This is a genomic window from Streptomyces sp. MMS24-W38 (genome assembly GCF_059889265.1).
The window spans coordinates 3713788-3768812 of record NZ_JCBCPP010000001.1 but is presented as its reverse complement, the minus strand read 5'-3'; the positions used below and the strand labels follow the sequence as shown (position 1 = coordinate 3768812).

Genomic DNA, 55025 nt, shown 5'->3' with positions numbered 1-55025 from the left:
GGTGTCGCAGGTTCGAATCCTGCCGGGGGCACAGAGAAACGCCTGGTCAGAGGTCCTTCCGTCCCACGGGCGGGAGGGCCTTCGCGCTGGCAGCACATGCAACGACCCTGACAGCGGCTCTTCAGCCTGTGTCCGGTCGTCGGCCTGCTGGAGATGGACTGCGAGGCACTGCTGAGCCCGGAACACGACCAGCGGCTGATCGGCTGCACCGCCCGCTCGTGCAGCGAGTCCCAGGAACGGCTGGAGCTGCTGCGCGTGGTCGGCCTCCAGAACCTGTCCCGCGGCTGAACCGCTACGCAGGGGCCTGCCGATGCCTGCAGCAGCGATACCGCCCCGGACCGGTGTCCGGTCGCCGACGTCGCCCTCCACTTGCCGCTCACGGCGGCCGGGACACATCGGCATGGACCCCGGTACACCGCTGTCCGCCTTCACCAGTCCGGATCGTCGTCCTCGTGGCCGAAGTCGGGGATTTACGGGCCAGCAGGGTCTGGACAACATTATATCTGCATCCGCGGGGTGAGAATTTTACGGAACCGTGCGGGCAGTTTCCTTGCAGTAACGATCGGAGCGGAATTATTCAACGCACACGGACCGCTGCAACGTGCTACTGTCGACCTCAGTTGCAGTTGTGGTTCCCGAATTCCAAGTTCTTCTCAGTCGGCTTCTGCGCCACTGGAAGCGCCTTTTGGCACCGGTCTTTTTCCGGGCGGGGTGATCATCGCGGCGACACGGCGTCCGTACAGTGCGGATGCCGACTCACTGCCCCGAAGGAGACAAGACATGGCTACTGGCACCGTGAAGTGGTTCAACGCAGAAAAGGGCTTCGGCTTCATCGAGCAGGACGGTGGCGGCGCCGACGTGTTCGCCCACTACTCGAACATTGCCGCCCAGGGCTTCCGCGAGCTGCTCGAAGGCCAGAAGGTGAGCTTCGACATCGCGCAGGGCCAGAAGGGCCCGACGGCCGAGAACATCGTTCCCGCCTGACGTCGGCGCGCACTTACAGCTGGGGCCCGCATCCTTCGGGGTGCGGGCCCCAGCTGTATGCACTTCCCGTAGTGGTTTCGCCTGCGGGACGACTGCTAGGAATCCGCGGACTTACGCACACGGATTCCTTTTCGGGGACGCCAGAGCATCTCCTCTCGATCACATTTTTGCGTACGATTTATTTTCGTTTCCCACTCGGCCCGTTCTTGCAATTCTCCATGCTGCGCACTGCTCGGGAATTCCTTGATATGTGCCGCATCAAGGAAGGTCCCGCATGAACCGCACACGCACGAACGACCGCTTCGCCCGCGCTCGGAACGGCAGCACCGCCCCCGGGAAGAACGGCAAACGGTTCGGCTCATCGTCCCCGAGCCGCTCCGGCGGACCGGTTCGTTCCAACGGTCACAGCCGCCGCCCCGCCGCGTTGCAGGGTGAGTTCGCCCTCCCCAAGACGATCACCCCGGCGCTGCCCGCCGCGGCGGGCTTCGCCGATCTCGCCATGCCCACGGAGCTGCTGGCCGCGCTCGGCTCCCAGGGCGTGACCGCCCCGTTCCCGATCCAGGCCGCGACGCTGCCGAACTCCCTCGCCGGCCGGGACGTTCTGGGCCGGGGGCGCACCGGTTCCGGCAAGACCCTCGCCTTCGGGCTGGCCCTGCTGGCCCGCACGGCCGGGCAGCGCGCCGAGGCCCGGCAGCCGCTGGGGCTGATCCTCGTACCGACGCGTGAGCTGGCGCAGCAGGTCACCGACGCGCTCACGCCGTACGCCCGCTCCGTGAAACTGCGCCTGGCCACGGTGGTGGGAGGGATGCCGATCAGCAGGCAGGCCGGCGCGCTGCGCCGCGGCGTCGAGATCGTCGTCGCCACTCCCGGACGCCTCAAGGACCTCATCGAACGCGGCGACTGCCGGCTGGACCAGGTCTTGGTCACCGTCCTCGACGAGGCGGACCAGATGGCCGACATGGGCTTCATGCCGCAGGTCACCGCCCTGCTCGACCAGGTTCGCCCCGGGGGTCAGCGCATGCTGTTCTCCGCCACTCTCGACCGCAACGTCGACCTGCTCGTGCGCCGCTACCTGAGCGACCCCGTCGTGCACTCCGTCGATCCGTCGGCCGGCGCGGTCACGACGATGGAGCACCATGTGCTCCACGTCCACGGCGCCGACAAACACGCGGCCGTCACCGAGATCGCCGCACGCGACGGCCGCGTGATCATGTTCCTGGACACCAAGCACGCCGTCGACCGCCTCACCGAGCACCTCCTGAACAGCGGGGTGCGGGCCGCCTCCCTCCACGGGGGCAAGTCGCAGCCGCAGCGCACCCGTACGCTGACGCAGTTCAAGAACGGACACGTCAGCGTGCTGGTGGCGACCAACGTCGCTGCGCGCGGCATTCACGTCGACAGCCTCGACCTCGTCGTCAACGTCGACCCTCCGACCGACCACAAGGACTACCTCCACCGCGGCGGCCGCACGGCCCGCGCCGGCGAGTCCGGCAGCGTCGTCACCCTGGTCACCCCGAACCAGCGCCGCGCCATGACCCGTCTCATGGCAATGGCCGGCATCGTCCCGCACACCACCCAGGTCCGCGCGGGCGCGGAGGCCCTGCACCGCATCACCGGTGCCCAGGCCCCCTCCGGCATCCCGGTCGTCATCACCGCACCGGTGGTCGAACGCCCCAAGCGTGGCGCCACCTCACGCGGTCGGCGTCGCTCCGCTTCGGCGACCCGGCGCGCGCCCGCACGACGGTCCGTCTCCGACGCGGCCTAGGACCGTCTTGATCAGGAAGCTGACACATCTCTGCAGGAGGCACCTCTTGACGCTGGTCCAGATGCATTCCCGCTCAACTAGCACCAACGCCGTGCCCAGAACGGTTGCCGATGCCATGGACTCGGCCGGGCCTCAGGTCTGGGACGCCATGACCGTCGAAGTGGCGCTGTCCGTCATGGCCGCCGCCCGCACGGGTCACCTCGTCGTCTGTGACGAGGACGGCCAGTACACCGACCTGGTCACCCAGGCCCGGCTCACCGCCGTGCGGGACAGTCCCGGATACACCGACCGGGTCCGCCTGCGCGACATCTCCGACGACGGCGGGCCCTTCGCCTCGCCGCTGACCACGGTGGCCGAAGCCGAGCACGCGATGCGCCACCGGCGGCTCGGGGCCCTGCCCGTGGTCGACGAGCACGGCAACACCCTGGGCGTCGTCACCCTCTCCCGCTGAACCGCCACACCATGGTCGGCCCCTTCCTCTTCTCCCTGTGAGGCATCATGCGTTGTGTCATCGCCCGCTTTCCGTTCGAGCTCACCAAGGGCGGCGTGCTGGAAGCGATGAGGGGCGTCACACCCGAGCCGGTCACCGGCGACTCCGTGGTCATCGGGCGCCGCCACTATCCCGCCAAGCAGGTCGGCCAGGTCATCACCCGCCAGGACCGCCGCGATTTCAGCGGCGACGAAGTCCTCAGGGCCATGACCCGGCTCGGCTTCACCTGCCGCACCGTCCCCAAGGCCGCACCCGCGCGCATCGGAAGCCCGCTGCAGCGGGCTTCCGCGATGCTTGGCGCCCCCATGTCCATCTGACCGACGGGAGAGGTGCGAGCCGGTACCAGGACAGCAGCGAGAGCCCGAGCCGGCTTGTTTCCCCGACCTCGTCAGCCGGTCGAGCAGGTTGGCGCGATCTCTTACAGCGTCGCCGCCAGCCTGCGCCCCGCTCCAGGTGGCACACCCGCCCGGTTCCGCGGCCACAGCCGCGTCGGCCCGGCGCGAGGGCAAGGGCGACCATGGTTCCGGGCGCTCCCACGGGGTCACCTGGTGAGCCGCGGCCTGCGCGCCCGGCACATCGCGTGCGGACCCGGACGGTGAGACTCGATGGCCGGCCTGATCGTCGACACGGCAGCGCCGGTGCCCCGTCTCCTCGGACCGCCCTCCCAGGCCGGATTGCGGTGCCCAGCCTGATCGGCTGCCGGCCGCGGGCCTGGTGGGCCACCGTCCGCTGTGCGGGTGCGGGTCAGGCGTCCGCCGTGTGGCCGGACCCGACCTCCCCGCGGCGCAGTTCGTCGTTGATGCGCCGGGCCTCTTCCAGCTGGTCTTCCAGGATGATGATGCGGCAGGCCGCCTCGATGGCGGTGCCCTGGTCGACCATCTCCCGGGCGCGGGCGGCGATGCGCAACTGATAGCGGGAGTAGCGACGGTGGCCGCCCTCGGAGCGTAGGGGCGTGATCAGCCGGGCCTCACCGAGGGCCCGCAGGAAGGCGGGCGTGGTACCGAGCATCTCCGCTGCTCGTCCCATGGTGTAAGCGGGGTAGTCGTCGTCGTCGATTGGGTCGAGCGGTGTGTCTGTGGTCATCTGCACCTCTGATGGGGAATGCGTCGAGGGGCCTTGGTGCCGTACGGCACCAAGGCCCCGAGGGATTTGTAACACCATCGACCGGCCTACTGCGATGCCGGCCTTCTGTTTCCGCACCGGCCCCCGACGGGGGGCGGAGAGTGCGGGGATCGCGGATGCGTGACCGTGGGACCACCTTCCGTTCCGGGGCCTGCGGTACCCGGGCGGACCCTTCCCGCCCGGGCGATCCTGATGGCGTCCTCCTCCTTCTCTCTTTTTTCTGACGAACTTCTCACTCCTGCATACTGCCGACAGCCCTCCTGCGGCCACCGGGCCCGGCGGTCAGCGAGGGGACCCCAAACCCACTCCGGCCCCACCACTCCACCGCCGTGCCAGAACCTCTGTTTTCGCGCGGGCAGTTCGTGTCTGCCCCGCCTCACTGACTTCCTGACTACAGCAAACACTGTAATCTCGTCGCGTACGCATGTCTACAGCAGACACAACAGATTTCAGCCCATGCGAGTGAAAGATTTTACACTGGCGGCCCCTGTGCCGCAGCCGCGCGGCTTCGGCCGGGGCATGACTCGACGGAGCGGCGACCTCCCCCGACGGACGGCCACCGCAACGACGTCACCAGCTTGGTCCCGGCCCTCGAGGCCGCGCCGGTCGTACGGCCGGCATGGCCGGCCGGCGTGCTGACCTGGCGGGGCCGACCGCGGTCACGACCGACGAGTGTCACCGTCCCGTCCATACCCCCGGGGCGAATCCGCTGATCACCCCACGCGATAGGCGCACGGTTCCGGGCTTCGCACCCGATGTCGGTCCGCCGAGTGCGCCTTTGCCGTCGCCCTGAAGTCAAGCCGGGCGGGCCCCTGCACAAGCTCGACGGTCGTCCTCGAGGAGGGCCCGCCAGAACGGATTCAGCACACATGAGGCCGGGAAATTACGTGAACACATGAGAACTGCGGAGGGGCGTTTCCCCAGGCCAGGCACCCTGCGACTACTGTTTCCTCAGGTCACAGCCGTCACCAGGGAAAACTCCTGAAGCGGGTGCCGCAGGTTCGAATCCTGCCGGGGGCACAGTAGAAAGGGCCAGCTCAGGAGGGGTTTCCTCCCAGGCTGGCCCTTCGTCGTGTTCAACGTCGTGCCACACGCGTGCCACTAGGGTCCACGCGGAGCCCGCGTCCCTTAGAAGTCATCTCATTTGGCGAGTCGGCGGTAGCAGATGAGGGTGCAGGCGATGCTGGTAAAAGGCGAGGAAGTGCTCGGCCTTGCGCTCGTACCGACGGTGAAGGCGGCGGCAGCCGGCGAGCCAGGCCATCGTGCGTTCGATGGTCCAGCGGTGACGCCCGAGCCGCTGCGAGGTCTCGATGCCCTTGCGGGCGATGCGGTGCCGGATGCCCCGCTGGGACAGCCATCGCCGCAGGTGGTCGTAGTCGTAGCCCTTGTCGGCGTGAAGCTTTCCCGGCCTGCGCCGGCGGGGGCCGCGGCGGGAGCGGACGGGAGGGATGCCCTTCACGAGCGGGACCAGGGCCTGGCTGTCGTGGACGTTGGCCCCCGAGATCCCGACGGACAGGGGCAGACCGGTCCGCTCGGTGATCAGGTGGATCTTCGAGCCTTACGTGCCCCGGTCCACAGGATTCGGACCCGTCAGCTCCCCCTTTTCAGGGCCCGCATGTTCACCGAGTCGATCGCGCACCTCGACCAGTCCAGCTCGCCGCGGGAACCGAGCTCGTCCAGGACCAGCCGGTGCAGCCTGGCCCACACCCGGGCCCTGGTCCACTCGGTGAACCTGCGGTGCGCCGTCGCGCCGGACGGCCCGAACGACTCCGCCGGCAGCTGCTGCCACGTGCAGCCCGACGTCGTCACGAACACGATCGCGGCCAGCACCTCGCGGTCGCCGTGCCGGCGTCGGCCGCCGCCCTGGGGCCGCGTCGGTGCCTCCGGCACCACGCGCTGGAACAGCTCCCACAACTCATCCGGCACCAGCCGCTCAACGATCCCCACGCTGGCAGGCTAGCGACCTCAAGGAGAGGGCCCGCAGTCAGCGGCCCATTCGGCGCTGCTCGTCGAACCGACGCAGCACCCGTACCAGACGCCACGTTCCGGCCGTCGCTCCGAGCAGTGCACCCCCCACCAACACGCCCTTCTTCGCTGAACCAGAGATGTCAAAGGCTAGTGCGAGAGTCAGAGCGACGGCGAAGACCGCCGCAGCCAGCGCGACGGCAGTCACCAGGGCGAAAACGATCTCCACCGTCATTGCGTCCTTTTCCCACCGCGACTCACGCCCCATGTCCATGCCGCAAGTCTCACATCACGGTCAAGCCATGGTGCATGGGCCGGACAGTCTGACTCTCACGTGCGGAGGCGCACGTACCAATTGAGATGACTTCTGAAGCGGGTGTTGCCGTCCGGATCTGTGCCGACGGTCACAGCGAACGGGATACCCGTAGGCGCATACTGGGTCATGACAAAACCTGCTGCATCGAAGCGTCATCTGCCTACCAGCCCCTTCAAGGCCCCGGTCACGTCGGCTCCCGAGCACTTCGCCGTGGGCGACCAGGTCACACACGACGTGTACGGCCTCGGCCGGGTGATCGGCGTCGAGGACGGAATCGCGGCGCTCGTGGATTTCGGCTCGGCGCAAATGCGGATCTTGAGCCCGTACGCCAAGATGACCAAGCTGTAGGACCGCTGTGCCCGGTCACGGCACACCCAGGCCCCTTCAGGGACCTGTAACGAAAGAGAGACCTCTCATCGATCTGACATCGCTGTTCTCCGCCCCGGAAGGGCAACCCCGCTGCTCCACCGCAGCATCGCCGCCTCCGGCGACAAACCCCTTCCAGGCCCCGGACTTCGGGGAGGACGAGACCTTCCCGCTCGAGAATGCCCAGGAGCCCGCCTCGGGCATGCGTGCGGCGCGACCCGAGGCGGCTTAGCTCCACGAGTGACGGTGGCTTCGCAGCCAGCCGCGGGCCGTCTCCGGTGCTGCGGTGAGGAGTGCGGCCGTCTCGGTTTCCGTCTCATTCAGCCCCGTTCACCGTCGTTCAGCCGAGACCGTGTGCCGGGCCCTTCCCGTAGGCCGGCCGCCCATGAACACGGGTGAACGCCCCTGCACACAGCCAGGCCACCCACCGACGCAGTTGGAAGAGGTAGCCCCACTCGGGGTGCCTGCGTGGGCGCCTGCGGTTGCAGTAGGTCTCGATGAACGTGAAGATGTCGGCCCGGGCGCTGGCCCGGTCGTTCCGGATGCGCGTGCCGATCTCCTCATTTCAGCACGGCGAAGAAACTCTCGGCGGCGGCGTTGTCGAAGCAGATCCCGGTCCGCCCCATGCTCTGCTGGAGCTCCAACTCGCCTATTCTTTCCCGGAATTGAGTGGAGATGCACTCCGGTCCGCGATCGGTGTGGATGATGCAGCCGTTCTCCAGGCAGCCCAGGCCGGCGGCCATGTCGAGGGCATCGACGACCAGGTCGGCGCGGCGGTGGTCGGCCATCGAGTAGCCGATCACCTCACCGGCCGCCAGATCGAGCCAGGGCCTGTCCCTTGCCCGGCTCACGCTGACGGGTGTTCGCCGTGGTGGACGACCGTGATGAGGTGCTCGGGGCCAGGGGTCTCGAGTTCGTCGACCACGGCGACAGCAAGGTCCTCGGCGCTGATCCAGGATCGCCCGTCGGCGCTGATGAGCAAGGTGTCGGTGCCGCGCCGATAGCGGCCGGTTCGTATGCCGGGTTCGAGCAGGGCCGGTGGACTCAGGTAGACGCAGTCGGCACCGGCATGGGACTGGCAGGTTCGCAGCTGAGCGATTCCGGCGGCGGCAACGGCCTTGATTTCGGCAGGCACGAACGCCGGGTTGTCGGCGACCCGCAGATTGCGGTCGTCGGGGCTGCGCAGTGCGCCTGCACCTCCGATGACGAGGACACGGATCTCGAGCTGTGCGGCGATGTCCAGCACCGTACGGGTAGCGCCGACCAGAAAATCCTCGTCGACCGGCACGGTCCGCACGGTCAGTACGACGGCGTCCGCGGCGCCGTGGGAGGCGGAGCCTGCGAGTGCCTCGTGCACGGCGCGGGAGTCGTTCGCGTCAACTGCGACCGGCGTCACGTTCGGGTTCCCCGCGTTCTCACCCGCGGGTTTCCGGGACAAGGCGATCACCTGGTGCCCGCGTGCACTGGCCTCGTTGATCACCCGGCTGCCGACCATCCCGGTGGCGCCCAGTACGGCGATCTTCATGCCTGTCTTCATCGAATCCGTCCTTCTCGTATGTGGTCGTCGCGCAGTCCGGTCTTCTCGGATCGGGCTTCCGGCGGCCTGTCGCGCGCCGTGCGACCCGGCATGTTCGGGGAATTGAGCTGCGCCGCGAGCAACGCGGCCAGGGCGAGGACGAAGCCAAAGGTCTGCAACAGGCTCAGAAACTCGCCCAGCGCGACACCGATGACGGCCGCGACCAGCGGTGACAGCAGCACCAGCGGTGCGGACGCGCCGACCGGCAGCTTTCCGATACCGCGGAACCACAGCGTGGACGCGACCAGTCCGCCCACGCTGCCGAGCCACAGGTATCCGCCGACGGCTCCGGCATCGATGCGCGGCGGCGCACCCTCGATCGCGAGTGTGAGAGGAAGCAGGAGCAGGCCGCCCGCCGTCAGTTGCCAACCGGTCAGGGTCAGTGGACCGACCCCCGCGGGAAGGCCCCAACGCTTGGTGAGGACGATCCCGACGGCCATCGTGGCCGTACCACCGAGGCCGGCGAGGACGCCGACGGCGTCCAGCCCGGCCTGCGGCCCCAGGACGACGAATCCGACGCCGACCACGCCGAGCACACTCCAGGTCAGTCGCCAGGCCGTCGGCCGGACGTGGAGCACCGCGACGGCCAACCCGGCAACCATCAGCGGCTGGGTGGCACTGAGAGTGGCGGCGACACCGCCGGGGAGTCGTTGGGCCGCGACGAACAAGAGGGGGTACAAGGCGCCGATGTTGAGCGCGCCGAGGACGGTGGCCTTGCACCACCAGTCCCCGCGCGGGAGCGCTCGGGTGATCGTCAGCGCGAGCAGCCCGCCGGGCAGGGCGCGGAGCATCCCGGCGAACAGCGGATGGCCGGGCGGGAGCAGTTCCGTGGTGACGACGTATGTGGTGCCCCAGGATGCGGGGGCGAGTGCGGTCAGTGCGACGGTGGCCGCCTGCTGCGCGGACGGGATCCGTGGCGGGCCAGGTACTCGGCCAGGTGCCCGCTCGGTCGAGGTATGCATGTGATGAAGTCTCAGGACCGACCCCGTCATGGGTCCAACACATGCTTGTCATCGCAACCATGAACCAGAACCATGGTCGCGTGGACCTACAGCAGATGCGCTACGTCGTCGCCGTCGCCGAAACCCGCAACTTCACCCGCGCCGCGGAGCGCTGCTTCGTAGTGCAGTCGTCACTCAGCCACCGGATCGCCGGCCTGGAACGGGAGCTCGGGGTCAAGTTGTTCGCCCGGTCCAGTCGGCGCGTCGAACTGACGCCTGCGGGAACGGCGTTCGTCGCCGGCGCACGCGAGTGTCTGGCCGCGGCCGACCGCGCGGCCGCCGACGCCGCCGCCGCGACCGGCGTGGTACGCGGCCGGCTCGCCGTCGGCGTGATCGTGACGACGGCTGCCGTTGACGTACCCGAGCTGCTGCAGCGATACCGAGCCCAGCATCCGGACGTCCGGGTCGCCCTCCGTTCCGGACGCAGCGATGAACTGGCGGCGGCGGTCCGGAACGGCGAGCTGGACATCGCCTTCCTCGGCGTGCCGGAGAGCGAACCGCCTTTCGGTGTCGGTGCCGTTGTTCTCGATCACGACGAGCATGTGCTGGTGGTGCCGGCCGGGCACCGACTGGCGGGCGTTCCCCAGGTCACACTGGGGGAGATCGCCGAAGAGACGTTCGTGGACTTCGTGAGCGGGACTCCCGCCCGAGCCCAGTCCGATCAGGCGTTCGCCGCCGCGGGCCTGGTACGCGACGTCTCGTACGAAGTCGGCGTCGTGGAACTCATCACCCGGCTGATCGCGCGCGGGCTCGGCATCGCGCTGCTGCCGTCGGCGTTCATCGGACCGTCGGCTGCCGACGACCCCGAACTGGCGCTGGTCCCGGTGGTCGACGGACCGCATCGGATCGAGTATCTGGTGTGGAACCGCTTCAATCCCAGCCCGGCCACCCGAGCGATGCTCGGCGTCCTCGGGGTGGGAACGTCGTCGGAAGTGTCCTGACCCGCCGGCCGCCGAAGGCCGGGCAGCCCTCGCCGGAACGGATTCAGCACACATGAGGCCGGGAAAGCCCGCGAACACACGAGAACCATGGAGGAATCTTTCCCCTGGTCAGACACCTTGCGACCCACGTCTCCGCAGGTCACAACCCCACCCGGGGAAAACTCCTCAAGCGGGTGTCGCAGGTTCGAATCCTGCCGGGGGCACGCAATGGGAGGCCCCTCAGGGTCCTCCCGAGGGGCCTCTGACATCAGTGGGTGACAACGGCGTCCGCGCCGGGCGGACGCGGGCCGCGGCATTCGCCCGGGCATCGTGGTGTCGATGCTCACCGTGATCGTGCGGTTCCCGAACGTCTCCATGATCATGCGAGCGTCCGCGCCCAGGTTCGAGCGGATCTGCGCGACGGGGGTCGTCGGGAATAGCCTGAAGAAGAGCGGCGCCGGGAGGGTCGGGCCCTCCCGGTGTGTTCCCTTCGCCGGAGGGGGCGCGAAACAGGGAGGAAGAGCCATGCCCTGGAACCTGAACGGCACGTACCTGGAGAGCTGCAACTGCGACGTGGTGTGTCCCTGCACCACCTCGGGTTTCGCCGCACCGGCCGACCACGAGCGCTGCCAGGTGACCTTCGCGTTCCACGTGGACAGCGGGAACGTGGACGGCGTGGACGTCTCCGACCGCAGCGTCGCCGTCTTCATCGACGGGCCCCGGGTGATGGCCGAGGGCGGCTGGCAGGTGGCGTTGTACGTCGACGCCTCGGCCGACGACGGTCAGGCGGAGGCGCTGGGGAAGGTCTTCTCCGGCCAGGCAGGCGGGCCGATGGCGGCGCTCACTCCGCTCATCGGCGAGGTCCTCGGCGTGGAGCGCGTCCCCATCGACTACCGCGACGACGGCCGCCGCCACGCCGCGCGGGTGGGCGACGCCATCGACATCGAGATCGAGGACCAGGTCGCCCCGCAGTTCGGCGAGGACGGTCCGGTGATGGGCCTGACCGGCATGTTCCACCCGGCGAACAGCACGCTGACGATCGCCCGGTCCACCCGGGCGACGGGCGACGGCGTGTACGGCCGGTCCTGGGACTTCACCGGCGGCAACGGACACTCGGCGCCCTTCACGTGGTCCGCGTGACCGGTGGGCCGGTCACCGGCCGCAGGGCGGGCCCCGCCGGGCTGCTGCTGGTCGCGGCGGCCGCAGCCTGGGTCTGGGCGGTGACGCGCTGGGGCGGCATGCAGGCGATGCCCGGCACCATGGGCCTGGACCTGTCCGCCTTCCTGGCCGTGTGGACGCTGATGATGGCCGCGATGATGCTGCCCGCCACGGCGCCCGTCGCCGCGCTGTACGCACGCACCATGACCGTGCACCGGGCGCCGCGCATGGTCGTTTTCACGGTTGCCTACTTGCTCGTCTGGGCCGCGGCCGGGCTGCCCGCGTACGCGCTGGCCGTCGGCCTGGGCCGGGCGGCGAGCCTCCCCGCCGCCACGGGGACCGCGGTGGCCGCGGCCGTGTTCGCGGTCAGCGGCGTCTACCAGCTCACGCCCCTCAAGGACCGCTGCCTGGCGAGATGCCGCTCGCCGATCGGGTTGATGCTGCGCTACGCCTCGTACCCGGGGCTCTCGCGCGATCTGCGTGCCGGAGCCCACCACGGGGCCTTCTGCCTGGGCTGCTGCTGGTCGCTCATGGTGCTGCTGGCGGCGTTCGGTCTGATGAACCTGTGGGCCATGGTGGTCCTGGCCGCCGTGATCACCGCCGAGAAGCTCGCTCCGGCCGGCCGCCTGGTGGCCCGTACCGTGGGTATCGCCTCGATCGCCCTGGCCGTCGCCGTCTTCTGGGTCCCGACGCTGGCTCCGGGCCTCACCGGTGGCGGTACGGCCGGGATGTGAGGACGGGCCGTCCCTCGGCTCCTTCCCGCGGCAGACGTGGTTGGTCCTGCTGTGCAGGTGGAGGCGGACCACCACGTCACACGTCGCCGTCCCGCCAGTCGGACACGTACGCGGAACGGATGCGGCACACATGCGGCCGGGAAGCCGCGCGAACACGTGAGAACCACGGAGGTTCGATCTCCCGGGCCAGACACCGTACGACCAACGTTTCCGCAGCTCACAGCCCCCTCCGGGAAAACTCCTGAAGCAGGTGTCGCAGGTTCGAATCCTGCCGGAGGCACAGAGAAAAGGGCCGGCTCAGGAGGGACTTCCTCTCGGGCCGTCCCTTCGCCGTTCCGGACCGCCGGGCCGTTCGGAGGCAACACGGCGCCGGGCCCCCGCTGAGGGGGCCCGGCGCCGTGGATGCTTCATCGTCGCTTACTTCATGTCGTTGTCTTGAGGGTCGATCCGCGGGCGCATGGTCAGGGTGAAGGCGCAGGTGGTCGTGGTGGCGCCGGCCGGAGCGTCACCGGCCCGGCCCGCGGTGACATGGACGGCCAAGGGTCGTGCCCGGCCGTCACTGGCGACATGGACTTTCGTGCTCAGGCCGCCCCGGGAACGTCCGAGTGCGTGATCGGCAGGTTCAGCCTTGCCGGGTACCCCCTTTTCCCTGCCCCGACCGCATGCTGGTGAGCCCTGCAGACGGTGGAGTCCACCGACACAGCCCGTCCCACCTCGTCAGCAGGGTCCGCCCGGGCGAGGACGGCGGCGAAGATCCTCTGCCAAGTGCCGTCGGAAGCCCACCTGACCAGGCGTTTGTGGGCGGTCCGGAACGCGCCGAGTTCGCGAGGAAGGTCCCGCCGGGGCGAGCACGTACGGTACTTCCACGCGATGGCCTCCAGCGGTCGACGGCGGTCGGCCCACCGCCGTCCACGGGCCGGATCAGCCGGCATCAGCGGCTTGATCCGCTCCCACATCGCATCAGAGGCCACTGACCGGATACATCCGATCAACTGATCAGCCCATCAAAGAGACACGCTCTGGCGCCGGACCTCAGCGGATCATCGGCCGAGGATTTCAGGCGGTCGACCGTTGTCGCCGGCAACCCATGATCGGCCTGATGAGGATTCCCTCATCGAGACGGTCACCGGCGTGTCCGAGATCCTGCGCAACTCCCTCACCTGGGACCAGGAAAGCGAGGTGACCCAGCATCAATACTTGCCTCTGAAAACATACTTGGACGTCCACTTCACCCACCCGCACTCCCAGTGGGAGCGGGGCACCAACGAGAACACCAACCGGCTGTCACGCGAGCACTTCCCCAAGAGCACCGAAAGAGCACCGACATCGCCAGTGCCCCGCCTACCTGAAATGCGTGGCCGGAGAGCTCGATGCCCGACCCCGCCGTATCCTGGCCCACCGCACCCCTGCCGAAGTCTTCACCGAGCTGCTGACCAGCTCAGTTGCTTCCAGCGACTGATACCGCCCGTACTCCGGCAACTTGGGCCGGGAAGGCGCATTCCGCAGTTCACGCGAGGTCAGAAAATGCGGCTGGTGCATGTCGTGTCGATCGATGAAACTTTGATGATTGCCGCAGGCCTCGATGCGAACTCGCGCATCTCTGCTGGTCATCACCGTGTTCTCACGGCAGTCGAGATGTCAATTGCACGCATTGGGGGCACAAGTGGACATCGCGAACGTCGCTCGCTACGGTCGAATTGCAGGCGCCACAAGCGGCAGGAGCAATCCAGGTCCGCACACAGGAAAGTTGGCGTCGCAAGCCGGAATCCACCGGCCCTCATGGTGCTCGATGTATCGCGGTGCAGATACCGCCCCCCTGAACCACAACCGCACACGGGATGTGCCACGGCCAGGGCAAGGCACCATGTGCGCGTACCGTCTCGAAAAATGAGGAGAGCCATGCGTACGAAGCGAATCATCGCAGTCGCGGCGAGCCCCCTCGCCGCAGCAGCACTGGCGTTCTCGCCGGCGCTGATGACTCAGGCGGTAGCCGACACCACCCAAGCCACGACAGTGACAGACCCGCGGGCAGCGGGCAGTGCGGAGGGGCGACACGACGGGAAAAAGGACGGCAAGGACTGCCGCTACGAGCGCCCGAGCTTCGATGACAGCCAGAGCAGTTTCAAGAAGCTGAAGGACATCGGAAAATACGAGGCTGCCTACGGGGCCGCGTACAACAACGCCTTCGATACGTACTGTGACGAGGGCGATTAGCGGTCATTGCTCGCAAGGGCAGGGCCTCATCGGGCGACCGGTGCGGCCCTGCCCTTGCGGAGACCGCCGAGGCGGGCACCACGCTCGACCCGAGCGCGCGGCCGTCCGCCGCCACCACGAACGGGTCCGGCCGGCGCAGCGGCCGTCCTGGGTCCATGGTCGACCACCCGCCCGATGCGGTACAGCCCGGAAGTACGGCAACCGGGCCGACCGCAGACGACTCACGCAGGCCGCAAGTGACCACGTAGTCAGGTCAGGTGACCTCAGCGACCACTCCGCCCGTAGCTCGCATCGAGGGGCGCACCGCGGCACCCCCGCCCGGGCCGTCTCTGGGCCCGTCCGAGTGCGGCCTACGACGACAGATGACGACAGTCGACGACGGCTCTTCCACCGCTCAGAGACGGTGCTTCGGGTACCGGAGCAGGCGCCCACCAGTGAAGCAGTGTTGAAGAGCTTCAGGCCAATCCCGAGCAATGGCCCCTGCTGGTGACGCAGGAGAACCCATTACGGGACTACGAGGACGCTGGGGGCAGTGCGGCTCGTTCGGGTTCGGCCAGGAGGACGCAGAACTCTTTGCCCTCCGGATCCGTGACCACAGCACGGCATCCCGCGGACAGCCGCCGGATCGCCTCCGCCACCCGGGCGCCCGACGGCCGACGTGAGCCACCGAACCCATCACCTGAGTGAACAAGGAAACCGCTCGCGGGCCACTCGAAGAAGCCGCCGGCCCGCCTGGTGGGCGCGGGTGCTCAAGACGTCCCGCACATCCTCACCGGCGGTGGACGCTGACGGCGTAACCGCCGCCGTCGTAAGGGGCGGCGTCCCAGGTGGCGAAGCGGTCGACGAGGGTGAGGCCCGCCGCGGCGCAGCAGTCGTCGTACTCCGGCAGCGTGATGCCGGGCGGCACGGGCAGGTGGGCCTCGTCCAGGCCGAAGCCGGCGACCATCAGACCACCCGGGCGCAGGGACGCGGCCAGGCGCTCGACCACCGCGGCCTCGGTTCCGGCGGCGAGCAACGGGAAGACGTTGCCTGCAGCGACCACGAGGTCGAAGTCCGCCGCGATGCCGAGCAGGTCCGGCTCGAACCCGGCCAGATCGACCTGGAACCAGGGCAGTCCCGGCGCCTGCTTCCGCGCCACCGCCAGCATCGACGCGTCGACGTCCACCCCGACACAGTCGTACCCGAGCTCCGCAAGCCGGATCATGACCCGTCCGGTACCGCACCCTGCGTCCAGCACCCGCGCTCCGCCAGGCACGAGAGCCGTGCAGAACCGCGCCTCACCGTGCACGTCCTTCCCGCTGCGGGCCAGGGCCGCGAACCGTGCGGCGTAGTCCTCGCCGGACGTCTCCCCGGTCAATTCCCTCCAACGGCTCATGCGGCCAACTATAGGTCGACCGTGGCCACTCGAAGGGGCCCGAAGAACCCGGACACCGGGGCCGGCCCGGCTGACTGCCCGGACCGGCGGAACGGGGTGTCCCGGTCAGCGGTGGTACTCGGAGTTCTCCCCGCTGCCGACGCAGCTTCCCGGTGCGGTCGTCACCGGCGGCCGTTCCTCGAGGATCCGCCGGGCGCGAACCTCTCCCCAGCTGATCTCGTACCAGGACGCCGTCGCCGGACCGAGCTCCTCCGCCAGGGGACCGAGGACACAGGACCGCATGGGCTCCTCCAGTCCGTCCAGAGCCGGGACCGCGTCCGCCGAGAGGCCACGCGCGTAGTCCAGGTCGAACTTGTGGGTCTTCTCGTACCGCCGCACGTTGTTCTCGGCGATCAGCCCGTCGGGAGAGGCCAGGCCGAAGGCGAGGGCCCCGACAGCGGCCGACGCGGCGACGGCTCGGGGCAGCCGGCGCGCGCCCCAGACTCCGGCGGCCATGATCAGCAGGATGACCAGGCCGAGCCACAGCTCCACCGTCACGACGGAGATCCGCAGCCGCGTCAGCCCGTACGCCTCGACGTACATGTCCATGCGCCGTACCGCCGAAGCGACCACGATCAGGGTGAGTGCGCAGAGGGTGCCGAGGACTCCCCGCACCAGGTTCCGGTCACCGGGCCCGCCGCGTGGTGCCCAGCGCAGTGCGAGGACGATGACCAGGAGGGTGAGGAGCGTGGCGATGAGGAGTTGCCAGAAGCCCTGCCGCGCGTACTCGGAGTAGGTCTGGCCGGTCTTGTCCAGGACGGCCTCGTACCCGCCGAAGAGGACGGTGAGCTGGATGACGTTGAAGGCGGCGAACAGCACGCACAGCAGGAGCAGGGGAAGCGCCCATTCGCCCCGGCCGCGGGCGCTGCCCGGGCTGGGCTTGAATCCGTCCCACCGCAGAGGGGCGGCGGCGGTGTGTGCCGCCGCGAGGGCACCGAGGAGTCCGAGGGCGAACAGCAGCAGGTGCCAGGGGCCGTCACCGACGGACGTGTCCGGGATCAGCCTGCTCAGCAGATCGGCGAAGGCCGCGTCGGCCCCGGCGAACAGTGCGCCGAAGACGAGGAGGAGCACGGCCGTCACGGCAAGGGCTCGCACTACGGAGCCCACGTTGCCGGAGGCGCTGCCGACGCGGGCGCGCACTCCTCGCCATCCCCACGCGGCACCCTTGAACAACGAGTCGACCAGTCCGAAGGGGCTGAGCACGACGCCGGCCCAGGTCCGCGAGCCGTGGAGGGCGAGCGATGCGAGACCGATGGCGGTGGCCACGGCGAGGAAAGAAGGCCACTGAGCGGCGCGGAGCACCGGAACCAACAGGAGGGCGAGTCCTCCGATGCCCCAGGCGAGCGTCCAGGGGCGGGCCCGTACCCGGCCTGCCCGGCGCGCGGCGAAGTATGCGGTGAGCGTGGCCGGCAGGGCGACGAGGAACAGATTGACGCCCACGCCCTCGTCGAGGAGCACCGTGCTGAGCACGCCGGTGGCGAGCGCCGCCCAGAGGACGGCGGTGCCCACGGTGGAGGGTGGTTCGCGGCGCAGGTCGGTCAACCAGAGGTCGTGGGCGTAAGCGCCCGCGTCCAGGGGCCCGAGGGCTTCGCCGGACCGCGCGCCCGTCGTCGCGCGCGACCTGCCGCCCGGTGGCGTCCCCACCCGCTGTGCTCCCGCCGTGTCGGCGGTCTCTCCCCCAGGTGTTCCAGGTATTCGCCCCGACGGCCGGGACCGCTCATACGGTTCGTCGGGCACAGGTGGTTTCTCTGTCACGGGACCCCTCCAACCGGCCCCCGAACACACGCACTCGGGTACGTCGAGCGGGTACCGGTGTCGCTTGCGAAGCCGGCCGCCATGATCGGCAGGGCGGCGTGCCCGCAAGAGTAGCGGGACCGACCGGGACGTCCGCGCTCGCGCAGCCCCCGAAGGCACGGCGTATCCGGTGGCCCGCCGTTCACCTTCGGGACCGGCGGGCCGATGCTCGCCGTTGCCCGCGGCCGGTGGCCCGAGGCGGACTTCCGGATCGCGGGGGCGTACGGCCCGCCACTGCCGGACGCCTACCGAGCCGACAAAGTGCTCCACGAACTGGCCGATCCGGAGCGGGCGTTGACAGAGGCCCGCGGGGTTCTCGCGCCCGGAGGACGGATCGTCCTGGTCGGCCAGGACTGGGACACCATCGTCATCGGCTCCGACGATCCGGCCCTCACCCGCACCGTCGTGCACGCCCGCGCAGACCTGATCGCCGTCCCGCGCGCCGCCCGCCGGTACCGCGACCTTCTCCTGGACGCCGGCTTCGACGACGTGGCGGTCGAGGTGCACACCGGAGTGTTCACCGGACCGGCGATGTCGCCCTTGCTCACCGGCCTGGTCGAAGGAGCCTGCTCCACTGGCGCCATCGCACGCGGGCAGGCGGATGGCCGGCTCACCGAGCAGCGGGTACGGGCCGAGGCCGACCGGCTCTTTTCGGCACTGCCGATGTTCACGGCCGCGGCGACCACAGCACGGTGTTCGAGGCACATCAGAGCCTCCGTCAGACCCGGCGCGGTTCACCCTCGGCCGAGGGCGCACGTCGGTCGCTCGTACGCCGGGCGCTGTCCCGGGGCGGGGGGGGGCGTTGCCCGTGGGGTCGCGGCCGGTCCGCGGGCCCGCAAGCTCCTCAGCATGATCGTGACTCGCACGACCTGCTGGACCGTCGGCCCCGCGCGGGCCTCCGGAGAGGCGTGCGCAGACCGGTCCCGCCGGGGCGCTTCCGGCGTGTTCGCCCTCGGCGGCGCGCTCGGTCGGCTCAGGTGTTGGGACGCTTGCCGTGGTTGGCCTTCTTCTTCTTACGACCGCGTCGTTTGTTGGCTCGCTTGGCCATGGCACATCTCCCTGATCGGGGCTCTTCTGCCTCCGCCAGTCTAGGTTCGGCCCTGGGGGTCCGCACCAGTGGTGAGGCGGCCCTTGCGGGACGGGTCGCGTCCCGCGCGGTGACGCGCGCCACCCGCAACGCCGTTCACTCGCCGTCGGCGGTGGGCTCGGCCTCCTCCCGTTCGCCGTCCGGTCCCCGGGCCCGCACCCGCTGGACGTGCTCCAGGGACTCGCGCAGCTCGGTGAGCCAGTCGTCGGTGTGCCGCTGGACCAGGCGCACGCACCAGGCCAGCGCCTCGCTGCGGCTGCGGGCCACCCCGCCGGCGATCAGCGTGTCGAGGACCAGGCGCTCCGGCTGGCGCAGCCGGGTCATGACGGGCGCGGCGACATGGGTGAACAGGGCACGCCGCCCGGCGCACTCCACCCCCCAGGAGACCTTCCGGCCGAAGCGGTGTTCCGCGTCCCGGGCGATGGCGATCCGGGTGTCCCGGGTGCGTTCCCGGAACTCCTGGATCCGGCCCTCGACGGCCGCGTCCCGCTCGGCCGAAGAGGCGTCCTCGACCGGCCGGGGCCCGGGAATGCGCCCGATCACCGTGATCTCCTCGCGGTCGACCGTGACCTCGGCCAGTTCCTCGAAGAGGTCCTCGGGGAGCCGGCCGGTGAACCAGCCCCGCAGTTGCTCTCGCTGTTGTTCTGTAATCATGTAATGACGATTACTCGGCATCTTCATGAACACAAGGGATGGCGGAACGGTCCGCCGAGAGCGGAATCAGGATGCTTCAGGCCCATTGCCGACCTTGAACGCGTGATGTCGTCAGAGAGCTCGCGCCGATCCCGGAGGCGACGCCGACAGGGTCGCCCGTGCCCCTCGTCCGCCAGGGAGAGGACGTACTGACACCGGTTGTCGCGGTTGCGGGTGCGCCGCACCTCGCCGCAGGGCCCTCGTCGGCCGGCTGTCACCGGCTCGGGCAGCCCCGGGCCTGGCAGGCGGGAGGACCTGGGCGCTCGACTTCGACGCCGACCGCTCCTACGAAGCCCTGTGCTCCAAAACCCTGCGCAGGTCCCATCCACTGAGCGTTCCCGAAGACAATGGGAACAACCGTTCCCGCACCTGACCTACCGCCCGTCCTGCGACTGACACCGAGCAGTTGGTGATGAGGGCCCGGTCACTTGCCGGCGTCCTCGGCGAGGGTGTGGGCGACGAGGGCGTTGGCGTGGCCGAGGCCGTGTTCCGCCTTGAGCCAGTTGACGAGCTCCATGTGCTTGGTGAGCGGGGAGGTGCGGATGAGGTCCTTCCACTCGGCGATCGGACGGCCGTACTTCTTCTCGATGGAGGGGAAGTAGCTGGCGGGACCCTTCACTGCGCTGGTCATGGGATGCCCCGTTTCCTTTCTGATCTGAATGCTCTGGGTGGTGTCGATGATGTCCGTCGGAGCGGCGGGCAGCTAGGGGTTCGCCGGGGCGACGGCCAGGCGGGTCATCACCACGGCCAGCCACAACAGCCCGAGGCCGGCGCCCGCGGTGAAGGCCGGCACGAAGGCGGCGGAGGCCATGAAACCGGCGAGGACGGCCACGGGCACGAGGCGCGAGGCGACAGCCCAACCGCGGTGGCCCCTGGCAGCGAGCGGGCGGGCCAGAACGGCGAACGCCGCGCACAGGGCGAGGTAACCGACCGTCCCGGCCACCATGTGCACAGCGCCATGCCCGCTCAGCGTGGTCGCATCGGGCGCACCGGCGGGGAAACCGGCCCCCGCATCGGCCGGGAAGATCGCGGCGGCCCAGAACGAGGCACCGAACACCCCGACCAGGACCGGCCCCCAGGTGCCGCCCGTGGCACCACGCAGCGCCCGGCGCAGACCGGTCGCCCCCACGATCAGCAGCGTTCCGGTGAGCAGGAAGTTCACCGTCTGGATCCAGCCCGCCTCACCGAGGGCGAGCTGGCTGATGGCGTTGCGGGTGAAGTCGAAGCCGTCCCGTGCGAGGCCCTGGGCGACGCCGAGCACGAGGAACAGCGGGCCCGCCACCGCGCCGCCGACCAGAGCCCGCCGTGCCGGCGGTCGCGCCGCGGACGTAACGGGGGCGGTGTGCCGGGTCGTGCTGAGCGTGTGAGTCATGGCCGGGCCTTCCTCATGCCTGTGTTGTCGCCGTCGCTCGTATGACCGACGGCACGAGGAGAAGTCATCGCTTCACACGGTGTGCACTGGGTCACAGGCCCTCGGTTCCGGCACCTCCCACCGGTCAGCACTGCCCCGCCTCGTCCCGGGAGCCGGCCGGGAGGCGCCCTGACCGGCCTCGGGCTCCTCGTCCGGGGCCGTTCGCCTGAACGGTGCGTGAGCGGACGGGGAGTCGATCTCTCGAATCCCACCCGACGGATCGGCGTCAGGCGGTACGGACTCCGGGCCGGGCCCCTCCGCGCCGTCGGGCTCCGGCTCCGCTTCGGGGCGGCGTTCCCGGAGGTGGTGCGGGCGCGCGGGGCGAGCCGGGCCGCGGTCTCGGCGGTCGCCGACTCCGTCCGGGAAGCAGACCCGTGAGCTTGACAGCACACCTATCGATTATCGATAGCATCGACAATCGATAGGTGTGTTGCGGTAGAAGGGGGAAGCATGAATACGAAGTCCTGGTGGAGCCAGGCCGACAATCGGCTGCTGGGGGCGGCTCTGGGGCTGGCCGCTCTGCTGGTCGGCGTCTTCGGGGTGCTGGCCCCGGCCCTCGGAGTGGTCGGCCTCGTCGACCCGGTGGACACCCGCGAGGTCGAGACCGGGACCACGGCCCCGGTGTCGGACACCGTGACCGACGCGGCGGCGGGCCACGGCATGACTCTCACCGGTACTCACCAGGCCGACCTCGCCTTCACCGACCCCGACCTGGGCCAGCGCCTGTTGCTCGCCCTGCCGGAGTTCGTCGGCAGCCTGCTCCTGCTCCTCATCCTGGCCCTCTTCCTGCAGATGGCCGGGACCCTGCACGGCGGCGACGTCTTCGTACCGCAGAACGCCCGACGCCTGAGCGTCATAGGGCTCACGGTGCTGGTGCAGGGCGTCTTCTCCCCGGCGCTGCTGGCGCTCACCACACAGGCGCTGGTGAGCGGCACCCCCCTGGCCGACCGGATCCCCTTCTCGGCCACCTTCTCCGGCGAGTACGTCCTGCTCGCCTTCCTCATCCTGGCCCTGGGTGAGGTCTTCCGCCGCGGCACGAAGCTACGGGCCGACACCGAGGGGCTGGTCTGATGCCACCGGAGGAGGAACACCGGGTTCAAGTCCACCTGGACCGACTGCTGGCCGACCGCGGCATGACCCTGTCCGAACTGGCGGCCAGGGTCGGGGTGACAGTGGTCAACCTCTCCGTCCTGAAGAACGGCCGGGCGAAGGCGATCCGCTTCTCCACCCTCACCGCGATCTGCCGCGAACTGGACTGCCAGCCCGGTGACCTGCTCAGCGTCCGCGAGGACTGAACTCGGCGTTCGACCTTGCCGCTCTTTCAGGCGGACATGGCGGACATGTTCGACGAGCCGATACGGCGATGCGGCGAGGAGAGGGCCCGACGCCCCCGCTGGTGGAGCACCGCCGGGCACGGCCCCTTCCCCCGTGGCGGGTGAGGCACGGGGCGCGTGCCTGGGGTGCGATGGACGGAGCGGCGGGCGCCTGCCGCTGCCCGGCCGGCCCCGTCGGCGTACCGGGCCGACTCGGCGAGGTGGACGGCGTGAAGCACTGGCGGGCTCTGGTCGTTCTCGGTACGGCCCAGTTCCTGATGGTCCTGGACACCTCCGTCATGAACGTGTCCATCAGTCGGCTGGTCGACGACTTCGACACGGAGGTCACCGCCATCCAGGCCGTCATCACGTTGTACGCACTGGTCATGGCGGCGTTCATGATCATCGGTGGGCGGTTCGGGGACATCCTCGGGCGTCGCCGCATGTTCCTTCTGGGCCTGGCCGTCTACGGCGTGGGGTCGGCCCTGACCGCTGTGGCCCCCACGCTGTGGGTCCTCACGCTGGGCTGGTCCGTCATCGAGGGGCTCGGAGCCGCCATGGTGCTGCCGGCCATGGTCGCCCTGGTCGCGGAGTCGTACCGCGGGCGGGACCGGGCCGTCGCCTACGCGGTCATCGGCGGACTCGCCGGCGCCGGGATCGCGGTCGGCCCGCTGCTGGGCGGCTGGATGACGACGTACCTCACCTGGCGGCTGGTCTTCGCCGGTGAGGTCGTGGTCGTCGTGGCCGTCCTGCTGTGCCGTCGGGTGATCGCGACGCCCGTCCGGACCGGCCCGCCTCCCCGGCTGGACGGCGTCGGTGCCGCGCTCTCGGCGGCCGGACTGGGGCTGGGTGTGCTCGGCGTGCTGCAGAGCAGCACCTGGGGATGGGTGCAGCCGCGGAACCCGCCCTTCACCGTGTTCGGCTTCGCCCCGACGCTGTTCGTCGTCGGCGCCGGAGTGGCCGTCCTGGCCGTCTTCCGGCACTGGGAGCGGCGGCGCGACAGCCGGGGCGACGACCCCCTGGTGCACCTGTCCCTGCTGGGCAGGCCCGTGCTGCGGTCCGGCCTGCTGACCCTGCTGAGCCAGAACCTCATCCTCCTGGGGCTGTTCTTCACCATCCCGCTGTATCTGCAGGTCGTTCAGGGGTTCGACGCCTTCCAGACCGGGCTGCGCCTCCTCCCGGTGTCCGCCACCATGCTGGTGACCTCCCTGTCCGCGTCCCCACTGGGACGGGTGTGGGGGCCGCGCCGGGTGGTCCGGGTGGCCCTGAGCACCCTGACGGCGGCCATCGTGTGGCTGCTGGCCACCGTCGACCCGGCCATCGACGACGCGCAGTTCGCCGGAGCCATGGCCCTGCTGGGCGTGGGGATCGGCCTGCTCGCCTCGCAGTTGGGCAACGTCGTCCAGTCCGGCGTCGGTGAGGAGGAACGCAGCGAGGCGGGGGGGCTCCAGTTCACGGCACAGAACCTGGGCTCGGCGCTGGGCACCGCGCTCATCGGGTCGATCCTCATCGGTGCGCTGGCCCACGCCTTCACCACACAGGTGGCGGACGACCCGCGCCTGTCCGAAGAGGCCCGTGCGCAGGTCGGTGTCTCCCTCGAGGCCGGGGTCACCTTCGTCCCCACCGGTCAGGTGCGCTCGGCGGCCGAACGTGCCGGGTTGCCGCCGTCCGAGGTGGACGCCGTCACGGACTCCTACGCCTCCGCACAGCTGGCCGGTCTGAAGGCGGCGATCCTGGCCACCGGCGGCGTCGCTCTCGCCAGTTTCCTGGTCACACCGCATCTGCCGACCGCCCCGGGCAGCCGGCCGCGGCAGCCGGACACCGGTGCCCCGGCCGAAGCGACCGGCCCGACGCGCTGAGACCAGGGCTGAGACCAAGGGAGTCGGGCGTGTCCAGAACCAGGAGCAGGGCCAGGACCAGGGCCGGCCCGGCCACGGACCGGCGGGCGCGCCGGTCCGAGCGCCGGGTCCACGCGGATTACACGGGCGCCGTCTACGGATCCATGCTCGCCGCCTCCGTGGTGCTCGGTGCCGGCTCGCTGGGCTCGTTCCCCCGCGCCGAGCTGGTGCTGCTGCTGTTGCTCACCGGTGTGGTGTTCTGGATCGCGCACGTGCACGCCCAGTTGTTCGGGGCGCGGCTGGCACAGCGGGCTCCGGACCGCCGGATGGTGCTGCACGTGTGCCGTGACGAGTGGCCGATCGTCAAGGCCGCCTTCCCGCCGGCCGTCGCGGTGGCCGTCAGCCCGCTCCTGGGCCTGGACGTGCGGGGCGCCCTCTGGCTGGCCCTCTCCGTCGCCGTGGCCGGGCAGGTGGGCTGGTCCGTGGCCGCGGCACACCGCGCCGGTGCCTCCCGGCGGCTGATGGCCGCCACCGCGTCGGTCAATCTGCTGATCGGCCTGCTGATCGTCTCCTTCAAGATCGTCCTGAAGCACTGAGAACGCAGGGGCCGGGGTGCCGACCACCGGACGAAGGGCCACCTGCACCGGGTGCCGGGATCACCCGCCGCGGGTGATCCCGGCACCCGGTGCAGGCGTGACCCTGGACCGGTCAGGTCCTCGCACGCACCGTCCGTCACACACCGTTCGTCGCATCGCCCCGTCACACCGCCCCGTCGGCGCATCCGGAAGCGACCGACCGACCGATCACGCGAGGAGGAGCCATGTCCATGCCGCGTGGTCCGGCATCGCACACCGGGTCGACACGCCGTTCCGACCGAGTGCCCTTCGATCCGATGGGCGACCCCACCTACGCACTCGCGCGGCTCGGCCGCTCATGGACCTGGCTCCTGGGCTCGGCCGTCACGACGCTGGTGCCGGGCATCCTGGTACTGGTCTGGCCGGAGGCGACCCTGCACGTCCTGGCCGTCCTCCTCGGCCTGTACCTCCTGGTGACCGGGGCGTTCCGGTTCGTGGCCGTCTTCGCGCGGGAGGGGCACGAACGGCTCCCGGGGCTGCTCCTGGCCGTGCTGTACGTCCTGACCGGGGTGTTGTGCCTGCGGAACCCACTGCAGACGATCACCGCGCTCTCCCTGATCGTCGGGGTGCTCTGGCTCGTCTCCGGCCTCCTCACCCTCTACACGGCCCTCGCCACCCAGGACCTGCCGCACCGTGGCGTCGTCCTGGGCACGGCCGTACTCGCCATCGTCGCGGGGATCGTGGTCCTCGCCCTGCCGACCGAATCGGCCCGCGCCCTGACCCGGTTGCTCGGCCTGTGGCTCGTCCTGCTCGGCCTGGCCGAGGTGGTGGTCGCCTTCGCGTGGCGGGCCGCGCTCCGGAAGGCGCACTCCACGGGGCCGCACACACCCGCCCCGGCGGCCTGACACCGCGACCGCCGCGGAGGAGCACCCATGAACCCGGCCACGACCCCGGGCCCGCCCGACTCCGACGGAGCCGCGCACCCGGTGCGCACACTCACCCGCGCCGGGTGAGGCCGCCCGGTGCTCGCCGTGAGCACGCTGAAGGCGGCACGGAACCGCTGCCGGCGAGCGCCCGGGAACGGAGGAGGGACATGAGCCCACAGACCTACCTGGCGTACGACTACCCGCTGCTGAGCGCCTTCTGGACCATGCTCTGGTTCTTTCTGCTGATCATGTGGTTCATCCTGCTCTTCCGGATCGTCACCGACATCTTCCGCGACGACCGACTGAACGGCTGGGCGAAGACCGGCTGGCTGGTGTTCTGCGTCGTCCTGCCCTTCCTGGGCGTGTTCGTCTACGTGATCGCCCGCGGCAAGAACATGGGCCGCCGGGAGATCGCGCAGGCCCGCGCACAGCAGGAGGAGTTCAACGCCTACATCAGGGAGACCGCGGCCGGCGGCCGGCCCAGCAGCGTCGACGAGCTCGCCAAGCTGTCCGAGATCCGCGGCCGCGGAGCCCTCACGGACGAGGAGTTCCGCAGGGCGAAGGAACTGGTCCTGACCGGCCACGGCCCGGCGGAGCACTCGGGCTCCACCGCCCGCGACCCCGGTCGCTGAGCACCCGCGGCCGGCCACGTGTGAGGCAGCCCCGGCACGGCGCGGACGGAGTGAGAGGACTGGGAGAACAGGGAGGACCGGGAGGACAGTGCCGGCGCCGCGTGGCCGGGAGCGCGAGGAGAAGGGCCGACAGGTGGAACGGCACAGAGGCAGCACGAGGGGGCCGGGTGGCGCGGGGGCCCCGGCCGCACTCGAAGGCGGGTCCGGACGAGCCCGCCTCGCCCTGCTCGCCCTCCTGGGGAGCGTCCTGGTGCCGCTCGTCGCCGCCGGTCTGCGGAGCGTGCTGTGGGTACTGGTCGGCGTCGCGGGGCTCGCGCTCGCCGCCGTCGGCGTGTGGTGGGTCCTGGCCCACACGGGTGTGCTCCGTGTCCTCGGGGCGGTCCTGTCGGTGGCCGCGCCGGTCACCGTGTTCGCCCTGTACGCCGCGTTCGGCCTACTGGGACCGGCCCTGGTGTCCCTGGCCCTGTGGGGGCTGGCCGTCACGACGGCACGTACGGTCCCGGCACACGGTCACTGCGTCTCCGAACAGGCCGCACAGGCCGAACAGACTGTCGTCGAGCAACCCCACGCCCCCTGGATCCTCATGAATCCGCGCTCCGGCGGCGGCAAGGTGGACCGTTTCCAGCTGGCGGAGAAGGCCCGGGCGGCGGGCTGCCGGGTGGTCCTGCTCGACGCGGGCCAGGACGTCGTCGAGCAGGCCCGGCAGGCCGTCGCCGAGGGAGCCGACCTGCTGGCGGTGGCGGGAGGCGACGGCACCCAGGCCCTGGTGGCCGAGGTCGCGGCGCGCCACGACCTGCCGTTCGTGGTGATCCCCGCGGGCACCCGCAACCACTTCGCCCTCGACCTCGGCCTCGACCGCGACGATCCGGCCGCGGCCCTGCAGGCCCTGACGGACGGCGTCGAACTCCGTGTCGACCTCGGGTACGCCGCGGACCGGGTCTTCGTCAACAACGCCTCGTTCGGGACGTACGCGTCCGTCGTCACCGACCCCGCGTACCGGGACGCCAAGACCCGCACGACCCTGCGCACCCTTCCCGGGCTCCTCACCGGCGAGGAGGCGCTCAGGCTGCGGGCACGGGCCGGCCGGACGCGCGTCGACGGGCTCCAGGCCCTGCTCGTCAGCAACAACCCCTACGGACGTGCCGTGGACGCGGCCCGCCCGGGGCGCAGGGAGCGGCTGGACTCAGGGCTCCTCGGCCTGGTGTGCGTGCGGGTCGGCAGCACCGCCGAGGCGGCGCGCGTCGTGCGCGGTCCGCGCTCCGGGGGGCTCGTCCGGCTGACCGCCGGAGAAGTCGTCGTCGAGGCCGGCACGGACACCCTCCCGGTCGGCATCGACGGAGAACACGTCGTCCTGCCGTCCCCCGTGGTGTGCCGCAGCGCGCCCGGTGCGCTCCGGGTCCGCGTGCCGCGCCACCGCCCTCACGCGCTGCGGGGCAGCGGGGCGGCGGCCGACTGGCCGCGCGTGGCGCGCCTGGCGCTGGGTCGTCCGGTCCCGGGCCGGCGGACGGCTCGGCCGGGGTGACGGCGGTGATCGCCGTTTCGTCCGGCGGTTCTCCGGGGCCGCCCGCCGGCGCCCGTGCGCGGTCCCGCGCCCGCCGGAACAACGGCGGCTCCCCGCCGAGGACGGCGGGGAGCCCGGACCGCCGGGTGGCGGTCCGCGACGACTACCGGGACGCGACCGCTTCCTCGGTGCTTCCCGGGCGCCTCCGCTCCCGGACCACCGAGATCGCGATCACCAGCGCGGCCACGAGCACGGAGAGCACCACCTGGCTCCGTCCGCCGCCCTCCCTGTCGTCGGTGAGCATGTAGACGAGCACGAACGAGATCATCGCGATCGTCACCCACGTCAGGTACGGGAACAGCCACATCTTGACGACGAGCTTCTCCGGGTTCTCGCGCAGGATGATGCCCCGCATCCGCAGTTGCGAGAAGCAGATGACCAGCCACACGAAGAGCGCGACCGCGCCCGAGGAGTTCAGCAGGAACTGGAACACCGTGTCCGGCCACAGGTAGTTAAAGGCGACCGCCACGAAGCCGAAGGCCACGGAGGCCAGGATCGCGGCCTGCGGGACACCTCGCGCGTTCGTCCGTACGAAGGACTGCGGGGCGTCGCCGCGCTCGCCCAGGGAGAAGGCCATCCGGGAGGCGGTGTAGAGGCCGGAGTTGAGGCAGGACAGCACGGCGGTCAGCACGATGAAGTTCATGATCTCGCCGGCGTGCGGGATGCCGATGGAGTTCAGGGCCGCGACGTACGACCCCTTCTCCTGGATCGCGGGGTCGTTCCACGGCAGCAGGGAGACCACGATGAGGATCGAGCCGACGTAGAAGAGGCCGACCCGCCAGATCACGCTCCTGGTGGCCTTCGCGACCGCCCGCTGCGCGTTCGGGGACTCGGCGGCGGCGAGGGTGACGATCTCGCTGCCCATGAAGGAGAAGACGACCAGCAGGATGCCGGTGAGGATCGCTCCGGGCCCGTGCGGCAGGAAGCCGCCGTGTTCGGTGAGGTTGGCGAAGCCCGTCACGGCGTTGTCGGAGCCGGGCAGCACACCGAAGATCGCCAGGCCGCCGAGGACGATGAAGCCCGCGATGGCGACGACCTTGATGCCCGCGAACCAGAACTCGAACTCGCCGAAGGAACCGACCGAGAGCAGGTTCGTGGCGGTGAGGACCACCATCACGATCAGCGCCCAGGCCCACTGCGGTACGGCCGGCACCCACCCTTCCAGGATCACGGCGGCCGCGGTCGCCTCCACGGCGAGCACGACGACCCAGAAGAACCAGTACAGCCAACCGATCGAGAACCCGGCCCAGCGGCCCAGCGCCCGGTCCGCGTAGGCGGAGAAGGAGCCGGAGCTCGGGTTGGCCGCGGCCATCTCGCCGAGCATCCGCATCACCAGGACGACCAGGGCTCCGACCAGCGCGTACGACAGCAGGATGCCGGGCCCGGCGGCGGCGATACCGGAGGCGGAGCCCACGAAGAGACCGGCGCCGATCACACCGCCGATGGCGATCATCGACAGATGGCGGTTCTTGAGGCCGGCCTTCAGACCCGACTGCTCCGGGGGCTGACCGCCGACCGGTGGAGTGGTGGCCGTGGCCAGGGAGTCAGGAGCGCGTGCAGTCATGTCGACATCCGTCCGAAGTGGGGTTGGGGAGTCTTGTGGGAGTGGCCGCCGTGTTCACCGGGCCACCGATCGCCGATCACCGGCGATCCGGATCTCCGGATACCCCGTGATCGGCGGGAACGAGCAGGCCGGTTCGGCAACGGGTCGGCAGTGGGCCGACCATGACCCTGGAAATTCTCGAAAGCGTTCACCATGTGGGGGGTGGTGTTCGGTGTTCGGATGCGGTGCCGATGATGGGGTAGTCATCGCACGTCGGCGCGGTGCTCCGTCTCCTCGTGAGAGGCGGTGTGAGAGCCGGTCCGCATCCCTTGCGGGGTTGAATTCGCGCAAGCGTATGAGGGGCCGTGAGCCGGTGTGTTTGTGCGGCTCGACGAATCCGCCTCCGATCAGCTGTCCGACCGGCCAATGCGGAAGGAAGCGGGATCAGGTGGCGGGCGGCGGCAGCCGCAGCTGGAGCATGGCGAGCAGACGCTGGTCAGGACGGCTCAGTTCGAGCCCGGTCAGCTCCTCGGCCCGGCGAATGCGGTAGCGCAGCGTGTTGGGGTGCACATACAGCTGGGCGGCGGCGGCCCGTACGTCACCGAAGGAGTTCAGATAGGTCAGGACGGTCTCCGCCAGGCGGCCCTGGTTCCGGCTGTCGTGCTCGAGGAGGGTGGTCAGCCGTGGATCCCGTATCTCGGGATGGACGGAAAGCAGCGTCAGCAGCTCACTGACCAGTACTTCCGCCTGGATGTCCGGCAGCGCGGCGACCGCGGTGGGGACGTCGGTCCCCAGCATGGCGTCGAGGATGCGGTCGGCCTCCCGGCGTGACTCCGGGACGTCCCCGAGCCCGGACACCACGCAACCGACCGAGCCGCGCAGGGGCAGGTCCAGATGGCGGCGTGCGGCGTCGGTGATCTCCTGACCCCAGCCGCGCAGCGTGTCCACGTCGATGCTGCGCGGCAACTGGGGCAGGAGCACATAGATGCGGGGACCGACCTGCGTGACCAGCGCACTGCGATGCCGGGCGGCCGTGTGCACGGAGACCAGGTTGGTGACCTCGACACGGGTCAACTCCGGGGCGGCGACGGCATCCGCGGTCTCGTACGAGAAGCCCAGGACGGCGGCCGGACGGGTCGCGTCGAATCCCAGGTGGGTGGCCAGCGGCTGGGGCCCGGTGCTCCCGTCCAGCAGTCCGGCCAGCAGGGTCCGGGTGAACGTCAGTCCCTCCGAGAGCTCCCGGCGGCGGCGCACCAGGTGGAGCGCGGCGACCCGGGCCGCACCCAGCAGTGCCTGGTCCGAGCGTTCGGACAGCGGCGTCGAGCCCTCCTGCACCCAGATGGTCCCCAGTTGCCGGCCCCCGGACCGCACGGCCACCGCGAGCCGGCGACGGATCCCCAGCTCGGGGTGGCTGTCGATGCTGACCACCTCGTCGCTGGAGTGCAGGTCCTGGAACACGCCCCACTCGCGCAGCTTCGCCAGATACGGCTCCGGTCCCTGCCAGCCGAGGATGGAACGCCGCCGCAGGTCGTCGATCTCGTCGGAGTCGGTGGAGCGGGAGTACGCCAGCACCCGGTGGGCGGCGTCCTCGATGCTGACGATGCCGCTGGTGAGGATGGCGGTGGTCTGGGCGAGCGAGAACAGGTCGCCCCCCTCGACCCCTTCGCCCGGGCGGCCCGGCGGCACGTCGTCGAGGGCGGCGCGGGCCAGTGTGTTCACCTGTTCCCAGCGTGCTTCGCTGCGCAACGAGAGCAGGGCGACCCCGGCCTCGGCGGCGGTCTCGCTGAGGGCCGCGGCCTGGCCGGGGCCGTCCAGTTTGACCACGACGCCGGCGGCTCCGTCGCGTCCGGCGGCCCGCAGCGCGGGATAAGCGGCCCGGCCACGGGCACCGATGACGAGAACCAGCTCGCCCGGCCGGGTGGTCGGCGGGTCCTCGGGGTCGAGCAGGGCGACGCCGCGGATCTCGACGTCCAGTCCGGCGGGAGCGGCCTGCACCTCCAGCAGCGAATCGCCCAGTGCCATCAGCAACTCGCGCAGGCTGATGCTCGCTGTGGGGGGAGGTACCGCGTCCGAATCTATGATCATCGCCTCTGCCGGGAGCCACGCCGGGCGTGATGCTATCCGTCCGGCGACGGGGACCGTGGGAGGTATGTGGCGGGGACCGTGGGGGGTATGTGTGGACCGCGGCACGAGCGTGAGCGCGGACCTCGCTCACTCGCCTTGCTGTCGGCGCACCATCTCGGTGATCCAGACGGGCGCGAACGGAGACGTGCAGCCCGGGGAGGTCGGGTGGTCCTTGAGCACTTCCAGCCGCTCGCCGATGTCGACCGCACGGCTGCGGTGCCCGGCGTGCTCGATGCCGATCTGCGCCAGGCAGTGGTTCATCGCCCACTGCAGGCGCTCCGGGGCGTCCTTCATCTCCGCCTCGATGACGTCGAGCAGTCCTGCGAGGTCGAGGCCGTCGGGCCGCTTCGCCACGCGTTCGACGGTCAGCGCCCAGCCGGCGCTCGCGACCACGGGATCCGGATCGGCGGACCAGGCCAGGCGCAGCTCCTCGGAGTACGGGTTCTTCTTCACCACGTAGTTCACGAGCCAGTCGTGCACCTTGGGTGCGCGTGCCTCGCGCAGCATGACGTCCAGCTCGTCGCGCTCGAACGTCTTCGGACGGCAGATCAGGATCGCCAGCAGTCTCGCCGCGGTGTCGTCCGTCGCCCAGAGCCGGCACGCGAGTTCCTGCTGCGTCTTCAGCCGCTTCGCGAGCGCGCGCAGCCTGCTGAGGTTCACACCGTGATCGTCACCGTGTTTCTCGTTCACCCGGCGTGCCTTCGGGTCCTCGAGTTCGGCCAGTTCGGCCATCACCTCGGCCACCGTCGTGTCGACCGGCGTCGTCTCGGCCATCTCAGCCTCCTGGTACGAAGGCCGTGCTGGCCAGGGTCACGTGTACGGCGGTGCCGGCGAGGATACTCAGCAGGGCGTTGCGGCGCCACAGGTGCAGGCCGACGGTGACGGCCAGGGCGGCCGCCGGGGCCAGGGCGCGGAACTCGGTGCCCGGGAGGTCTCGCAGGCAGTAGACGACCAGGATCACCATGATCCCGGCGGGCATGCGGGTGCTGAGGTACTGCACGGTGGCACTGGCCCGCAGCGGGGCGAGGACGGCGAAGGGCAGGGCGCGCAGGGCCCAGGTGACGGCGGCGGCGACCAGGATCGCCGCGACGGCGAACGGGATCCCCCCTGCCCGGGCGAAGTCGAGAGCCTGGGGAAGGGTGTCAGGCATGGGCGGGCTTCCTGCCGGTGGCGAAGTGGCGGGCCAGGAGACCGGCGGTGAACAGGGCGAAGGCGGCCAGGAGCATCTGGCCCGGGAAGAACAACCGGGCGGCCAGGGCGCAGGCGAGGGCGAGCACCGGGGTGGGCAGGTCGCCGCGCAGGTCGCGGATGGCGTCGAGGGCGAGGACGGCGAACAGGGCGGTCAGTGCGAAGTCCAGGCCGGTGACGCCGTCCGGGACGAGGGAGCCGAGCAGGGCCCCGGCCGTCGCGCTGCCCGCCCAGTACAGGTGCATGAAGAACTGCAGCCACAGGATGCGCCGGCCGGACCAGGTGCGGGCCTGCTCGGTGGCGGTCAGGGCGTACGCCTCGTCGGTGAGCGCGAAGGTGCTGTACGTCTTGGCTAGGCGGCCCCGCACCCGGTGCAGGGGGAAGGACAGGGTGTAGAAGACGTGCCGTGCCTGGACCAGGGAGGCGGCCACGGCGACGGACGCCAGCGGCGCGGCGGCGGCGACCATGCCGATGAGCAGGAACTCGAACGAGCCGCCGTAGATCAGGGCGGCGGACAGTCCCGCCCACCACCAGTCGAGCCCCGACTGGACGACCAGCGCTCCGAAGGCGAGACCGAGCGGGAACATTCCCATGCCCACGGACGCGCAGTCCTGGAAGGCGGCCCGCGCCTCGGACCGCTTGCGCGGCGGAGGAACGGAGGCGGGAACGGACGCCGACACGGGCCCGGGGACGGACGCGGGCCCGGTCCGGTCGGCGACGGTGGAACTTGTTCGCATACCGACATTTTAGTGAGAATCTCACCTCATATGATTGCTGGTCCGGGTCATACGATCGCCGTATGAGCAATGCAAGCGGCCTCGATGCGACCGATCGCGAAATTTTGTTTCACCTTCGCCGGGACGGTCGGCTGTCCAACGTCGAGCTGGCCAAGCGGGTGGGCCTCACCCCGCCCCCGTGCCTGCGCCGGGTCAAGCGTCTGGAGGAGGCCGGCGTCATCACCGGCTACCGGGCCGTCGTCAGTCCCGGAGCGATGGGACGCGAACTGGAGGTCCTCATCGACGTCGAGATCTACGCCAACGACCGCAGGACCGTCGAGGAGTTCGAGAACACCGTGGCCTCCTACGAGGAGGTCGTCGAGTTCCGGCGGATGTACGGCCGCCCCGACTACTTCCTCCGCGTCGCCGTCGCCGACCACGCCGCCTACGAAGCCTTCCTGACCGGCAAACTCACCGTCCTGCCCGCCGTCCTCCGTCTCGAGTCCCACCTCACCATGAAGAAGATCAAGGCGGACTAGCGGGGACCGGTGGTGACGGAACGACGCGGTGCGGGAGACCTCCTTCCCGGTCGTGGACGCGGGCACCGATTGCTGATGGCGCGCCACCACGGCCGCGGCGCAACCGTGAGCGGGCTTCGGACGTCGTGATCATCGAACAGTGATCCACGAGGAGGAGCATCCGTGCGCACAGACAGACGCTGGGCCGGTTCCGCCGCCGCGGCCGCAGGGGCGGTGCTTCTCCTCACCACCGCCTGCGCCGGGCCGTCAGCCCCGGCAGATGGCGACACGGGGAACCCCTCGCCCGGTGCTTCGGCGCCGGCGACGCGGACGCCCAGCGCTCCGGCGGCCGTGAAGAGCTCACCGAACCCCGGCTTCGCGGACTTCCAGGCCAAGCCCTGTCCCAAACTCACTGCTGTCGACAAGAACGCCGGCTACCTGATCACCATGGCTGCCGGCCCGCGCGACGGCGTCACCGTCCACCCCGGCGGCGAACCGCAGACCGCCCTCGTCAAGCTCTGCAACACCACCGGCGAGGCGCTCCGCGACATCGCGCTCTCCGCGCAGGTCGAGTGGAACTACGCGGGCGAGCGGCCGCCCGGGCTGACGGTGGAACGGCGCGAGGCCCCCGATGGCGACTGGCACCCCGTCGAGCTGGTCGTGGCCAACGACTATCAGCCGTTGACCGGCGCTTCCGGTGCGCGGGACCTGCCCGCCCACGGCACCCGCATCGTGGAGTACCGGATCAGCGCCGCCGAGGACGCCCCCGCGGGCCAGGGAGGGCTCGATGTTCATGCCATCCGGGCCGACGCGGACCCGTCCGACATGGAGGACATGCGCGGCGGCGGCAGCGGAGGCTTCCCCCTCACCACGGCCCCCGGCTCCTGAACGCTCCGGGGGTTCCGGGGGTGCCGACGCCCGGAACCCCCGGCACGCGGCTGCTCGCGCGATGGCTCCGGCGGCGCCCCCGTCGTGCGGTCCGGCGTGCTCGGGATCGGCCGCGGCTGACGCACCGGGTTCAGAGCAGGTCCTGAGCCTCGTCGCGCAGCGTCGACAACGCGTGCCGGGCGGCCGCCGTGTCCGGCAGCACGGCGAACAGCAGGGGACTGCCCGCGGCCGGTTCCTCGGCCAGGGTCCGGCGGATCCACTCCATGCCTTCCTTGAGCTCGGCGTACGCGTCCACCGTCCCGCCGCTGCGGGCGAAGTCGCCGAGCGCCGACCGGTGCATCGCGTCGATCAGCGCGGAGAGCGCCATCGGCAGGAACGCCGGACCGTCCGGGGGCAGCCGGTCTCGCAGATACGCCCGCGTCAGAGCGACGTAGCGCTCGTTCTCGAGCACCTCACGCCTGCGCAACTCGGGCACGACCCGGGTCAGCCGGTAGCGCTGGAGCACCAGTTCGGGCCTGCTCAGGAAGTCGAGCATCACCACCTCGGTGGCCGCGACGACGACGTCCACCGGCGACCGCCCGCCGGTCGGCTTCACCAGGTGGCGCGCCAGCAGCTCCAGCCGCGCGGAGTGATCGGGGAACGCCAGCTCGTCCTTGCCGTCGAAGTACCGGAACACCGTACGCCGTGACACCCGTGACGCGTCCGCGACGGCCTCCACGGTGACGCTCTCGTATCCCTGCTCCAGGAACAGCGCCATCGCCGTCTCCGCGATGCGGTACTTCGTCTCCAGCCCCCGTTCGGCCACGGCCCCTCCCCCCTCTTCGACCTCTTCGACCTCTTCGCGCGAAGTCGTCGTGAGTCTATGACCACGGTCGCGGGGGGAGACCGGGCCGACCGTCTCTCCCCCCGCGTGCGGTCGGCGCCGCCTACCCGCCGGACGGGCCCGTCCGGGCGGCGACGGCACGGTTCCGCACGGTCAATTCACCCCTTCCGCACCGGCCGGAGAGCCCACGCCGGCGTCCTGGCCGGCCCGTCGGTCCTCGGAACGCACCGTTCGGTGCAGCACCGGCAGGAGCAGCACACCGAGGACGGCGGCGCCCACGAGCACGGCGTACCCGGCGGACTCGCTTCCCCGGCCCTCGGCGAGCCCGTACAGGTAGGGGCCGACGAACCCGCCGAGCAGTCCGACCGTGTTGATGAACGCGAGCCCGGCAGCGGCCATCAGTCCGGACATCCTCGCCATCGCGACCGACCAGTAGAGCGGGAGGATGCCGACCAGCAGCAGCATCGCGGCGTCGATCAGCAGAATGCGCAGGACGGCACCGTCGGAGACGCTGTACGCGATCGCCACCGGGACCGTGGCGAGCGTCACGTACGTCAGGACCCGGACCTCGTTCCGCACGCGGCGCTGGATCCACGGGATCACGAGCACCCCGACGAACGAGGCGATGCCGGCGCTGCCGCTCACGACACCGATCAGGAAGGACCCTTCGACGTCGAGGCTCTCGACGATGGACGGGAAGTTGTACTGGATCGCCACGCTGCTGACCTGGTTCGCGAAGTAGATCAGGGACAGGGCGAGGATGAACGGCCGGGCGAAGGCGATCCTGACGTTGCCCTTCAGGGTGCCGTGCCCCGGAGCGGTCCGCACGACCGCGCGGTCGTTCAGCACCGCGGCCTCCCGCTCCGTCAGCCACGGTGCGTCCTGTGGCCGGTCGGGGACGAGGCGCCACACGAAGTAGGCGACGACCACGGTGAGCAGGCCCTCGACGAGGAACATCCACTGCCAGCCGTACAGTCCGCCCGCTCCGTGGAGCTCCATGAGAGCGCCGCCGAGGGGGGCTCCGAGCGCGAACCCGGCACACACGGCGAGGTAGAGGATCCCGACCACGGTCACCCGCTGCTTCTGCGAGAACCAGATCGTGACGGTGTACATGAGCGCCGGGTACAGGCCGGCCTCGGCCGCGCCGAGCAGGAACCGGACGACGTAGAAGGACAGTTCGTCCTGCACGAACATCATGCAGGAGCACAGCAGACCCCAGGTCACGGCGATCCGGGTGATCCAGCGCCGCGGTCCGACGCGGTACATGATCAGGTTGCTGGGCACCTCCAGGAGCGCGTAGCTCAGGAAGAAGATGCCGGCGCCGACGCCGTACGCCGCGGCGCTGATGCCCACGTCGGCTTCGAGTGACGTCTTGGCCATACCGACGTTGGTGCGGTCCACGAACGCCATGAAGTACGTGAGGCACAGGATCGGCAAGAGACGGAAGGCCGCTTTGCGGCTCGCCGTGGCGTGCAGGGCGTCGGTGCCGTCCTGCGCGGTTCGCTGCTGGTTCACAACGGGGCTCCCGGAGCGTATGGCACTGGATGTCATTTTTTGACACTCGGTGGCGCTGGACTGTGCCACACGCCACACCCGAGCACAAGGCCTCTGACACAGGCTCGAGTTGACGCCTCCAGGCACGGGTGACGGCAGAGCAACGCCGCGGGACCAGCCGCCAACGCCGTCGCGGACGCAGGCGCGACAGGTCGGTGGAGATGAAGTGAAGGCAGCCTGAAGCAAGCGTGTGGGCGCGCGGCCGTCTGCCGACTAAAGTCTTTCCATCACTGCTGGTTACGGGGGCGGAACCTGGTGCACGCATGCCGGGTCGCCGGTGGGGAGGGCCTGTCGAGCATGAGCCGTCGCTCCAACGGGTTGGTCGCTGTCTGGGCCGAGGCGCAGCGCCAACAGCAACGTCAACAGGAGGCGCAAGCCAGGTTCCAGCGGGAGCAGGAGCGCCAACAGCGCGCCCACCAGCGGGAGATCACGCGCAGCTACCGTGAGCAGAGAGCGGCGTACCGGGAGCAGCGCGAGGCGGAGGCCCGGCGTCGTACGCAGGAACTCGACGCGCAGGTCGAGGCGTTGCAGGGCCTGTTGACGACGGGGTGCCGGGCTCCGGCGTTCAGGGCTGACGCGCTCACCCGGCCGGAGCAGATCGAGGCGTTCTCCCCGGGACAGCTCGCACACCCCATCCGCATGCCGGACCCGAACCAGCATCAGTACCAGCCGCAGCAGAGCGGCTGGACCGCCGCACGGCGGGCGCAGGCACAGGCGGAGGCCCGCTCCAGGTTCGAGCGCGACTGGCAGGCCGCACAGGCCGCCGAAGCGCAGCGCCGGCACCAGTTGGCCACCTACCAGGCGCAGTACCAGCAGTGGGCCGAGGCCCAGTTGGACGAGATCCGCCGGCACAACGCCGGCATCGCGGAGATGGCGACGGGGCTTCGCAACGGGGACCCCGAGGCCGCGGTGGAGTACTTCTCCGCCGCCCTCTACGCCTCGACCGGCTGGCCGGAGGACCTGCCCCGCCGACTGTCCGCGGCGTACGACTCGGGGGCGCGCCAGCTGGTGCTGAACTGGGAGCTGCCCAAGTACGACGTCGTCCCGGAGGCGAAGTCGGCGCGCTACATGGTCAACGCCGATCAGGTGAAGGAGTCGCCCCGACCGGTCACGCAACGCCGCACCCTGTACCGGGACGTACTCGCGCAGTGTCTCCTGCTGGTGCTGCGGGACCTGTTCGCGGCCGACGAGTTCGGCGCGCTGGAATCGGTCGCGCTGAACGGGTTCGTGGACGATCACGACCCGGTGACCGGCAGACGGGCGCCCATGTTCCTCGGCACCGTCATGGCTTCGCGTTCGACGTTCACCGCGTTGCACCTGGAACAGGTGAACGCGGTGAACTGCCTGGTGGACGGCCTCCGGGGGCAGTTGTCCTCGCGCCCCGACCAGTACGCGCCCGTGCGGCCCGGCCGGCTTCCCGAGGACGTCGGCAACGGCGTCGTCACCCATGGGGACGGCGAAGAGCCGGATCTGTACGAGATGGACCCCGTCGCCTTCGAAACACTGGTCGCCGACCTGTTCCGGGCCATGGGCATGCAGGCCGTGACCACCCAGCGCTCGAACGACGGCGGTGTCGACGTCGACGCGCTGGACCCGGCCCCGATTCGCGGCGGCAAGATCGTCGTGCAGGTCAAGCGCTACCGCAACACCGTCCCCCCGACCGCCGTCCGCGACCTGTACGGAACCGTCCAGGACGCCGGCGCCAACAAGGGTGTCCTGGTCACCACCTCCGCGTTCGGCCCCGGCTCGCACACCTTCGCCAACGGCAAGCCCCTGGAACTGGTGGCGGGCTCCGAACTGGTCGACCTGCTGCACCGCCACGGGCTGCGCGGACGCCTGGGCGGCGGCGAGCGCCCGGTGCCTGCCCAGCGGACGGCACCGGACAGCGAGACCGGCTCGGACGACCACAACGTGTTGGGCATGTACTGGTCGGGCAGCGTCGCCCTGGACGTGTGCGCGCTCGTCTGCCACGGCAACCGGGTCCTGGACGACGACCACTTCGTCTTCTACAACAATCCCCGCACACCCGACGGCACGGTGCGCACGCTCGTCCCCGTCGCGCCGGACAGGGCCGCCGTCCAGGTCTTCTTCGACGCCCTGCCGGCACGCGCCGACCGCCTCGTCGTCATCGCCGCGGTCGATCCCGTCGCCGACCCCGGGGCCGACCTGTCCGGGTTCACCGACGCAGGCATCCGCCTGCTGGACTCCGTGGGCTCCCCGCTCGACCAGTTGCCGGTCTCCGACGGCCGCCCGGACGAAACCGCCCTCGTGCTCGGGTCCTTCCGCCGCCGCGCGAACGGCGACTGGGACTTCGTCACCGGAGGCAGGGGATACCGGGGCGGCCTGGAGGAACTGGTCCGGGACTACGGCGTCGACGTGGAATAGTTCCGCCGTCGAACGGCCGTGTCGGTTCGGAGGCGGGGCCAAGGTGGACGAGGGGGCGAAGAACATGACGACCTGGGGACTGGTCATCGAGACCACCATGGGTGTCGGAGAACGCAAGCACACCGAGGCATACGTGCTCGCTCACGTCACCGGAGAGCGCGAGGAGGCACTCGCGGAGCTGGAACGGCGGGCACGAAGCTACTCACCCGCACACCCCAGAAGCCCCAAGCGCCGTCGGCTCCTGCGGCAGGACGACGGGTTCCTGCTCGTCGTGGACGGGGCGTGGCAGTCGTTCGTCACCCGGTTCACGGTGGCGGAACTGCTCGAGGACTCCGCCGCGGAACCGGTGGTGGAGCCTGTACCGGAACCTGTGGTGGAGGCGCCGAGTACTCCCGTCGGCGCGGCGCCCGAGCCCGCGGAACAGCAGGCGGAACAGCAGATCGAGCGGTACGCGGACGGGGTACCGGTCAAGCCGACCTGGCTGGGACGCACCGACCTGCCGTGAGAACGCCCACCGAACCGATCGGTGGATCTCCGCCGCCCGCCCGGGCCACTCCTCGGAGATCACCACCGCCCGCTACAACAAGCTCGTCGAGCACCTGCGCGCCCACGAACTGGGCGTCATCGGCGACCTCGGCTTCACCGGCCTGGACAACGATGCGGACAACCCGGTGGTCATCACCGGCTGCAAGGCCGCCCGCACCAAGCCACTCACGAAGGCGAAGAAGCAGGTAAACAAGCTGATCGCGGCCGTCTGCGCGGTTTGCGAGCACGCCTTCGCCCACTTTTGAAGAACTGGCGTATCCTCACCAAGCTCCGGATGTTGCCCCGTTACGCGACGACGCTGCTGCGGACGCTGCTCGTCCTCACGATGACAGGCGATCTTGACCGAAGGCAACCGGCCGCGACCAGCACGAGCGCTGACTCACACCAGCCCCGATGACCTGCGCATTTCAAGTTGGAGCAGGCCCACTGAGTTACAACCTTCTTTACTGGTTCAAGACCCGCGCACGGCGCGGGCACGCGCCGCCTCTGCGGCGCGGCCTGCCTCCTGTCTTCGCCCCGGCTGGCCGCACCCGGCGGCTGCGGGCGTGAAGGCGGGAGAAACCCTCCGTGGCTGGGGCGGTCGGCTCTGCGGCTCCAGGCAGCCACATCACGCGCCGACCGCCCCTGGCTCACCTGTCGGGATTCCCGCTGTCTGCGTCGGCACGCCCACATCCCAGAGCTCGGCGAACCGCTGGGTCCTCAGTCTGACGTAGTCCTCATGCGCTCTCACGCGCGTCGAGATGTTGACATGAAGTTGATCCTGTTCGATCTCGTAGCAGGTCTCCTTGTCGAAGACGATGAATTCGCCCAACAAGCCCCGCCTGACGTTCTGGGGCAGCTGTGCCCGGACGAGCACACGCGTCTCTATACCCAACTCATTTTGCTCTTCGCCAAGTTGACGCAGGTCGTCGTTGAGGTCCGCCGAGTCGTCCACCAGGAACAGCCGTCGCACCGTCACCCCCCTCGCTATCGCCTCGCGCTGCGCCTGCAGATAGAGGTCGGCAGGCCCGTTGTTCCAGAAGTCCCGGTCCACCAAGGAGAGCGCGCTTGTAGTGTCGATGGAATCCGTGGCGCAGTTGGTAAGGGTCAGCAGCCAGTCGTGGTTCTCGCCAGCGCAATCGACACTCCCGCTCTTGAGCGCCTCCATGTCAACGGCGAGGCGCCGCATCAGCTCCTCGGCGAAGCGCCTCATGATGTCGGGACCCCTGGAGACGACCTCCACCGCACTGGTGGCCAACGCGGCCACTCCGTCGGAAGGCAGCCTCTCCATCTCGCTGTAGAACTTGGTTGCCTCGCTGATCTGGGCGAAGCTCCTCACGACCGTTTCCTGTGTCTGCGCGTTGTGCTGAGGCAGCACGGCCTTGAAGTCCCTCACCTGATTAATCAGGTCGCCCATGAGCTGAAGGATCAGGACGCAGCCACCGACAAAAATGCCGACACCGATCTGCCACTTGGCCTCCGAGTTCGCAACCTCGGCGATAACGAAGGTCAGGCCGCCAGCCGCAAGGGAGATGAGTACTTTCAGCCACATCCGCCATGCGCCGGATCCTCCTCGCCACGGTGCGCCGTTCGGTTCCGGACTCGGCTCCATCGCCATCGTGTGTCTCCCCACCAGTAACCGTGTCGGTTTCATCCTCAGGGCGTTGCGAAGTCCCCCCACAACAACCAGACCGCGTGAAGGGACAGTTGGTCGCGGATGCGCTGCACCAGGGTCTGGCACTGCCGGGTGAAGCCCTGGATCTCCTCCAGTGTGCCCCATAGGGGGCGAGTGCACGCGGCATCCACGGGTGCAGCAAGTGGTCGACGGCGGCCCGCAGCATCGGGATCGTGGTGGCACCCTCCGCCCCGCCCAGGCGGATACCGTCGAGCATGGTGAGCAGCCAGTCGTGAAGATCAAGGCCTTCGCAGAACCCGGCAATGCGGTCCGAGGAGGGGCTGGAGTCACCCAGCGGCTCCCAGCTCGCACCATACGTACTTGCCCCTGTTGCCGTCCCTGGCCAGCGGCTGCCAGCCCCACACGTCGGCGCAGGCCCGCACCAGCGCCAGGCCCCGCCCGTCCTCTTCCTCCAGTTCCGGGGTGAAGGGCCGCGGCGGCTCCGGCGGGGACGGGTCCGCGTCCCACGCCCCGATCCGCAGGACGCCGTTGGCCGACCAGCGCACCCGCAGCGCCGCCGGCCCCTTGGTGTGGCGCACGGCGTTGGACACCAGCTCCGTAGCCATCAGCTCCGCGACGTCGACCAGGCGAATCAGGCCGTGCATGGTAAGGATCAGGCGCAGGGTGCGACGGCAGATGGTGACGGCTCTCGGGTCGTTCGGGATGTACAGCGAGTACTCCCACGGTTCGGTTTCGGACATGCGAACTCCAGTTGGGTGAGGAAGTCGGGATGCGCTGCAGAGGACGGGCGACGGTGTCACTGCCGCCACGTCACGGCAGGACGAAGCGGTGCACTTCCGACGCCGCGATGACGCACAGCGTGGATGTTCCGTCACTGACGGTAGGCCTTAGATTTAACCTGACGCAAGCTGTTCGCGTAATCTGACGCCCGAACGAGTTGCATTGACAGGCACGTTGAGTGAAGGGCAACAGATGGGAACAAGGCGCGAACCGACAGCACGGCAGCTGCGTCTTGCCGTTGAGCTGCGCCGACTTCGCGAGGCAGCCGGCCTCAGTGCTCGCGATGCGGCTGCCCTGCTCGGAGTGAACTCGGTACAGATCAGCCAGATCGAATCCGGCACCACAGGTGTGAGCGAACAGCGACTACGCCGCCTCGCCGCCCATTACGCCTGCACGGACAGCAAACTGGTCGACTCCCTGGCGGTGATGGCGACCGACAGGGGACGCGGCTGGTGGGAGGAGTACCGGGGTCTCCTGCCCACGCCGTTCCTGGACCTGTCCGAGCTGGAGTATCACTCCACCCATCGATGGGACGTGGACTTCCTGCACATCCCCGGGTTGTTGCAGACCGAGGACTACGCACGGGCGCTCTTCTCGCGAAGGATTCCCGAACTTCCTGGTGATGAAGTTGAGTTGCGGGTGCGCCATCGCATGCAGAGGCGGTCAGCCATCGGGGACGCACAGCAGATTCCGTACGAGGCGCTGGTCCATGAGGCGGCTCTGCGCATCAGAGTGGGTGGCAGAGCGACATCGCGGGCCCAACTGAGCCGCATCCTGGAGCTGTCGGAGGCGGAACACGTGACCGTGCGCGTGATCCCCTTCGAACTGGAGGATTTCGCGGACATCACGGCCGACATGGTGTACCTGGGCGGAACCGTCCCGAGGTTGGACACTGTGCTGCGCGACGGCCCTCACGGCACCGTCTTCGTGGATTCCGAAGCACAACTCGGAGTGTTCCGAACACTTTTTCGTAGAGTGGAAGCAGTGTCACTCGATCCCGAGCGTTCGCGTGACCTTATCCACGGACTGGCCAAGGAGTTGTGAGACGCCCTGTGATCACTGCCGACAACTGGCGGAAGTCCTCCTACTCGGGCAGCGGCGACGGCAACGCCTGCGTGGAAATCGCGGAGGCGGACACCCGCATAGCCATCCGCGACTCGAAGCACCCGGCCCGTGCCGTCCTCTCCGTCCCCTCTCCGGTGTTCGCCGCCTTCGTCGACGGCCTGAAGGACCGGCCGAGCCACCCCGTGTAACATCCGGCACCCTTCTGCGCGGTGAAGTGGCTGGAACAGGTGCTTCGGTCGCTGGGTTTGCCGCCAACCAGGGTGAAATCCGGTCACGTTCGCCTACGTTGAGCGCACTGATCGCGCTCATCACAGGAGGCTCAGCCGTGTCGGAGGACACCACCCCGGACAGTGCCGGTTTCGAGACACGTGCCCGTATCGATACGACGAAGCCGCACTCGGCGCGGTTCTGGAACTACTTCGTCGGGGGCAAGGACAACTACAAGGTCGACCGGGAGATCGGTGACCAGATCAAGGGCATCTTCCCCGGCCTGGTCGACGTGGCCCACACCAGTCGACGGTTCCTCGGGCGGGCCGTCGGCCATCTGGCCGGGCAGCAGGGGATACGGCAGTTTCTGGACATCGGTACGGGACTGCCGACCGCCGACAACACGCACCAGGTGGCGCAGCGCGTCGCTCCGGACGCACGGATCGTGTACGTCGACAACGATCCGATCGTGCTGACCCACGCCAACGCCCTGCTGACCAGCACCCCCGAGGGCCGGACGGACTATCTGGACGCCGATCTCTACGATCCGGAGTCCGTCCTGCGGGCCGCCGCCGGGACGCTGGACATGTCCCAGCCCGTCGCGCTGATGATCCTCAACACGCTCGGCCACGTCGCCGACTACGAGCAGGCCCGTGATCTGGTGCGCCGGCTCATGGTGGGGCTTCCCTCGGGGAGTTACCTGGTGATCAGCGACAGCACGGCCACGAGCGAGGGCATGATCGCGGCCTCGAACGCGTACAACGCGAGCGGTGCCGTGCCGTACTACGTGCGCGAGGTCGATGAGATCGCCGGGTTCTTCGACGGCCTGGAGCTGCTGGAGCCGGGCGTCGTCCGGGTCCCGGAATGGCGGCCGGAGGCCGCTGCGCCGGGCGAGGACGAGGCTAAGGACGTGGACGCCTTCTGCGGGGTGGGGCGCAAGCCGTAGCCGGGAAGAGGAAGGCAGGTGGTGGGGGGCCGACCCGCGGGTCGGCCCCCCACCTGTTTCTCGCCCTCAGGGCCGACGGCCGGCACTGGCGATCCCGGGTAACGTTTCTGCAGGTCAGCGCAGCAATCACGTGATCACCTGTCATGGTGAAACCGCCCGACAGCAGACAACCAGAAGGGGCAATTCCTGGTTGTTCCCGACGTTCACCAGGAACAACCAGGAGGAGATCACCTTGATGCGGTCGCGTGTCGTACGCTTGGCCACCACACTCGCTGCGGCGAGCGCCCTCGTCGCCACGACGCCATCCGCGGCACATGCCGGCGCGATCGGGTCGGCACCGGTCCGCACCTTCGAGTACAACGTCGGTGGCGTGACGATGAAGATCCCGACCGGGTGCATGTTCACGCACGCCGTCCGCGGGAGCGGCAAGAAGATCACCTACCAGAACGCCGGTGTCGACTGTGCCTTCGTGGGCGCACTCAGCAGCGGCTTCTGCAACTGGCGCATCGACTTCACCTACACCGACACGAACAACAGGACCTACCGGACGTCCCGCGGCAGAACGCACAGCGAATGCAAGATCGACCCCATGCGCAACAACTCTCCACAGCGTCTGCCGCATTACGGCAAAGCGTGCGCCCACCTCTATGTCAACGGGGTGCGGCGGGTAAGCCAGTGTCACCACATCACGAAGTGAGATGTTCATGACCAAGCAGCATGGGCCGGATACAGGCCCGGGGTATGCGGAGCGCCAACGCCGGGCCGGGGTCGCGTCGTTCGTTGCGGGGCTTGTCGCGGCTCTCGCCTTCTTCGCTTTCTTCCCCGGGTTGCCGCATGTCATCGACTGGGGCGCCGTCCTCGTCTCCCTGGCCGTGGGTGCCCTTGCGCGCTGGGCTTGTCGGGCGTGGATGGCGCGGAGCGTGGAGAAGAAGGAGAAACACAGCGATCAGGTGTGATCGTCGTCTGTGCTCCCGGCAGGGTTAGCATCCGGGTATGACGATTGCAGAGACCAACGGTTCTTCTCCCCTCGATGTCGAGATCGGTGCTCTGAGCGGTGGGTCCGCCGGGCTGGGGCGGTATGCGGGGCAGGTCGTGCTGGTGGTGAACGTGGCCTCCAAGTGCGGGCTGACGCCGCAGTACGCCGGGCTGGAGCGGCTGCACGAGCAGTACGCGGCGCGGGGCTTCACCGTGCTCGGGGTGCCCTGCAACCAGTTCATGGGGCAGGAGCCGGGTACCTCGGAGGAGATCGCCGAGTTCTGCTCCGCGACGTACGGCGTGACCTTCCCGATGACCGAGAAGGTCGAGGTCAACGGGGAGGGGCGGCACCCGCTGTACGACCGTCTGGTCGACTTCGCCGACTCCGAGGGGCACAGCGGGGACGTCCGCTGGAACTTCGAGAAGTTCCTGATCGGACGGGACGGCAAGGTCGTCGCCCGGTTCTCGCCGCAGACCGAGCCGGAGGCGGCGGAGGTCGTGGCGGCGGTCGAGAGCGCGCTCGGCTAGGGGCTGCCGCCCCGGCTTCCGGTTCCGGTGGCCGCGTTGACCTTGTCCCTGGGGCAGGGTCCAGCGTTCGTGTCGTCGGGCGGACGGGCCGCCCGGCGACGGAGGATGGCGCGGTGGACCCAGAGGTGGACTCGGAGAGCGGGGAACTGCTCGGCATCGGCGCGTTCGCGGCGCGGGCGCGGCTGTCGGCCAAGGCGTTGCGGCTGTACGACCGGCTGGGGCTGCTGACGCCGGCGCGGGTCGACGAGGTCACCGGTTACCGGTACTACCGGACGGGTCAGGTCGAGCGGGCCCGTACGGTGGCGCTGTTGCGGCAGCTGGACATGCCGCTCGCCCGGATCGCCGAGGTGCTCGACGCGGACGACGGTGCGGCCGCGGCCGACCGGCTCGCCGCCTACTGGGCGGACGTCGAGGCGCGGGTCGCCGGGCAGCGGACACTCGCCGAATTCCTCCGTGGACGGCTCTCTGGGAGGAGTTCCGAGATGTACGGGAAGTTCGTGGTCGAGACGGTGGACGTGCCCCGGCAGGTGCTGATCACCGAGACGCGGCACACTCTGGCGGACGAGTTGCCCGCGTGGATCGGGGCCGCGCTGGGTCGGCTGGAGCGGGGCGCCTCGGAGTGCGGGGGTGTGGCCGGGGCGCCGTTCGTCGTCTATCACTCCGAGGTGTCGATGGAGAGCGACGGTCCTGCCGAGGCGTGTGTGCCGGTCGCCGACGAGGCGGCGGCGCGGGCCTGGACCGAGGCGCGGGGCCGGGCGTGGGAGACGACGGTGCGGGTGGAGCCGGCCCAGCGGTTGGCCTGCACCCGGATCACCAAGACTCAGGTGGCTCATCCGCAGATTCTGGCCGCGTTCGAGGCGGTGGAGCAGTGGATGGCGGCCGAGGGGCTGACGGCTGCGGGTCCGTGCAGGGAGGTGTACTTCGCGGACTGGGACGCCGCCGGGGTCGAGGATCCGGTGTGCGACGTCGCTTTTCCGGTGCGGTGAGCCGCTGAGCCGCTGAACTCACCCATGCGGGGATTCGTTCGCCGTGCCGAGAGGGTTACGGGGTGGGCCGAGCCCTCTCGGCAAGGACGGCGGTCTCGTCGAGAGGGCTCCGTGGAGCCCTGTTCGGGTCCGGCCTTCTCAGGCCTTCACCGAGGCCACGAAAGCGGTCCACGCGTCCGTGGGGAAGGCCAGCTTCGGGCCCTCGGGGATCTTGGTGTCCCCGAGTTCCAGTGCCTCCTCGGTGGTCGACCTGACCATCACGCACGCGCCGTTGTTGTTGGTGTAGGAGGACGTCGTCCACGTTTCCGTGGTGCCCAGACGAATTGCCATGTTCGCTCCGTAGCCAGTTGCTGAGTTGCTGTCACCGGGCTGCGCATTCCGGCAGGGACCCGCAGAACGGATTTCGCCAGCCCTCGTTCGTGGTTGGCGTGATCGACGCTACTCGTCGGCACCCTTCTCCAGCGGAGCCGTTCACTCGACTGGGTGACATATTCCAAGAGCACTTCCAGTCAGGCGTGTCAGCGATATAGCATCCCGCGCTCTCCCCCAGGGGGTCAGCGCGCGTAGTCCTTCGCGACGCGTTCCAGCAGCTGGCGGGACTGTTCCACGTTCAGGGACTGTGCCCTCAAGTGCTCGTACATCACGGTGTACTTCTGCACGTCGTGCGGCTTCTCCAGGTACAGGTCGCTGGTCACGCCCTCGATGTACACCACGCTCGAGTCGGCCGCGTCCGCGAACTCCAGGATGGAGTACTGGCCGTTGATGCCGGAGTGCGCGCCGACCTCGAACGGCAGCACCTGCACGGTGATGTGCGGCAGCTGGGACAACTCCATGACGTGCTCCAGCTGTTCACGCATGACCTGCCTGCTCCCGACGACCCGGCGCAGCGACGCCTCGTCCAGGACCACCCACAGTCGCAGCGGGTCCTTGTCGGCGGTGATACGGCCCTGTCGGCGCAGGCGCACCTCGACCCGCTTGTCGTTCTCCTGGTCGGACGACTCGGGCGAACCGCCCTGGACGATCGCCTCGGCGTACGCGCGGGTCTGCAACAGGCCGGTGATGATCTGCGGTTCGTAGACCCTGAGCGACTCCGCGTCCGTCTCCAGGCCGATGTAGACGCTGTACGGGATGTCGCCGAAGGCGTGCCACCAGCCCTGCTGGCGCGAGTCCTTGGCCATCTGCATCAGCGACTCGACGATCCGCTGGTCCTCCACCTCGTAGACTCCGCAGAGGTCTCGGACGTCACGCTGGCTGATGCTGCGCCGGCCGTTCTCCAGTCGGCTGATCTTCGACTGCGACACCAGCAGTCGTTCCGCCACTTCCTCGGCCGTCATGCCCTTGAGCTCGCGGAGCCTGCGGAGCTCCTGGCCCAGCCGGCGTCGCCTGACGGTGGGATTGACATTGGACGCCACGGGACGTGCACCTCCGGCTGCGTGCCTCGTACTTACTCGTACTTGCCACTTTGCGTATCTGGTGTTGAGCAGACTGCCACCAAGGTGCTTCCCACCGCTGGGAAACAGTGGATACGCGACCACTGTCCGGCAGTTCGCGGTGTGGTGACGCCACGGACCGGTGCGGGCGGGTAACGTCGACCGGTTGCGACGTCGACCAGTCGCGAGGTCCGCCGGTTCGCGGCACGCCGAGCGGGGCGGAGAGAGCCGTGAACTCTCTCCGCCCCGCTCGAGCAGCGGTTCCCGTGACCGGGTCTGCGGTGCCGTGGCCGAACCAGGGCCCGGTGGGCCCGGTCGGCCTAGTGGGCGGCGGCGCGCGCCATGGATCCGTGGCGCGGCTGGGCCGGTACCCCTCGGGCGGGTTCCGGTCCGCCCCGGCCGCCGGGGGTGGCCTGACGGCCGCCTGCCGGGGCCGCGCCACGGCGTGGCTGGGCCGCCACACCGTTCTGCACGTCCATCACGGCATGCGCCACCAGGCCGCCCATCGGGTCGTGCCGGATCAGGTCCCGCAACCGGGAACGCGAGGAGCGGCCCTCGTTCCCCGGGTACAGGTGCTTGCCGAGGCCCACCGCGTGCGCCAGTGCGGCGAGCGCAGCGGTCCGCGGGTCCGGCGGCACGCCGGTGCGGATCGCGGAGTCCAGCCGGGCCCTGATCTCCCGGCTGATCTCGGTGTCCGTCGCCTGGTAGCGAGTCGTCGGCAACACCCCGCACATCTGGCCGGCCACGGCATGCACCATGCCGCACCGCTCCAGATGCGAGAGGTAGGTCTGGCGGAGCCCGAGACGCGGCCCGCCGATCCAGTGGACGGCCCGAACCGGAGCGCCGCGCCTTCGCAGCAACTCCAACGCGCAGTCCAAAGTCGGATCTCCAGTCGGCCGTGGCACCACCACGGCGATACGATCCCCGTCCGGGGCTATCCGTCCGGCCAGCGCCAGCTCCACTAGCTGTGCTCCGGCCAGACCGAGGTCGAGCGACTGCGGCTGCGCAGTGGTACCCGTGGCCGGGTCCAATGCCAGCAGCAAAAGCTCTTCCGGAAGTGTTCTGCGGCTCCTGCCCATCCATGCCTCCCCGCGTGGATGAATGACAGGGTGACCCCTCTCACATCGGTCTGTCGAGGGTGCGTGACCGGTTCGTGAGGGAACCGACAGGTATGTCGTTCTCGTCTACCACGTGGGGGAAGCCCGTACACAGGACACTGGTACATGGTTCGGACAGCGCCGCTGAGCGTTGTTCCGGGCGGGCGAATTGCGGATTCACGGTTCGGTAGGCGTACGCGCGGACGCGCGACGCACGGAGGAGGCATCGGTGGCGGGCGAGTCCCCCGACAGGTCGAAGCAGCGCGAGTCGTCGGCAGAACCGACGCCGGGGAGCGCGGGTCCGGTTCCCGAGGCCAGGAGTGCGACGGAGGACTCCACGGAGAAGCGGGACCCCCGGCTGACGGTGAACCGGGACGCGGCGTCGCCGTCGACACCGTCGGAGTCATCCGCGTCGGCCAAGGGCTCCGCAGGGAGCGTCGATACGGCCACCCGGGTGCTGTCGGTGCGCGATGCGCGGACCGACGAGGAGGACCGGGAGGGCCGGGAGGACGAAGAGGCCTCGGATCCCGCCGAGTCGGGCTCCGAGGCCGAGGAGGCCGCACCCGACGGGCGTGACGATTCCACTGCGGATGCTGACGGGCGGCTGCAGGCCGTCGCCGCCTCGTGGGTGCGGTCTGCGGACGAGGCGGAGCGGACGGAGCAGGACGGGCCGGGGAAGGGCGCGGAGAGCCCCCGGAAGGCCGAGGACGGTGACGGGGACGGCACGGACGAACAGGACGGCCAGGACGGCCAGGACGGCGGCGAGAGCCTTGACGAGGGCTCAGACGAGGCTTCCGAGGCCGACGGTGGCGACGAGTCGGACGCGGAGGCCGAGACCGAGGCCGAGGTGACACCGGAGGCCGACGCCGACGCGGCCCCCGTCGTCGCCGACACCTCCACCGCCGATGACGACGGCGACGGCACCGACGCGGACGCGACCCCCGAGGCCGACGCGAACAAGGCGAGCGGCACCGACGACGTCGACGCCAAGTCCGCCGCCGGGACCGACGATGCTGCCCCCGGCGCGCCCCCCACCGATCAGCCCACCGCCGTTTTCAAGGCCCCGCGCCCCTCCGCGCCCGCCGTCGATCAGCCCACCACCATGCTGAAGCTGGGTGACGCGGCCAAGGACGCCGACAAGGCCTCCGAGAAGACGGACGACAAGGCGGCGGAAACCGACCTCGAGGGCGAGGACGGCGAGGACGAGGCCAAGGACAAGGGCCAGTCCGCCCCCGACCCCCAGCCCGAGTCCGCGGCCGAGCGCACCAGCAAGTTCGTGCCGCTCAAGGATCTGGACGACCCCGATGTGCGCAAGGCCCCAAGGGTCGGGGACTCCGTCACCACCGCGCTCCGGGTGCCGCCCTCCGCGTCGCCCGCCCCCGCGTCACCCACCACTTCCCCCGCCGCCGCCACCCGTTCGGTCCCGCAGGTCGGGCCGGAGCTGACGAGGCAGCAGCCGCTGCCGCCCAAGCCGCCGCTGGATCTGCTGGCCGAGCTGACCAACACCCCACCGCCGCCGGAGACCCCGCTGCGGACGGCCGTGCGACGGGTCAAGATCTGGACGCCGCTGGCCGTTCTGCTGGTGATCGTCTTCGCGGTCGTGCAGAACATGCGGCCGCTTCCCGCACCCACGCTCGAACTCACCGCCGAGGACAGTTACACCTTCGACGGCGGCAAGGTCGACATCCCGTGGCCGGCCGCCGGGCAGGCCGCGCTGGACGTGCAGGGCATCGGCACCTTCGGCTCCTCCGGTGAGCAGAAGCCCCTCCCGATCGCCAGTGTCGCCAAGGTCATGACCACGTATCTGATCCTGCGCGACCACCCGCTCAAGAGCGGCGCCGAGGGCCCGATGATCGAGATCGACGATGCCGCGGAGGAGCAGTCCGACGCCGAGAAGGAGTCGACCGTCATCGTGACCTCCGGTGACAAGATCTCGCAGCGGGAGGCGCTGGAGGCCGTTCTGATCGCGTCCGCGAACAACGTGGCGCGGCTGGTCGCCCGTTGGGACGCGGGGTCCGAGGAAGCGTTCGTCGAGAAGATGAACAAGACCGCCGAGGACCTCGGCATGAGCAATACGACGTACACGGACCCCTCGGGTCTGAACAACACCACGGTGAGCACAGCCGTGGACCAGGTGAAGCTGGCCAGGGCCGCAATGGAACTGCCGGCCTTCCGCGAGATCGCCGCGATGATGTCGTACGACGACTACAAGGGGAAAAACCACCCCAACTGGAACCAGTTGGTCGGGTCCAACGGCGTCGTCGGCATCAAGACGGGAACCACCACCTCGGCGCTCGGCAACCTCGTCTTCGCCGCGAAGAAGGAGGTCGACGGCGAGACGCGGACCATCATCGGTGCCGTGGTGCGCCAGCCCGAGGGCGGCGCCGACAACACGATCCTGGCCGGGGCACTCTCCGCGGGCGACAAGCTGATCCGGGCGGCACAGGACGTGCTGGAGTCGGCGACGGTGCTGAAGAAGGGCAGCGTCGTCGGGTACGCGGACGACGGGCTGGGCGGCCGTACGCCGGTCGTTGTCACCGAGGACGTCGAGGCCGTCGGCTGGCCGGGGCTGAAGGTGAAGCTGTCGTTCACCGGGAAGGATCTGCCGCACCAGGCGAAGGCCGGTACGAAGGTGGGCACGCTCACCGTGGGCGACGGCAAGAACAGCGCCGCCGTCGAGGTCCCGGTCGCCCTTCAGGAGGACCTCGTGGAGCCCGGCTTCGCAGCCAAGCTGACGCGTCTCGGCTGATCCACCCTGCTCCACGGCGAGCGGCGGGCATCGCGCCCCGCCGGTCGGTGCCCGCCCGGGCGCCGGTCGGCGGGGCGCGTGCTAGCGTCACGAAACGGGCAGGTCGCCGTGGCCGGGACGCGGATGTCAGCACCACGGCGGACGGCCGCGACCGCGAACGGAACGCGAACAGAAGAACAGAAGACGGGACACGGGGAGTGCCTTCAGGTGGCCACTGCGGAGCCGACACGCGCCGACGACGCCGATCCGGACCCGGAGTCCGGCCCGCGAATACACGCCTCGGAAGCAGACCGGCCGCCGGGCGGCACAACCGACCCTGAGCGCGACCCCGCCCCCACGCGGGTCTCCCGTCCCAGGGCCGTCGTCATCGCGGTGCGGGCCCGGATGCTGCGGCACCCGGTGCTGTCCGTCACCGCTCTCGCCGGCGTGCTGCACATCGTCTGGTTCTTCACCTTCGCGAACAGTGGCGGCGACCTCGCGGCGCAGGACGCCTGGGCCGAGTTCGTCGGCCGGCACCCCGACTCCGCGTACAACCTGGCCTGGTACGGCGGCATGCACCCGGTGTCGTACAGCGTGGTGTCGCCGTACCTGATGTCGCTCCTCGGTGTGCGGACGACGATGATGCTCGCGGGGACGGCGTCGGCCGCGCTGCTGACGATGCTGCTGATCCGCAGCCTCCCCGGCCTGCGCAACCCCCTGTGGGCGGCGCTCGCGGGCGTGTTCGGGCTGCTGGGCAACGCGGCCTCGGGGCGGGTGACGTTCGGGCTGGGCATGATGTTCGGGCTGGCCGCGGTCGCCGTGGTGTTCTGCTGGCCGCACCGCTGGCGTTACAAGCGCTGGGCGAAGGCGCTGTGCGCGGCACCGCTGGCGGCGCTGGCCACGATGTCCTCGCCGGTCGCGGGCCTGTTCGTGGGGCTGGTGGCGGTGGCGCTGTTCCTGCAGAAGCGGCGGCCGGGGGCGTGGGCCCTGGGGCTGGGGCCGACCGTGGTGGTGGCGGTGTCGGCCTGGATGTTCCCGTTCTCGGGGACGCAGCCGATGGGGTTCGGCTCGGTGGTCCTGCCGCTGGTGTTCTCGGTCCTGGTGGCCGTCCTGGTGCCCCGGGAGTGGCTCACGGTCCGGATCACGGCCGCGGTGTACGGACTGGGCGTGGTGCTGGTCTGGCTGGTCAGTTCGCAGATCGGTTCCAACATGACGCGGCTGGCGATGCTGTTCGCCGGGATGGCGCTGGTGGCGGCGCTGCCGTTCGCGGTGCCGCGGAGCCTCAAGTGGTACGCGATCGTCGTGGCGTCCGTCGGGTTCGTCGGGTGGATCGGCTTCAAGTCGGCCGACGACGTCGTGCACACCACGCCGGCCGCGTCGTGGGCGCGTGAGCTGGCGCCGCTGGTGAACGAGCTCCAGGAGGTCGGTGCGGAGCGGGGGCGGGTGGAGGTCGTGCCGGCGCGTTCGCACCGCGAGGCCTCGGCGCTCGCGCCGTACGTCAATCTGGCCCGGGGCTGGAACCGGCAGGCCGACATGGAGCGCAATCCGCTCTTCTACGACGACACGCTCAACTCGGCGAACTACCACGAATGGCTGAAGCGCTGGGCGGTGCACTTCGTGGTGCTGCCGAAGGACGAGCCGGACGGTGACGGCGGCCAGCGGGAGCGGGAGCTGGTCCAGCGGGGGCTGCCCTATCTGAAGCAGGTCTGGGGCGACGCGAACTGGCAGCTGTTCGAGGTGAGCGAGCCGACCCCGCTGGCCGAGCCGAACACGGTCGTGGAGCGGGCCGAGCAGGGCGGGATGACGATGCGGGTCGAGAAGGCGGGCCGCGTCCTGGTGCGCATCCCGTACTCGCCGTGGCTGAGCATCGTCGACGCGGAGGGCGACAAGCTGGAGCCGCCGCAGGAGACGGAGGAGTCCAAGGAGCGTTCCGACGGGGACGGCTCCGGGGCCGCGGAGGACGTGCCGAAGACGTACGACAACGTCAACGGCTGCCTGATGGAGACGGAGGAGGACGCGAACGGCGACAAGTGGACGGTGCTGCTCGCGCCGAAGCCGGGCACGTACCGGCTGGCGGCGCCGTACACCGTGCCGCGCGGCACACCCTGCCCGGACGAGCTGCGCTGACGCACTGCGCTGACGCTGATCGGCGGAGCCCTCGCAGGCATGCCCCGCCAAAGGAGGAGGACGAGCCGGCGGGACCGAAAGAAACAGTCTCAGGCGCGCCAACCGTAACGGCGCTCGGGTCTGCCGGCGACTCCGTACCGCAAGGACACCTCGGCGCGGCCGGTGTCGTTGAAGTATTCGAGGTAACGGCGGGCGCTGACCCGGGAGACACCGGTCCGGGCCGCGCACTCGGCGGCGGACAGCGTTTCGTCGGTACCGCACAGTGTGCGTTCGATCAGCTCTGCGGTCTCCACGCTCATGCCCTTCGGCAGCGCGGCACTCGGTACCGGCAAGCTGGCCCCGGTCAGCACCCGGTCCACGTCGGCCTGGCCTCTGACTACTGTGGTGAGCAGGCTGTTGCG

General features: G+C 69.9%; 55 protein-coding genes, 1 tRNA gene and 3 pseudogenes (2 of these 59 only partly in view). 31 read left to right on the top strand and 28 right to left on the bottom strand.

Translation table 11 applies throughout. From position 1 onward, the window contains the following. The 6 genes from AC6F7H_RS16160 to AC6F7H_RS16135 all read left to right on the top strand — a co-directional run. Nucleotides 1-31, top strand: a tRNA-OTHER gene (locus AC6F7H_RS16160) (it extends 50 nt beyond the left edge of the window). A gap of 122 nt (nt 32-153) precedes the next feature. Beyond that, on the top strand, nt 154-288 hold the full coding sequence (locus AC6F7H_RS16155; RefSeq protein WP_500757668.1) for a hypothetical protein: 135 nt from the start codon (nt 154-156) through the stop codon (nt 286-288). A 492-nt stretch (nt 289-780) separates the two neighbouring features. Next, nucleotides 781-984 carry a cold-shock protein gene (locus AC6F7H_RS16150; RefSeq protein WP_004986771.1) on the top strand — a complete coding sequence of 68 codons (204 nt, stop codon included), beginning with the start codon at nt 781-783 and terminating at the stop codon, nt 982-984. A gap of 274 nt (nt 985-1258) precedes the next feature. Continuing rightward, nucleotides 1259-2749 (top strand): DEAD/DEAH box helicase, encoded by a 1491-nt coding sequence (locus AC6F7H_RS16145; protein ID WP_500757667.1) that lies wholly within the window; start codon nt 1259-1261, stop codon nt 2747-2749. Nucleotides 2750-2795: 46 nt separating this feature from the next. Then, nucleotides 2796-3200 carry a CBS domain-containing protein gene (locus tag AC6F7H_RS16140; RefSeq protein WP_500757666.1) on the top strand — a complete coding sequence of 135 codons (405 nt, stop codon included), beginning with the start codon at nt 2796-2798 and terminating at the stop codon, nt 3198-3200. A 47-nt stretch (nt 3201-3247) separates the two neighbouring features. Beyond that, the gene (locus AC6F7H_RS16135; protein ID WP_500757665.1) at nt 3248-3556 is read left to right on the top strand and encodes an SCO5918 family protein; all 309 of its coding nucleotides are present in this window, start codon (nt 3248-3250) and stop codon (nt 3554-3556) included. A gap of 427 nt (nt 3557-3983) precedes the next feature. Here AC6F7H_RS16135 and AC6F7H_RS16130 read toward each other — a convergent pair whose 3' ends face one another. From AC6F7H_RS16130 to AC6F7H_RS16120, 3 genes and pseudogenes are all read right to left on the bottom strand, one after another. Next, a complete protein-coding gene (locus AC6F7H_RS16130; RefSeq protein ID WP_500757664.1) occupies nt 3984-4322 on the bottom strand; it encodes a MerR family transcriptional regulator in 339 nt (112 codons plus the stop codon). A gap of 1179 nt (nt 4323-5501) precedes the next feature. Beyond that, nucleotides 5502-6302 (bottom strand): annotated as a pseudogene (locus tag AC6F7H_RS16125) (IS5 family transposase). A gap of 43 nt (nt 6303-6345) precedes the next feature. Next, nucleotides 6346-6600, bottom strand: a complete 255-nt coding sequence (locus AC6F7H_RS16120) for a DUF6332 family protein (RefSeq protein WP_500757663.1) — start codon at nt 6598-6600, stop codon at nt 6346-6348. Between the two features lie 168 nt (nt 6601-6768). Here AC6F7H_RS16120 and AC6F7H_RS16115 point away from each other — a divergent pair, with 168 nt between their 5' ends. After that, nucleotides 6769-6990, top strand: a complete 222-nt coding sequence (locus tag AC6F7H_RS16115; RefSeq protein ID WP_500757662.1) for a hypothetical protein — start codon at nt 6769-6771, stop codon at nt 6988-6990. 578 nt (nt 6991-7568) lie between these two features. Here AC6F7H_RS16115 and AC6F7H_RS16110 read toward each other — a convergent pair. From AC6F7H_RS16110 to AC6F7H_RS16100, 3 genes are read right to left on the bottom strand one after another with little or no spacing between them, the layout of a single operon-like run. After that, on the bottom strand, nt 7569-7859 hold the full coding sequence (locus AC6F7H_RS16110; RefSeq protein ID WP_500757661.1) for a transposase: 291 nt from the start codon (nt 7857-7859) through the stop codon (nt 7569-7571). Further along, on the bottom strand, nt 7856-8545 hold the full coding sequence (locus tag AC6F7H_RS16105) for an NAD(P)-dependent oxidoreductase (RefSeq protein WP_500757660.1): 690 nt from the start codon (nt 8543-8545) through the stop codon (nt 7856-7858). Before AC6F7H_RS16105 ends, AC6F7H_RS16110 begins: the two co-directional genes overlap by 4 nt. Next, the gene (locus AC6F7H_RS16100; RefSeq protein ID WP_500757659.1) at nt 8542-9546 is read right to left on the bottom strand and encodes an EamA family transporter; all 1005 of its coding nucleotides are present in this window, start codon (nt 9544-9546) and stop codon (nt 8542-8544) included. Before AC6F7H_RS16100 ends, AC6F7H_RS16105 begins: the two co-directional genes overlap by 4 nt. Nucleotides 9547-9626: 80 nt before the next feature. Between AC6F7H_RS16100 and AC6F7H_RS16095 the strand changes: the two genes are divergently transcribed. From AC6F7H_RS16095 to AC6F7H_RS16085, 3 genes are all read left to right on the top strand, one after another. Beyond that, nucleotides 9627-10526 carry a LysR family transcriptional regulator gene (locus tag AC6F7H_RS16095; RefSeq protein ID WP_500761854.1) on the top strand — a complete coding sequence of 300 codons (900 nt, stop codon included), beginning with the start codon at nt 9627-9629 and terminating at the stop codon, nt 10524-10526. A 504-nt stretch (nt 10527-11030) separates the two neighbouring features. Beyond that, a complete protein-coding gene (locus tag AC6F7H_RS16090) occupies nt 11031-11645 on the top strand; it encodes a DUF1326 domain-containing protein (RefSeq protein WP_500757658.1) in 615 nt (204 codons plus the stop codon). After that, nucleotides 11642-12397, top strand: coding sequence for a DUF2182 domain-containing protein (locus tag AC6F7H_RS16085; RefSeq protein ID WP_500757657.1), 756 nt, complete (start codon nt 11642-11644; stop codon nt 12395-12397). The genes AC6F7H_RS16090 and AC6F7H_RS16085 overlap by 4 nt, the downstream gene beginning before the upstream one ends. A 486-nt stretch (nt 12398-12883) precedes the next feature. Here the strand turns inward: AC6F7H_RS16085 and AC6F7H_RS16080 are convergent. Continuing rightward, nucleotides 12884-13353, bottom strand: a pseudogene (locus AC6F7H_RS16080) (IS5 family transposase); the annotation flags it as partial. 943 nt (nt 13354-14296) lie between these two features. Between AC6F7H_RS16080 and AC6F7H_RS16075 the strand changes: the two are divergent. Next, the gene (locus AC6F7H_RS16075) at nt 14297-14611 is read left to right on the top strand and encodes a hypothetical protein (protein WP_500757656.1); all 315 of its coding nucleotides are present in this window, start codon (nt 14297-14299) and stop codon (nt 14609-14611) included. Nucleotides 14612-15380: 769 nt separating this feature from the next. Here AC6F7H_RS16075 and AC6F7H_RS16070 read toward each other — a convergent pair. From AC6F7H_RS16070 to AC6F7H_RS16045, 6 genes are all read right to left on the bottom strand, one after another. Then, entirely contained in the window at nt 15381-15986 is a 606-nt protein-coding gene (locus AC6F7H_RS16070; RefSeq protein ID WP_500757655.1) for a class I SAM-dependent methyltransferase, read from the bottom strand. A 105-nt stretch (nt 15987-16091) separates the two neighbouring features. Further along, nucleotides 16092-17669 (bottom strand): DUF4153 domain-containing protein, encoded by a 1578-nt coding sequence (locus AC6F7H_RS16065; RefSeq protein ID WP_500757654.1) that lies wholly within the window; start codon nt 17667-17669, stop codon nt 16092-16094. Between the two features lie 1123 nt (nt 17670-18792). Beyond that, a complete protein-coding gene (locus AC6F7H_RS16060; RefSeq protein WP_381207549.1) occupies nt 18793-18867 on the bottom strand; it encodes a 50S ribosomal protein bL37 in 75 nt (24 codons plus the stop codon). 135 nt (nt 18868-19002) lie between these two features. Then, nucleotides 19003-19560 (bottom strand): ATP-binding transcription factor AbmR, encoded by a 558-nt coding sequence (gene abmR, locus AC6F7H_RS16055; protein WP_500757653.1) that lies wholly within the window; start codon nt 19558-19560, stop codon nt 19003-19005. Between the two features lie 463 nt (nt 19561-20023). Further along, the gene (locus AC6F7H_RS16050) at nt 20024-20230 is read right to left on the bottom strand and encodes a DUF4287 domain-containing protein (RefSeq protein WP_500757652.1); all 207 of its coding nucleotides are present in this window, start codon (nt 20228-20230) and stop codon (nt 20024-20026) included. A gap of 72 nt (nt 20231-20302) precedes the next feature. Continuing rightward, on the bottom strand, nt 20303-20971 hold the full coding sequence (locus AC6F7H_RS16045; RefSeq protein ID WP_500757651.1) for a DUF998 domain-containing protein: 669 nt from the start codon (nt 20969-20971) through the stop codon (nt 20303-20305). A gap of 489 nt (nt 20972-21460) precedes the next feature. On the opposite strand from AC6F7H_RS16045, the gene AC6F7H_RS16040 reads away from it, so the two are divergent. From AC6F7H_RS16040 to AC6F7H_RS16010, 7 genes are all read left to right on the top strand, one after another. Then, on the top strand, nt 21461-22081 hold the full coding sequence (locus AC6F7H_RS16040; RefSeq protein WP_500757650.1) for a DUF2975 domain-containing protein: 621 nt from the start codon (nt 21461-21463) through the stop codon (nt 22079-22081). Beyond that, complete coding sequence (locus tag AC6F7H_RS16035) at nt 22081-22305, top strand: helix-turn-helix domain-containing protein (RefSeq protein ID WP_500757648.1); 225 nt, start codon at nt 22081-22083, stop codon at nt 22303-22305. The genes AC6F7H_RS16040 and AC6F7H_RS16035 overlap by 1 nt, the downstream gene beginning before the upstream one ends. Before the next feature lie 248 nt (nt 22306-22553). After that, nucleotides 22554-24182 carry an MFS transporter gene (locus AC6F7H_RS16030; protein ID WP_500761852.1) on the top strand — a complete coding sequence of 543 codons (1629 nt, stop codon included), beginning with the start codon at nt 22554-22556 and terminating at the stop codon, nt 24180-24182. 29 nt (nt 24183-24211) lie between these two features. Further along, a complete protein-coding gene (locus tag AC6F7H_RS16025) occupies nt 24212-24757 on the top strand; it encodes a hypothetical protein (protein WP_500757647.1) in 546 nt (181 codons plus the stop codon). Between the two features lie 224 nt (nt 24758-24981). After that, nucleotides 24982-25641, top strand: a complete 660-nt coding sequence (locus AC6F7H_RS16020; protein ID WP_500757646.1) for an HdeD family acid-resistance protein — start codon at nt 24982-24984, stop codon at nt 25639-25641. A gap of 188 nt (nt 25642-25829) precedes the next feature. Then, complete coding sequence (locus tag AC6F7H_RS16015; protein ID WP_500757645.1) at nt 25830-26294, top strand: SHOCT domain-containing protein; 465 nt, start codon at nt 25830-25832, stop codon at nt 26292-26294. A 223-nt stretch (nt 26295-26517) separates the two neighbouring features. Further along, a complete protein-coding gene (locus AC6F7H_RS16010; protein ID WP_500761850.1) occupies nt 26518-27816 on the top strand; it encodes a diacylglycerol/lipid kinase family protein in 1299 nt (432 codons plus the stop codon). A 142-nt stretch (nt 27817-27958) separates the two neighbouring features. Here the strand turns inward: AC6F7H_RS16010 and AC6F7H_RS16005 are convergent, their stop codons facing one another. The 5 genes from AC6F7H_RS16005 to AC6F7H_RS15985 form a co-directional block, all read right to left on the bottom strand. After that, on the bottom strand, nt 27959-29419 hold the full coding sequence (locus AC6F7H_RS16005) for an amino acid permease (protein WP_500757644.1): 1461 nt from the start codon (nt 29417-29419) through the stop codon (nt 27959-27961). A 423-nt stretch (nt 29420-29842) separates the two neighbouring features. Further along, nucleotides 29843-31483: a helix-turn-helix domain-containing protein gene (locus AC6F7H_RS16000; RefSeq protein ID WP_500757643.1), complete on the bottom strand. Its 1641-nt coding sequence runs from the start codon at nt 31481-31483 to the stop codon at nt 29843-29845. A 126-nt stretch (nt 31484-31609) separates the two neighbouring features. Next, on the bottom strand, nt 31610-32296 hold the full coding sequence (locus tag AC6F7H_RS15995) for a DNA alkylation repair protein (RefSeq protein WP_500757642.1): 687 nt from the start codon (nt 32294-32296) through the stop codon (nt 31610-31612). 1 nt (nt 32297) lies between these two features. Further along, the gene (locus AC6F7H_RS15990) at nt 32298-32672 is read right to left on the bottom strand and encodes a branched-chain amino acid transporter permease (RefSeq protein WP_500757641.1); all 375 of its coding nucleotides are present in this window, start codon (nt 32670-32672) and stop codon (nt 32298-32300) included. Next, complete coding sequence (locus AC6F7H_RS15985) at nt 32665-33303, bottom strand: AzlC family ABC transporter permease (RefSeq protein ID WP_500761848.1); 639 nt, start codon at nt 33301-33303, stop codon at nt 32665-32667. The genes AC6F7H_RS15990 and AC6F7H_RS15985 overlap by 8 nt, the downstream gene beginning before the upstream one ends. 206 nt (nt 33304-33509) lie before the next feature. Between AC6F7H_RS15985 and AC6F7H_RS15980 the strand changes: the two genes are divergently transcribed. Next, entirely contained in the window at nt 33510-33965 is a 456-nt protein-coding gene (locus AC6F7H_RS15980) for an Lrp/AsnC family transcriptional regulator (RefSeq protein WP_500757640.1), read from the top strand. Between the two features lie 162 nt (nt 33966-34127). After that, the gene (locus AC6F7H_RS15975; RefSeq protein WP_500757639.1) at nt 34128-34832 is read left to right on the top strand and encodes a hypothetical protein; all 705 of its coding nucleotides are present in this window, start codon (nt 34128-34130) and stop codon (nt 34830-34832) included. 130 nt (nt 34833-34962) lie between these two features. Here AC6F7H_RS15975 and AC6F7H_RS15970 read toward each other — a convergent pair whose 3' ends face one another. Further along, nucleotides 34963-35637: a TetR/AcrR family transcriptional regulator gene (locus AC6F7H_RS15970; protein WP_500757638.1), complete on the bottom strand. Its 675-nt coding sequence runs from the start codon at nt 35635-35637 to the stop codon at nt 34963-34965. A gap of 171 nt (nt 35638-35808) precedes the next feature. Next, complete coding sequence (locus AC6F7H_RS15965; protein WP_500757637.1) at nt 35809-37170, bottom strand: MFS transporter; 1362 nt, start codon at nt 37168-37170, stop codon at nt 35809-35811. A 336-nt stretch (nt 37171-37506) separates the two neighbouring features. Between AC6F7H_RS15965 and AC6F7H_RS15960 the strand changes: the two genes are divergently transcribed. After that, a complete protein-coding gene (locus tag AC6F7H_RS15960) occupies nt 37507-39594 on the top strand; it encodes a restriction endonuclease (RefSeq protein WP_500757636.1) in 2088 nt (695 codons plus the stop codon). 64 nt (nt 39595-39658) lie between these two features. Beyond that, nucleotides 39659-40099 (top strand): hypothetical protein, encoded by a 441-nt coding sequence (locus AC6F7H_RS15955; protein WP_500757635.1) that lies wholly within the window; start codon nt 39659-39661, stop codon nt 40097-40099. A 648-nt stretch (nt 40100-40747) separates the two neighbouring features. On the opposite strand, the gene AC6F7H_RS15950 is transcribed toward AC6F7H_RS15955, so the two are convergent. The 3 genes and pseudogenes from AC6F7H_RS15950 to AC6F7H_RS15940 form a co-directional block, all read right to left on the bottom strand. After that, entirely contained in the window at nt 40748-41737 is a 990-nt protein-coding gene (locus AC6F7H_RS15950) for a DUF6879 family protein (protein WP_500757634.1), read from the bottom strand. A 38-nt stretch (nt 41738-41775) separates the two neighbouring features. After that, nucleotides 41776-42059: pseudogene (locus AC6F7H_RS15945) on the bottom strand (SCO2521 family protein); the annotation flags it as partial. A 22-nt stretch (nt 42060-42081) separates the two neighbouring features. Then, on the bottom strand, nt 42082-42495 hold the full coding sequence (locus AC6F7H_RS15940) for an ATP-binding protein (RefSeq protein WP_500757633.1): 414 nt from the start codon (nt 42493-42495) through the stop codon (nt 42082-42084). Nucleotides 42496-42727: 232 nt separating this feature from the next. Between AC6F7H_RS15940 and AC6F7H_RS15935 the strand changes: the two genes are divergently transcribed. From AC6F7H_RS15935 to AC6F7H_RS15905, 7 genes are all read left to right on the top strand, one after another. Beyond that, nucleotides 42728-43579 (top strand): helix-turn-helix domain-containing protein, encoded by an 852-nt coding sequence (locus AC6F7H_RS15935; protein WP_500761846.1) that lies wholly within the window; start codon nt 42728-42730, stop codon nt 43577-43579. An 8-nt stretch (nt 43580-43587) separates the two neighbouring features. Beyond that, a complete protein-coding gene (locus AC6F7H_RS15930; RefSeq protein WP_500757632.1) occupies nt 43588-43788 on the top strand; it encodes a DUF397 domain-containing protein in 201 nt (66 codons plus the stop codon). 137 nt (nt 43789-43925) lie between these two features. Continuing rightward, a complete protein-coding gene (locus AC6F7H_RS15925) occupies nt 43926-44753 on the top strand; it encodes an SAM-dependent methyltransferase (RefSeq protein ID WP_500757631.1) in 828 nt (275 codons plus the stop codon). A 235-nt stretch (nt 44754-44988) separates the two neighbouring features. Then, nucleotides 44989-45450, top strand: a complete 462-nt coding sequence (locus tag AC6F7H_RS15920; RefSeq protein WP_500761844.1) for a hypothetical protein — start codon at nt 44989-44991, stop codon at nt 45448-45450. 7 nt (nt 45451-45457) lie between these two features. Then, on the top strand, nt 45458-45709 hold the full coding sequence (locus tag AC6F7H_RS15915) for a hypothetical protein (RefSeq protein ID WP_500757630.1): 252 nt from the start codon (nt 45458-45460) through the stop codon (nt 45707-45709). Nucleotides 45710-45746: 37 nt separating this feature from the next. Next, nucleotides 45747-46256 carry a glutathione peroxidase gene (locus AC6F7H_RS15910; RefSeq protein WP_500757629.1) on the top strand — a complete coding sequence of 170 codons (510 nt, stop codon included), beginning with the start codon at nt 45747-45749 and terminating at the stop codon, nt 46254-46256. A gap of 113 nt (nt 46257-46369) precedes the next feature. Then, nucleotides 46370-47242 carry a MerR family transcriptional regulator gene (locus AC6F7H_RS15905; protein ID WP_500757628.1) on the top strand — a complete coding sequence of 291 codons (873 nt, stop codon included), beginning with the start codon at nt 46370-46372 and terminating at the stop codon, nt 47240-47242. A gap of 138 nt (nt 47243-47380) precedes the next feature. Here the strand turns inward: AC6F7H_RS15905 and AC6F7H_RS15900 are convergent, their stop codons facing one another. The 4 genes from AC6F7H_RS15900 to AC6F7H_RS15885 all read right to left on the bottom strand — a co-directional run bounded on the left by AC6F7H_RS15900 (nt 47381) and on the right by AC6F7H_RS15885 (nt 50189). Further along, entirely contained in the window at nt 47381-47572 is a 192-nt protein-coding gene (locus tag AC6F7H_RS15900; protein WP_500757627.1) for a DUF397 domain-containing protein, read from the bottom strand. 224 nt (nt 47573-47796) lie between these two features. Continuing rightward, complete coding sequence (locus AC6F7H_RS15895; protein ID WP_500757626.1) at nt 47797-48654, bottom strand: helix-turn-helix domain-containing protein; 858 nt, start codon at nt 48652-48654, stop codon at nt 47797-47799. A gap of 338 nt (nt 48655-48992) precedes the next feature. After that, nucleotides 48993-49751: a GOLPH3/VPS74 family protein gene (locus tag AC6F7H_RS15890; protein WP_109381324.1), complete on the bottom strand. Its 759-nt coding sequence runs from the start codon at nt 49749-49751 to the stop codon at nt 48993-48995. 195 nt (nt 49752-49946) lie between these two features. Continuing rightward, entirely contained in the window at nt 49947-50189 is a 243-nt protein-coding gene (locus tag AC6F7H_RS15885; RefSeq protein ID WP_500757625.1) for a hypothetical protein, read from the bottom strand. Between the two features lie 43 nt (nt 50190-50232). On the opposite strand from AC6F7H_RS15885, the gene AC6F7H_RS15880 reads away from it, so the two are divergent. Together AC6F7H_RS15880 and AC6F7H_RS15875 are read left to right on the top strand one after the other, a co-directional pair. Continuing rightward, the gene (locus AC6F7H_RS15880; protein ID WP_500757624.1) at nt 50233-52518 is read left to right on the top strand and encodes a D-alanyl-D-alanine carboxypeptidase; all 2286 of its coding nucleotides are present in this window, start codon (nt 50233-50235) and stop codon (nt 52516-52518) included. A 207-nt stretch (nt 52519-52725) separates the two neighbouring features. Beyond that, complete coding sequence (locus AC6F7H_RS15875) at nt 52726-54624, top strand: DUF8823 domain-containing protein (RefSeq protein WP_500757623.1); 1899 nt, start codon at nt 52726-52728, stop codon at nt 54622-54624. Between the two features lie 89 nt (nt 54625-54713). On the opposite strand, the gene AC6F7H_RS15870 is transcribed toward AC6F7H_RS15875, so the two are convergent. Next, a protein-coding gene (locus AC6F7H_RS15870) for a response regulator (RefSeq protein WP_500757622.1) crosses the window boundary here: on the bottom strand, nt 54714-55025 show its 3' portion. The gene runs 363 nt beyond the window's last position; only the last 312 of its 675 coding nucleotides appear in the window; the start codon falls outside the window, past its right edge; the stop codon is at nt 54714-54716.

Excerpts from the sequence above, each read along its gene's own strand:
- AC6F7H_RS16155 (WP_500757668.1), top strand. The coding sequence starts at position 154 with ATGGACTGCGAGGCACTGCTGAGCCCGGAACACGACCAGCGGCTGATC.
- AC6F7H_RS16150 (WP_004986771.1), top strand. The coding sequence starts at position 781 with ATGGCTACTGGCACCGTGAAGTGGTTCAACGCAGAAAAGGGCTTCGGC.
- AC6F7H_RS16145 (WP_500757667.1), top strand. The coding sequence starts at position 1,259 with ATGAACCGCACACGCACGAACGACCGCTTCGCCCGCGCTCGGAACGGC.
- AC6F7H_RS16135 (WP_500757665.1), top strand. The coding sequence starts at position 3,248 with ATGCGTTGTGTCATCGCCCGCTTTCCGTTCGAGCTCACCAAGGGCGGC.
- AC6F7H_RS16130 (WP_500757664.1), bottom strand. The coding sequence starts at position 4,322 with ATGACCACAGACACACCGCTCGACCCAATCGACGACGACGACTACCCC.
- AC6F7H_RS16120 (WP_500757663.1), bottom strand. The coding sequence starts at position 6,600 with ATGGACATGGGGCGTGAGTCGCGGTGGGAAAAGGACGCAATGACGGTG.
- AC6F7H_RS16115 (WP_500757662.1), top strand. The coding sequence starts at position 6,769 with ATGACAAAACCTGCTGCATCGAAGCGTCATCTGCCTACCAGCCCCTTC.
- AC6F7H_RS16105 (WP_500757660.1), bottom strand. The coding sequence starts at position 8,545 with ATGAAGACAGGCATGAAGATCGCCGTACTGGGCGCCACCGGGATGGTC.
- AC6F7H_RS16100 (WP_500757659.1), bottom strand. The coding sequence starts at position 9,546 with ATGCATACCTCGACCGAGCGGGCACCTGGCCGAGTACCTGGCCCGCCA.
- AC6F7H_RS16090 (WP_500757658.1), top strand. The coding sequence starts at position 11,031 with ATGCCCTGGAACCTGAACGGCACGTACCTGGAGAGCTGCAACTGCGAC.
- AC6F7H_RS16075 (WP_500757656.1), top strand. The coding sequence starts at position 14,297 with ATGCGTACGAAGCGAATCATCGCAGTCGCGGCGAGCCCCCTCGCCGCA.
- AC6F7H_RS16070 (WP_500757655.1), bottom strand. The coding sequence starts at position 15,986 with ATGAGCCGTTGGAGGGAATTGACCGGGGAGACGTCCGGCGAGGACTAC.
- abmR (WP_500757653.1), bottom strand. The coding sequence starts at position 19,560 with ATGATTACAGAACAACAGCGAGAGCAACTGCGGGGCTGGTTCACCGGC.
- AC6F7H_RS16050 (WP_500757652.1), bottom strand. The coding sequence starts at position 20,230 with ATGACCAGCGCAGTGAAGGGTCCCGCCAGCTACTTCCCCTCCATCGAG.
- AC6F7H_RS16045 (WP_500757651.1), bottom strand. The coding sequence starts at position 20,971 with ATGACTCACACGCTCAGCACGACCCGGCACACCGCCCCCGTTACGTCC.
- AC6F7H_RS16040 (WP_500757650.1), top strand. The coding sequence starts at position 21,461 with ATGAATACGAAGTCCTGGTGGAGCCAGGCCGACAATCGGCTGCTGGGG.
- AC6F7H_RS16035 (WP_500757648.1), top strand. The coding sequence starts at position 22,081 with ATGCCACCGGAGGAGGAACACCGGGTTCAAGTCCACCTGGACCGACTG.
- AC6F7H_RS16020 (WP_500757646.1), top strand. The coding sequence starts at position 24,982 with ATGTCCATGCCGCGTGGTCCGGCATCGCACACCGGGTCGACACGCCGT.
- AC6F7H_RS16015 (WP_500757645.1), top strand. The coding sequence starts at position 25,830 with ATGAGCCCACAGACCTACCTGGCGTACGACTACCCGCTGCTGAGCGCC.
- AC6F7H_RS16005 (WP_500757644.1), bottom strand. The coding sequence starts at position 29,419 with ATGACTGCACGCGCTCCTGACTCCCTGGCCACGGCCACCACTCCACCG.
- AC6F7H_RS16000 (WP_500757643.1), bottom strand. The coding sequence starts at position 31,483 with ATGATCATAGATTCGGACGCGGTACCTCCCCCCACAGCGAGCATCAGC.
- AC6F7H_RS15995 (WP_500757642.1), bottom strand. The coding sequence starts at position 32,296 with ATGGCCGAGACGACGCCGGTCGACACGACGGTGGCCGAGGTGATGGCC.
- AC6F7H_RS15990 (WP_500757641.1), bottom strand. The coding sequence starts at position 32,672 with ATGCCTGACACCCTTCCCCAGGCTCTCGACTTCGCCCGGGCAGGGGGG.
- AC6F7H_RS15985 (WP_500761848.1), bottom strand. The coding sequence starts at position 33,303 with ATGGGAATGTTCCCGCTCGGTCTCGCCTTCGGAGCGCTGGTCGTCCAG.
- AC6F7H_RS15980 (WP_500757640.1), top strand. The coding sequence starts at position 33,510 with ATGAGCAATGCAAGCGGCCTCGATGCGACCGATCGCGAAATTTTGTTT.
- AC6F7H_RS15960 (WP_500757636.1), top strand. The coding sequence starts at position 37,507 with ATGAGCCGTCGCTCCAACGGGTTGGTCGCTGTCTGGGCCGAGGCGCAG.
- AC6F7H_RS15955 (WP_500757635.1), top strand. The coding sequence starts at position 39,659 with ATGACGACCTGGGGACTGGTCATCGAGACCACCATGGGTGTCGGAGAA.
- AC6F7H_RS15950 (WP_500757634.1), bottom strand. The coding sequence starts at position 41,737 with ATGGCGATGGAGCCGAGTCCGGAACCGAACGGCGCACCGTGGCGAGGA.
- AC6F7H_RS15940 (WP_500757633.1), bottom strand. The coding sequence starts at position 42,495 with ATGTCCGAAACCGAACCGTGGGAGTACTCGCTGTACATCCCGAACGAC.
- AC6F7H_RS15935 (WP_500761846.1), top strand. The coding sequence starts at position 42,728 with ATGGGAACAAGGCGCGAACCGACAGCACGGCAGCTGCGTCTTGCCGTT.
- AC6F7H_RS15920 (WP_500761844.1), top strand. The coding sequence starts at position 44,989 with ATGCGGTCGCGTGTCGTACGCTTGGCCACCACACTCGCTGCGGCGAGC.
- AC6F7H_RS15915 (WP_500757630.1), top strand. The coding sequence starts at position 45,458 with ATGACCAAGCAGCATGGGCCGGATACAGGCCCGGGGTATGCGGAGCGC.
- AC6F7H_RS15910 (WP_500757629.1), top strand. The coding sequence starts at position 45,747 with ATGACGATTGCAGAGACCAACGGTTCTTCTCCCCTCGATGTCGAGATC.
- AC6F7H_RS15900 (WP_500757627.1), bottom strand. The coding sequence starts at position 47,572 with ATGGCAATTCGTCTGGGCACCACGGAAACGTGGACGACGTCCTCCTAC.
- AC6F7H_RS15890 (WP_109381324.1), bottom strand. The coding sequence starts at position 49,751 with ATGGGCAGGAGCCGCAGAACACTTCCGGAAGAGCTTTTGCTGCTGGCA.